Genomic DNA, 57,671 nt, shown 5'->3' with positions numbered 1-57,671 from the left:
GTAAAATTGAGATTATGATATTACCGATTGCAGCTTATGGCTCTCCTGTGCTAAAGAAAAAAGCAGAAGACATTTCGAAGGATCATCCGAAAATTGATGAGCTCTTAGAAAATATGTTTGAAACCATGTATAATGCAAGTGGAGTAGGACTAGCAGCACCGCAAATAGGACTTTCTATTCGTTTGTTTATTGTAGATGCTAAGCCTTTTTCTGAAGATGAGTCTCTTAGTGAGCTTGAAAAAAAAGAGTTAGAGGCCTTTAAGCGCGTGTTTATCAATCCAAAAATTATCGAAGAAAACGGTATAGAATGGGATTTTAACGAAGGCTGTTTGAGCATACCAGATGTACATGAAGACATATTTAGAAAGCCTGAGATCACGGTCGAGTATCTGGATGAAAATTTCACTCTCCAAAAGGAAAAGCTGTCGGGCCTTGCTGCTCGTGTGGTTCAACATGAATACGATCATATTGAGGGAGTTTTATTTACAGATAGGATTTCTAGCTTGAAGAAAAGACTCATAAAAAATAAATTGACCAATATCTCCAAGGGTAAAATAGAGGTTGGATATAGGATGAAATATCCACTAGCTAAAAAAATTAGATAGATCAGCTTATAAAGCTAAACAATTTGCATATTTGCCAGCCAAAAATATAACGTATGAAATTAGACAAAGTATTATCTATATCCGGTAAACCCGGACTTTTTGAATTAAAAGCTCAAACCAGAGGTGGTTTTTTAGCAGAGTCATTTATCGATGGTAAAAAAATTCCTGTGAGCATGAAAAATAATGTCAGCATCTTAAGTGAAATTGCCATTTACACCTATACGGAAGAAATACCCCTAAGGTTAGTTTTTCAAAAGATTTTTGACAAGGAAGAAGGGACAAAATCCATAGATCATAAATCTTCTAAAAAGGAATTGACTGATTATTTTAGTGAAATTCTTCCAGAATACGATGAAGAACGTGTTTATCCTTCAGATATTAAGAAAGTTTTGCAGTGGTATAATCTTTTGATATCTAAAGAAATTACAGATTTTTCAGAGCCAAAAGATGAAGGGCAAACAGCTGATGGACAAAAGACTGAAGACACAAAAGAAAAATAATTTCTACACTTATATCAATTCAACCCTCTATATTTTTCATAATTAGAGGGTTTTCTGATTTCAATATGTGCTTCAAAAAAATAATTAAGATCTTTTATTTGTACGATCTGCCTATGTTTTTTCAGTTTTAGGACGAGTTTTAATCGTTTATATTGGAGAACTTCTAGCAAGAACACCTCCATTTGAGCAAGAAATTATTGCAGAAATGTTAATAGGTTTCAAACAACTATTGTTGTCGTATCTACCAGATATTTATATTACCGTTTTTATATTTCTTTCTTTAAAATTTATTATTAATTTTAAAGAAAGAAAGGAAAAAAGAGCTTGCGTCTAAAACTGAAAAAGTGGCTTCAGATCTAAAAATGCTAAAAGCGCAACTAAACCCACACTTCTTATTCAATACACTAAATAATATCTATGTGTTGTCTCTAGAGAATTCACCGAAAACACCAAAATCTATCGAAAAATTATCTAAAATATTAGATCATGTTTTGTTTCGCTGCAATACAAAATATGTGTCTTTATCCTCTGAGATAGAATTGTTAGAAAATTATATTGAACTAGAAAAATTACGATATGATGATCGTCTACAAATTAATTTTAACAATCATATTGAACAAGATGGCAAAATTGCACCCTTAATATTATTATCTCTCGTAGAAAATGCATTTAAACATGGAGCAGGAGAGGATAGTGTTTCACCAAAAATAGACATCGATTTTTACAATACTGATATTCAATTTAAATTTATAATTTCCAATACCATAGCTGTAGAACCAGATCAAATAGAAAGAACAGCAATCGATTTAAAAAACATAAAAAAACAATTAAATTTAACTTATCCTAATCGATTTGAATTGCGCATCAACACCCTTCCAAAATTATTTACAGTAACCGTTCAAATAAAAAATAACTAAATTCTAGGAAAATTCGCTGTTTAATAGTTGATGATGAACCTTTGGCAATTCGATTGATAGAAAAACATGTCTCTCAAATTGATTCATTAGAAGTTGTAGCAACCAGTAATAGCGCGTTAAAAGCGTTTGAGATAGTAAACACACAGGTAATCGATTTGATGTTTTTAGATATTAAGATGCCCCATTTAACGGGAATAGACTTTCTGAAAACATTAAAAAATCCTTCTAAACAATATTTACTACTGCATACAGAGAGTATGCACTGGAAAGTTATGACTTAGAAACGGTAGATTATTTATTAAAGCCAGTGACTTTTGAGCGTTTTGCAAAAGCAATAGATAAGTTTTTTAGGCAGACTGCAAATACAGTTGAACCAGTTCAAAGAGAACTCGTACTATCGGATTATATAGTGGTAAAATCAGGAAACAGACACCATAAAATAATCCTAGATGATATTGTATATATCGAAAGTTTAAAAGATTACATTAAAATTCATTTAAAAAATGACACGTCTATAATTTCAAAATATAAGCTAGGTGAAATGGAACAAGAATTGTCTATTCATCAGTTTTTAAGAATTTACCGCTCTTATATTATCAATACTTCAAAAATCACAGCATTCACCTCACATGATATAGACGTGAATACCCAAGAAATCCCTATTGGAGCAAGCTGTTATTCTCTTTTTAGAACAGATAAAAAAGTAAGTTTATAGGATCTGTAAACGTTTTTCTACTTATAAGTTTTCTAAGTATACGTTTTTTAGTTAAGAATATAATATCTACATATTCCTGAGAAGCAAAGTGACTCCAGAAGTTATGACTTGATTTTTTAACAACTTTTTTTTCATTGGAACATTTTAGATATGTAAATAATGTAGGGTGTGGTAATTGCCTGGAGTGAAATTGACTGATTACTCAACTTCTTTAAATTTATTCTTTTTTAATTTTGCGTTTTATAATACGAACTCATACTTATAAAAAGACTTTCAAAATTAGTATCACCATTACTTTTCCCCAGTCTTACGATAATCAAGTTGGTTTTGGGGTCTACGTAGACATACTGGCCTAGAATTCCTTCGGCCATAAAGTCACCGGTTTTGGTAGGAATCCACCACTGGTATTGGTACTCCCAAGAACTCCCGTTGGTCGTATCAATCGCTGTAGAGCGCTCTACCCATGCTTTAGACACAATCTGTTGTCCGTTCCAGTTTCCTTTGTTGAGGTAGAGTCGGCCCAGCTTGGCAAAATCACGTGCTCTGGCATTTAGGCAACAAAAGGTTTTCTCCAGTCCGTTTTTCTTTTTATCTATGCTCCAGCTGGCATCATATTCCATTTGGAGAGGTTTCCACAATTTCTCTTCCAGATACGAAGAGAGGGTCTGCCCATTGAGCGCTCGTTCCAAAACCAAGCCTAGCAATTGTGCTTCGCCGCTAGTATAGCTAAACCCAACTCCTGGAGGATTCTCAAGTTCTAGCTTTTCAATAGCCTTCCTAAGGCGTCTCCCGTAATAAAAGGTAGCGACCGTCCCAAAAGGATTGTAGTAACCTTCGTTAAATTTTAGCCCGGAGGTCATCTGGAGCAGATGCTCAAGACTTACCTCGTTAAACCTATTGTCTTTTAGCTCTGGGATATACGTGGTTACCGGTTCGTCTACAGAAGTGATAAGCCCTTCGTCTATTGCAATGCCTATAAGGATAGAGGTCACCGATTTGGCCATAGAAAATGACGGTACGATAGAAGAGCGGTTATAGTCATACCAATAGTTTTCATATAGAAGGGTATCGTTTCTAATCACTAAAAACGCTACGGTTTTGTTATCTTCTAGATAGGTTTCAAAACTGGTTTTCTCTTTTCTAACCGTAACAGAATCTGGTATTATGGAAATTTTGGCCTCTGTAAATTGGAAGCTGATAGAATCTTTTTTTATAGATCTTGATGGAAATTTTTTATGGTCGTTGATATCTGCAAAATTATAAACGATAAACCGCCCAACTTTACAGGAGGATAAACTTTGTAGAAGGACTAAAAGAATGATAAGTTTGTAAGATAGGCTGAATTTCAACAGAAAAGAGATGACGGGTTTTACGGCAGTTTTCTCAATTTTCAATATACTTAAATAGGCGATCGGTAGCGTCTTCAGTAAAAACATCTTTAAAGTTTAGCATAATACTCAATGGATCCATTTGTAATAAAAACCGAGTGGCATTATCATCGATAGGAATAAGTGGGTTAAAAAGGCAGCCTTGGAGAATAGGTTGGAAATGCACCAACTTTTTATCGTAAATCTGCTCCAGATTATGCTGTACCAAACGTTCCGGTTCGTTATCGAGTATTTTCTCTAGAAAAACGTCTTTAGACGTTTGGAGGAGCCCTACATAAATGAGTTTAGGGTTAATGCTGTTGGGATACTTTTTCTTTAATATTTCTAGGAGATTCAGTCGTTTCATAATCATAAGCTTAAAATAGGTTAAGGTTAAAAATTGATCACCTACAAAAATACCCTGAGATAGTGTTACCAAAATTAGGGATGAAATAGTAACTAACAGCGTTTACTAGTAATCAAAATTAGTAAATTATAAATATTTCATAAAAATAGGGATAATATTAAGATTACACAATACTTATTATTGGGTAGGTTTTAACTTAAATAATTGAATTGAAACCAATTGAACCCTAAAATTATGCTATTTTTAGGCTCAAATATCACTTTTAAAATTTATTCATGCACCAGTTTAAGTTTAATTCATTACCTATTGTTATCCTTTTTATTTTAAGTCTAAGCGCTTGTAAACACAACTCTTCTCCAGAATTTGAGGCTTGGATACCTTATGATGAAACGAGTTTAATAGACTTTAGTGCCGACAACGCATCTGAGCGTTTGCGCTATCAACTTGTACAGTCTAAAGTTTCCGATCGGAATGTAATTTTAGAAACCATCACTTCTCAACTTAATGGCTTTTCTAAAGAGCAGTACGTAAAGCTTACGCCTTACATCTTAGACCAAGACATTATTTCAATTCAAAATCATATTGATGACGGAACTCTTACTTATAAGAGTTTAACGCAATGGTATCTATTCCGGATTGCAGATACCGAGAGTAACAAAACCTTAGCGCTTAATGCGATCATTTCCATCAATCCCAAGGTGGTGGCTCAAGCGGAAGAGCTAGACGGGTTTCAGGCCAAAGGGCAACATCCTATCTATGGGATGCCCATTTTATTGAAGGATAATATCAATACCAAAAATATGATCACCACAGCTGGTGCCGTGGCCTTAATAAATAACCAAACCAAAACCGATGCAGAGATTGTCACCAATTTAAAATCTCACGGCGCTCTTATTTTAGGAAAAGCCAACTTAAGTGAGTGGGCTAATTTTCTCTGTGATGGCTGTCCAAACGGATATAGTGCTGTCGGTGGCCAGACTTTAAATCCATACGGACCGGGAATCTTTGATACTGGAGGATCGAGCTCTGGAAGTGCGGTAAGTGTCGCTGCCAACTATGCAGTAGCTGCCATAGGGACAGAAACCTCGGGTTCTATTCTTTCACCCTCAAGTCAGCAATCGGCTGTAGGCCTAAAACCTACCGTTGGTGTCTTGAGTCAGGAAGGGATTGTGCCCATCTCGAGTACATTGGACACTCCTGGACCTATAACCAAAACCATAAGGGATAATTCTATTGTGTTTTCAGCAATGGCCTCTGCAAAATCAGGCGCTGCCGTGCCGTGGGAGATAGATCCTAGAGCAGATTTAAAGAACTTAAGATTTGGAGTGTATACCAGTTATCTTGAAGATTCCTTATACCTCAGAGCCCTTGAAGATCTCAAGACATTAGGTGCTGAACTTATTGAAATCGATCCCAAGCCTATGGATTTTGAGGGCTTTACTCAACTATTGAGTGGAGATATGAAAATAGATCTTGCCAACTATTTAAAAGCTTATACGTCTGAAAACGTTACTGTAAAATCTACAGCTGAGGTAATTCAATTTAACCTAGAAGATAATTTAGTTAGAATCCCTTATGGACAAGCTAGGTTTGACGGGATTGAAGATTTAAACTTATCTGAAGAGGAGCTTCAAAACATAAGAGACTATCTCTATAAAGCTGGTGTTGCTTATTTTGAGGCTACAATGTTGGCGAATAGGTTAGATGCAATTTTATCGATTAATAATTATAATGCAGGTCAAGCTGCTGTAGCAAAATATCCAGGACTTACGGTACCTATGGGCTACACTTCTGAAGGAGAGCCTAAAGGTCTTACCTTTATAGCACAACCTTATGAAGAGTCCGATTTGTTTAGTTATGCTAAACTTTTTGAGCAAAATACCAACTATCGGTTACCCCCTAAAAAATATTCCAACTAAATCTATACCTATGACTACATTACGTTTAAGCAGTTACATCCTTGCTATCTTTTTGATGGCTACCACCCAACTGAAAGCTCAAGTCCCTGATGGCTTTTTTGATTATATGGATCTTTTTGATTTGCAAATGGTCGGTAATCCAGAGATTTCTCCAGATGGTGAAACAATTATTTACGAAAGGCATCAATTTGATGTGATGACCGATAGCCGATTGGTCAACTTATGGCACACTTCGTTTGATGGTGAAACTCACTATCCTATCACCTCCGGGACCAAATACCATGGGAATGTCAACTGGTCTCCGCAAGGTGATAAGTTTGCTTTTACGTCCAATCAAGATGGGTCTAACCAACTCTATGTCTATTGGGTAGAGTCTAAGACCACAGCTGCATTGACGAATTTTACTGAAAGTCCATCCAACATTAGTTGGTCTCCCGATGGGACACAACTCTTATTTAGCAAATTTGTTCCTGAGTCTTCTAAAGCTATCCAGCCCAAAATTCCTACACCTCCCAATGGTGCTGAGTGGGAAAAAGGAGCAGACGTTATAGATAAAGCGGTATACAGACGAGATGGTGGGGGCTATGTGCAAGAGGGGTACAGTCATATCTTTGTGATTTCTGCTGAAGGCGGAACGGCTCGACAATTAACTTCTGGTTCTCATCAATTTGGTTCATCTTCTTGGACTCCAGACGGGAAGCATATCTTATACACTGTAAATAAGTCTGAGGATGCTGAAGTGGACCCAAATAATGAACAAATTTTTGAACAGCACATTGAAACAGGAGTAAGTAAACAATTGACCAGCACAAGAGGGCCGTTTTACTCTCCAAAAGTTTCACCTGATGGTGAGCATATCGCTTATACAGGATTCGACGATAAATTTGTGGGTTATCAACTCACCAAGCTATATCTGATGTCAAGAGACGGAGCTGAGTTAGAAATCCTTTCCAAGGGCTTTGCACAAGATATCTCTTCGATCACTTGGGCCAAAGATGGTAAGTCTATTTATTTTCGATATGATGAAGAAGGCAATAGCAAAGTTGGACAAATCAACCTGAAAGGTGAGGTCTCTACAGTGGCAGAAAACTTAGGTTCTCCAAGTATTGGTCGCCCGTATGGTGGTGGAACCTATTCAGTCTCCGACAAAGGAAAACTGGCCTTTTCTTATGTGACCACTTCGACACCTGCAGAATTAGCTGTTGTTTCTCAAAAATCTACTAGAGAGACCAAACGTCTCACAAATTTAAATGCCAATTTATTAAAGTCAAAAAAAACAGGAAAGGTTGAGGAGTTTTGGGTGGAGTCTTCAGTAGATGATTTTAAAGTACAAGGCTGGATTCTCACGCCTCCCAATTTTGATCCTTCTAAGACATATCCTATGATTCTTGAAATACACGGTGGTCCGTATACCAATTATGGTTCTCGATTTTCACCAGAATTACAATTTATGGCGAGTAGAGGATATGTCGTGGTATATACAAATCCTAGAGGAAGTACAAGTTATGGGGAAGATTTTGCGGCCTATATCAATCACAATTATCCAAGTGAAGATTATAATGATTTGATGGATGCGACAGATTATGTGGTCGACCAAGGTTATATCAATACAGACCAACTTTATATTACAGGCGGAAGTGGGGGAGGAGTCCTTACCGCTTGGTCTATTGGTAAAACCGATAGATTTAAAGCTTCTGTAGTGGCAAAGCCAGTCATCAATTGGTACAGTTTTGTCCTGACGGCAGATGGTTCTCCATTTTTTGCCAAGTACTGGTTCAAAAATAAACCTTGGGAAAACCCAGAGGAGTATTTGAAATTTTCACCGATTTCTTTGGTTGGAAATGTCAAAACCCCAACAATGTTATTAACAGGCCAACAAGACTACAGAACCCCAATGAGTGAAACCGAGCAGTACTATGCGGCCTTAAAATTACAAGGGATTGAGGCGGTTATGGTACGTATTGCTGGTTCTGGTCACGGCATTGCAGGGAAACCCAGTAACTTGTTTAGGAAAGTGGGGTACATCACCAGTTGGTTCGATAAGCATAAAGAATAATAATCCACTTTTAAATTTCGATTTAGGTTATCCACTTATGTTTAAGATTTGATAAAATAGAGATGAAAACTATGTTTAGTACAAAATAGTTTTCATCTTTGTTTTTATAATTTACTATGTCCCAAATCACCACCCTTACTGTTTTAAGCTATAAAAGATTTTCTAACAAATTCTGGGCCTTGTCCATGATGCAGTTTGGGCATACCTATATGAAATCTGTAAAAGGACTTAGTTTTTATAAGCTTATGGGTAGCGGAAAAGATAATTTCAATCCTTTTCCAGATTGGAGTGTGTATTCGGTTTTACAAGTGTGGGAGTCAGAAGATGCTGCTCAAACTTTTTTTGAAACTCATAAGCTCAGTAAAGCTTATCAAAACCATGCAGATAAGATGCAGGTTTATTATATGGAAAGCATTCAAGCCAGAGGCTTATGGAATTCTAAAAACCCTTTTGAATCTACTGTAAATGTAAAGGAGATGGATCCGGATTCTGAAATTGCGGTTATTACAAGAGCCAGTATCAAGACTAACATGCTAATGAAATTCTGGAAATACGTTCCGGAATCTCAAAAACCCCTAGAAAACACTAGTGGGTTGATTTATACGAAAGGCTTTGGTGAACTCCCTTTTGTGGAAATGGCAACTTTTAGCGTTTGGGAAGATTTAGCGAGTCTTAAAGCTTATGCTTATCAAAGTCAAGAACATATCAAAGCAATTCAAAAAACGAGAGAATTCGACTGGTACAGTGAGGAGCTATTTTCTAGATTTCGAATTCAGAAAAAAGTCACTTTAAAAGGGGGTTAAGTTTTAAGTCCACTTTTAACGTGTCTTAAAAATGCATTGATAAACGGTAAAGAACTCAGATTGAGAATGATTTTTAAATCTTCAGAAAATACCGACCTTTCGTCCAAAAATCTAAAGATTGTCTTTATAGAATTGTTTTTATACATGCGATAGAAGAGCTCCTCGCCAAAATGATTCTCTTTGCTGAGGACCTCTAAGAAAATTTTATCGTAATGTTTAAATTTAGCAGAGGAGGAGTTGTTATAATAGTCAGGTTTTGACTTTAAAAACACGACGATTTTCTTACTTTTTTTCTCACAATTTTTAAAGGAATACCCAGAAGAAGCTTTTACCCATCCTCCCGCTGTTCCAATTTTGATAATGTGTTTTTGATTAAAATTTTCAAAGGGAAAATTCGTCATCGGGATCACTCCCTTTTCAGTCTCTAAGATTTTATAATTTTGCTGGTGAAGTTTTTCTGAAATATATCTTTTTAAATAGTGGTCATAAGTGGCTTCACTCACCACATTTGGACTGAAATACGTAAATTCTACTAGTGCTTTAGTAGGAGACATAGGAAGAACATAAGTAAAGCTAGTGGTTTCACCATCTTTGATGCTATAATCCATCATTGTAAACTGAGTGTCATCAAAGACTTCTTTCTCAGTTTCGATAATCCACCCTTTAAAATGCTGAGCGATACTGAGAGAGTCTGAATGGTCTAAAGTATAAAGCGATGGAATTCTACTATCAAATACAAAATCGGCCATGTACTCATTTTCAGGAGTGGTCACGACAGCTTTATCTTGGTTTTGAACTACCTTTTGTACATCTTCTGTTTTCCAGTCTATAGTGGAAGTGTCGAGTGTTGTTTTGGCAAATTGATAAAAATCAGCTGATCTCAACATCTTGTAAGTATACTTTTTTAAATCAAAATTGATGTCTTCACCTTTGGCAGTAACTATAGATTTCTTCCAAGTTTTAGAAACGATGTGATCCCACTTGCCATTCCCTTTTTCCCAAAAACACCAAGTTCTATCGTTTTCAGTTTTTTTGACTTTGTCTAAAATCAGAATCTTTTTGTCCTTAAAAAAATCATCTTCATTCATAGCTAAAGCTAGGTTTAATCCTGCGGCTCCAGCTCCTATGATTATATAATTATAATTAAAAGTAGACATAGAAATAGATAAAAAAGACGAGTTGAACTATATATAAGTGAAGCGAAATCAAAAAGTTGCCTTTGACTTTGAATAGATGAAATATAAGATGAAAAATAAAAGAGATAACTCCCCAAGCGATATAATTATCTATGGGCGCATAGCCACCTGTAAATTCCCAAAAGTCAAAAATGGGAGCTACCTTTTCCATAAACAAATCCAAGAAAAGCATCATAAAGGTGCCTAGTAGAGATTTAAGAAATACATTGTCCGATACTTTATTAGCGATCGAACCACAAATAAAAGTAAGCATAGCCCAATTGACTCCAATAAGTAAGGGTACTCCCAAAATCTTAGGACCAAAATTATTACCATAGGCATAGTCTCCAAAGAAAAGACCAAAAGTTACTCCTAGATATTCTACTAATATTCCAAGCACACCAAATGTAAAAAATAAGATCCACTTTTTAATGGAATCCATAGGGTAGAAAGCAATTAAGGCAATACACATTATTACCAAATTGAGACCAGTTCTACTGGCGAACCAGTCCTGATAGCCTATGCTAATGCCAATTATACCTGAAACATGAAAAAGCCATAGAACGCCGATGGCTATGAATAAACGAATCTGTTGTTGAGGTAAACTCTTCATTTATTGTGGTTGTGGAACTAAATCTGAAACAATTTTGGCAGAAAGCAAACACAAGGGGATTCCTCCTCCAGGGTGAACACTTCCTCCACAAAAGTATAAGTTTCTTAGCTTAGAACTAAAGTTTGGATGTCTTAAAAAAGAGGCGAATTTATTATTGCTGGACGTCCCATACAAAGAACCTTGAAAAGATGAGGTTGCAAACTCGATATCTCTTGGAGTGACGACGTGTTCAACTTCAATGTGGTTTTCTATTTTGGAGCCTAGACATTTATTGATTTTCGCGATAACTTTCTCTCTGATGTAAGTTGTTTGAGCAGTCCAATCTTGGCCACAATTGGTAGGGGCATTGACCATTACAAACCAGTTTTCATGGCCTTCCTGTGCATCTTCCTTCACTTCCTTAGAAGAGATATTGATATACACTGTAGGGTCTTCTGCAAAGTTTTTTTTATTAAATAAGTGATCAAACTCTTTTTCGTAGTCTTCTGTAAATAGAATATTGTGCAAGTCTAGCTCTCGGAAAGTTTTGTTGATTCCCCAGTAGAAAATTAAAGCAGAACTCGAGCGCTCTTGGCTTAAGGTCTTTTTTGGAGCTTTTATCTTTTTGAGGAGGATGTTGTAAGCTGAATAGACATCCATATTACAGACGATAAGATCGAAAGCTTTGTCGTCTCCGTTTATTTTTAAAGCTTTTGCGGTATTGTTTTCATAAACGATTTCATCCACCTTTTGGTTTAGATGAATGGAGATTCCAACATCTTTAGCAAGCTGAGTCAGACTTTGTGAAATATCATGCATCCCATGTTTAGGAATAAATGTCCCATAATTCATTTCAAGATGTGGAATCATAGACATAATTCCTGGTGTTTTATATGGGGAGGAACCGTTATAGGTGGCAAACCTATTAAAGAGTTGTATAAGCTTGGGATGGTCAAAATACCTTTTATTTACTTCATTTAGACTGCTGTCCAAATGTAATTTACCTACATTAAAAATGGCCTTTAAGGTATCTTTTGACAGATAAGTATCAAACTTATGAAGTGATTTCTCCAAAAATAATTTTGAAGTGAGATCATATTTGGTTTTCGTATTTTTTAGATAGTCTTCTAGATGTTCTTCAGGTTCGTCAAAACTTAATGCAGCTTCTTTGATAAAGGTTTTGGTATTCGCATTTACTTGAAAGCGTTTTCCATCCTCCCAGAAGTAATTGCAGATGGTATCTTTTCTCGTGTACTGAAAGTACTCTTTGGGATCGATATCGAATAATCCAAACAACTCATCCACAAGGTGAGGCATTGTAAATAGAGAAGGACCATAGTCGAACCGATATTCTCCTTTGGTGATACTATGTAATTTACCTCCTGTGTAGTCATTTTGCTCAAATATATCGACTTTATATCCTTTAGCTTTCAGGCGCAAAGCAGAAGCGATTCCGGCGATACCAGAACCTATAATGGCAGCTTGTGACTTCATTTATTTTTTGTTTTTGAGAAACTTTAGAGGAGGAATAAGCATTCCGAAACATTCACTTTCTCCTTTTCCCAAATGTTTATGATGAATTTTGTGGGCACGGCGTATCCCTTTAGCGTACCAGTGGTTTGCCTTTTTGAATAATTTAAACCGTTGGTGAATAAAGATATCGTGAACAAGGAAATAAGCTAGACCGTAGCCCGCAATACCAGCTCCAATAGCAACCGCAAATTGAAATTGTGCGATTATAAAAAAGTACATGCTTATAGCAGCGTAAAATACAAAGAATAAATCATTGCGTTCCCACCAGCTCTTATGGTCTTTACGATGATGATCCTTATGTAATATCCATAGAAAACCATGCATAACATATTTGTGAGTAAACCACGCCATAAATTCCATCAGTAAAAAGGTTGCTATAAAAACAACTATCCAAATCAATATCTCCATAATCTCAAACTAAATTAAACCTACATGAAATGTAAGATTTTGCTAGTAAACTCGCTTTTTGGTAGTTAGGTACTCTTATCCGCCTGTTTTTGATTTCAAGCGAAGGTGTATTTTTTAATTTCTGCAGTAATTTTGAATAATAAATATAAGCGGTGTAAACCCCAAGTTTAGCCTCTACAGGTAACATTGAAATCCCTCTTAAGCCAGCTTGAAAATCTGCATCTATTTCTGAAATGATAGAAGCTTTAGTGCTTTCATCCAGACGGGTTAAGTCCGCCTCAGGGAAATAAGATCTTTCTAAATCTTCACAATCTGCTTTTAGATCTCTTAGAAAATTCACTTTTTGAAAGGCAGAACCCAATCTCATCGCATCCTCTTTGAGGTTTTCATACATTTCAAGATCGCCTTTTACAAATACTTTTAAACACATCAATCCAACTACATCGGCACTTCCATAGATGTAGGCTTTATATTCTTCTTGGGTAAGATAATTGGATTTGTGTAAATCTTTTTCCATACTATCCATAAAAGATTCGTAGAGATGAGCGTCTATATTATAGTTATGAACGGTTTCTTGAAAGCTGTTTAATATTGGATTTAGACTTATTTTATGCTCTATAGCATCGTACATATCTCCCTGAAACTTTTTAAACAAAATAGCCTTATCATAGTCATGAAAAGTATCTACTATCTCATCTGCAAATCTTACAAATCCATAAATGTTGTAAATATCTTGCCTGATGGAAGGAGCTAGGAGTTTAGTGGCAATAGAAAAAGAAGTGCTATAAGAATGGGTGACCACCTTGCTACATTCTTTCGATACAGTGTCGAACAATGATTTCATTCCTTTAATTTTTCTCAATTAATTCGGACACCAATTTACCCGAAATTAATGCGGGTGGAACACCAGGTCCAGGGACGGTAAGTTGTCCTGTAAAAAATAAATTTTTTACTTTCTTGCTTTTCAATTTCGGTCTCAAAAAAGCTGTTTGCAATAAAGTATTAGCCATTCCATAAGCATTACCTTTGTACGAGTTGTAATCTTCGACAAAATCGTTTACACAATAGGATTTTTTAAATATAATATTTTTTCTAACACTTTGGTTTGTTAGTGTTTCAAACCTTGTCATAATTTTGTCAAAATAGTCCTCTCTCAATTCCTCAGTATCTTCAATCCCTGGCGCAATGGGAATTAAAAAGAAACCATTTTCATGACCTTCGGGTGCTGTTCCAGGATCTGTTATGGATGTAAAATTAGCGTAGAACAATGGATCTTCTGGCCATTGGGGTGTGGTGTAAATATCTTGAGCATGAGCTTCGAAATCCACATCAAAAAACAAATTATGATGCTTGACGTTTTCTAATTTTTTATCGAAACCTAAATAAAACAGCAAAGAAGAAGGCGCAAAGACTTTTTTCTCCCAGTAAGATTCTGAGTACTGACGGTCTTTTTCGTCCAACAACGTTTCTGTGTGATGATAATCTGCTCCAGATAAAATGACATCGAAGGCTTTAGTTTCACCATTGACCTTCAAGCTTTTGGCTGTGTGATTCTCAACATTTATCTTTTCGATGTTAGCATTGGTATGAAGTTCCACTCCCAGAGATTTTGCCAAATCTGCAATGGCAGCGACAACTTCATGGAATCCTCCTTTCGGATGCCATGTGCCTAAGCCAAAATCTGCATAATTCATAAAGTTATAAAAGGAAGGGGTTTCACTTGGCTTAGCTCCTAAGAATAATACCGGAAATTTCAGAATTTGCTTTAGTTTCTCATTTTTAAACTCCTTTTCTACATCCTTATCAACGGTGCTAAAAAATTCTCCAAGTTTAGTAACCGTTTTAAGGGTAACCAATTCAAGGGGAGAAACTCCTGGCTTGTATACTAGATCTTTAATAGCAATGTCATAATTTTTACGAGCATGGTCTAAAAACTTTTTGAGCTTTTTGGCTCCATTTTTCTCTTCTTGATCAAAGATTTTATATATTTTATCTAAACTATCACCAATTTCGATAGTTTCTCCACCTTCAAAAATGACTTGATAACCTGGGTCAAGTTTATCTAGTCTGTAATAATCTGAAGGTTTTTTATCAAAATCTGCAAAGAATCTTTCAAAAACATCAGGCATCCAATACCATGAGGGGCCCATATCAAAAGTGAAGCCTTGTTCCTTAAAACGACGGGCTCTGCCACCTAAGCTATCATTTTTTTCAAAAAGATGAACTTTGTTTCCGTTTTTTGCTAAATAGCAAGCGGCAGCTAGTGATGAGAAGCCAGACCCAATGACTGCAATTGATTTACTCATATTATAAGTTTAGTGTCAGTTCTGAGATATCTCTAAAGGCTCTAATGCCTTCTGGTAGTTTAGTATTATTTTCTATAAGTTCAATAGATTTACGACCTAATAGCCAGTATTCACAACGACCATCAGGACAGATATGCTCTTTAAAATCTATTAAATATTGTTCAATATGGTCTGGCTTTACAGTAAGGTAACTCACAAAAATAGTATTTTGATAGAGAGTTGAAAGATACGTTAAATCTTGCATAGGTAAACTCTGACCTAAAAATATGACTTTGTAACCATGTGATAAAATCTCATAGTTTGTATAGTATAAACCAATATCGTGAATTTCTTCATCGGGTAAGAAAAGGACAAAAACTTTATCTGTTTTTGAAGCATTTTCCTTTTGAAGTTTTTCAATATTGATAAAGAGCTTTTGTTTTATAAGATTAGATATAAATTGCTCATGAGCAGGGGTAATCGTACCCGCCTGCCAAAGCGTTCCAGTCTCAATCATTAAAGGGATAAAAACATCTTCATAAATTTCAGAAAATGTTTTATTGATGAGTAAATTCTCATACGTTCTTAAAAATAAAGGCTGATCAAAATTCATCATTGCCACCTTCATTGACTTTAATGCTCGACTGTAATTACTTTTACTGGTCGTAATACTTTGAACAAGATCAGAAATTTCTTCATCGTCAAGTTTTGAGATTCTCGAAATTTTATACCCATTTTCATTTAAAAACGCAATATTCAAAATCTTTTGAAGTCCAGTGACTCCATAATTTCTGATATTGGTTTCTGTGCGTTCAGGCTCTAAAACTCCGTATCTTTTCTCCCACATCCGTATGGTGTGAGCTTTGATACCGCTCAACGATTCTAAATCTTTAATGCTGAAATTTTGTTTAATGTTTCCCATGGTTTTGTATAACAATATCCAAAAATATTAAATATTGATGTACTTTGTTTAAAATTTCAAGTTAAAAGTTAAACAATTTTTCAAAAAACTTAATTTTAGCTCTCTCAGAGCTTCAAATTTATTTATGATTTGTCTAGCCTAAGGCTTAAAACCTACAGCTGGGCTAGGTCTAGTCGGAAAGGATCTTCTTCATTCGTTTTTATTCCTAAAGCTTCATGAACATAATCAAATGTAGAAAGTAATCTAGGTATACCATCAACTAAAGCCACATCATGTTCGAAATGAATACTAGGTAAACCATCTTCAGTTAGTATTGTCCAGCCGTCTGGTAATTGTTTTATACTTTTGGTTCCCATATTGATCATGGGTTCAATAGCGACTGTCATTCCTTCTAGAAACTTCTTACCTCTGCCTCTTTTACCATAGTTAGGCATTTGAGGATCTTCATGCATTGTTTTTCCTAAGCCATGACCAACCAACTCCCTAACGACTCCATAGCCATTCTTTTCAGTGTGTTTTTGGATGGCATAGCCTACATCTCCCACGCGATTTCCACTTACAAACTGTTCTATTCCTTTATAAAGGGATTCTTTAGTAACTCGGATTAATTTTTTTATGTCTTCAGAAACATCACCAACTTCAAAAGTATAGGCATGATCACCATAATATTCATTTTTCAGAGCACCGCAATCAATAGAAATAATATCTCCTTCGTTTAAAGGTTTAGTATTAGGGATACCGTGCACGACTTGAGCATTTGGGCTCATGCAAAGTGTATTTGGAAAGTCATACATGCCTAAAAAACCAGGAATTGCTCCATGATCCCTTATAAATTCTTCTGCAAGATTATCTAAGTGAAGGGTCGTAACACCAGGTTTCACCTCTTTTGCAAGCATTCCTAAGGTTTTTGACACGATTTGTGCACTTTCGTGCATAAGCTTTATCTCCTCTTTTGTCTTTATTATAATCATTTATCTCTTTTAAAAATAGATTCAAAAAAATATTTCTTCTTAGATTTTAATTGTCTTAACTCTTCATCTTCGCCTAATAACTCCCTATATATTGCTCCCCATCCTATAAATCCACCGACATTTCTATCGTCTATAAAAACATCTGCGTTTATTTTTCGGCTAATGTCTTCAGAATAATCTTCTTCAGTATAACTTTTATTAACTGCATAAAATTCAATGCCCTCTTGTCTGCAAAACTCCACGGCTTCCTGAAGGCTCCTTCCACTTCTATAGGTCCATAAAATAAGTGTAAAGCCTTTTTCCTGAAGCCTTTTCAGGGTTTCAAAAGCGAAAAGCTTAGGCTTACCTATAGCAGGGTATTTATCATCTACTATGGTGCCATCAAAATCGATAGCTAGGACTGGTTGTTTGGATGAAATCATAAAACTCAATTAAAAGTCATAGACGTGTTTGTAACTTTGTTTAGACAAAATTTTCAGCAGGTCTTCCTCTAGTGATTCTTGAGCAAATTCAACATATCTGTTTAGTTCTTTACCATTCTCGTCAAGAACAATAATTGTTGGGACATTCATGATATTTAAACTTTTTCGCTCTGCTTCTGAAAGGTTGGGAACTACTTTGTCTCTATCAACGCCTACTAATTTCAAGTTATCCATATCAAAATTAACCTGATCTAAAAGTTTGATCAATTGGGGAAACTCTCTTTGACTGTCGGGGCACCACGTACCCACATAAACCTCTATATGAAAGTTTTCTTTTTTCATTTCGGAAGTAAGTTTTTTTAAAGCTTCAGGATTCGGGGAATATTTTTCATAGGACAGAGTGAACCATTCTTTGTTTTTGGTTGCCTTTAACTCCTCTAAATTAAATTCACCTAACATTAGTTCATAATTTTGAAGGTCTTGTTTCGATTCAGGTGACATAAAACTAGAGAAGATGAATCCTAAAATGATGACACGTAATATATATTTGATATTTTTCATGATAGCAATGAATTTTGAGTCATTAATTCTGGTTTTTCAATATCCATAAGGTCAAGAATTGTAGGAGCAATATCTCCTAATATACCGTCTTTGATGGAGGTTATATCATCATCAACTAAGATGAAAGGAACAGGATTGGTGGTATGTGCTGTATTTGGTGATCCATCTGGATTCATCATAGTTTCACTATTACCATGATCGGCGATAACAATGACTGAGTAGTCTTCTATTTTTGCAGCAGTAACCACGTCTTTTAGACATTCGTCAACCGTTTCACAGGCTTTTACAGCAGCAGCAAAATCTCCTGTGTGACCGACCATGTCTGGATTAGCAAAATTTAAACATATAAAATCTGCGCTTTTTTCAGATATTTCTTTGACGATCTTATCTTTTAATTGGTAGGCACTCATCTCGGGTTGTAAGTCATAAGTAGCTACTTTTGGAGAATTGACCATAATGCGTTTTTCATCTCTAAAGGGTTTTTCTCTGCCTCCGGAAAAGAAAAAGGTAACATGGGGATACTTTTCAGTTTCTGCAGCTCTTATTTGAGATTTTCCAGTATGCTCTAAAACTTCTCCTAAAGTGGCTTTGATGTTGTCTTTTTTGAAAACAACGTTTATATTTTTAAAGGTATCGTCGTATTTTGTCATTGTGACGAAGTACAAGGGAATGGACTTCATGTCATAGTTTTTAAAATCTTCCTGACTTAAGGCTTGAGTCAATTGGCGTCCACGATCTGTCCTGAAGTTGAAAAAGATCACAACATCCCCTTCTTTTATTTTTGCAACAGGTTTATCATTTTTGGTAATAGAAATAGGTTTTATGAATTCATCTGAAACTCCGTCATTATAACTTTTCTGAAGTGCTTCTAAAGGATTTTCAGTAAAGGTTTCAGCCTCCCCCTTAACAATTAAGTCATAAGCCTTTTCGACTCTTTCCCATCGCTTATCCCTATCCATCGCATAGTATCTTCCAATGACAGAGGCTAATTGAGTGTTCGTTTTTTTAAAATGTGGAAGCAAACTTTCTAAAAATCCTTTTCCAGAATGTGGATCGACATCTCTTCCATCTGTAAAGGCATGCACATATTTTTTAGAAATACCAAACTCCTCAGCCGCAGAGACCAAACCTCTTAAATGATCGGTATGTGAATGAACACCTCCATCACTCACAAGACCTAAAAAATGAACGGCTTTATCATTTTTTTTGGCATAATCAAAAGCTTGTTCAAGCGCAGGCTCATTTTTAAGTGTATCATTTTTTACAGCCATATTGATTTTTGCCAAGTCTTGATAAACGACACGCCCAGCTCCAAGATTCATATGTCCCACTTCAGAATTTCCCATTTGTCCTTCAGGTAAACCTACGTGCAGCCCATCTGTTCTCAAAGTAGCATGTGGATACTTCTTATATAAGCTATCCATAAAGGGGGTATTAGCTTTATCTACAGCAGATATTTCTTTAGATGGAGAAATGCCCCAGCCGTCTAATATTGTTAATATGACTTTTTTACCCATTTTGATCTTATTTTTTGCTAAAATAGTAATTATTGATAGATAGTAAGGAGAGTTTAAGATGGCATTAAAATAGTATTGATTCCTAAAGCATAATTTTTAAAGTAAGAGGCTATAAATTCAGGAGTCATCTTCGATTTTCCATCAAAATTCAATTTTTCCCAAGATTTCTGAAAGCTTTCTTTCATTTGGAGGCTAAGAAAATTCTTGGATGACGGGGAGAAGGAGTAATGCCAAGGTTCATATAAAAACCCTTTTCTAGTAGTATCATCGGTATAAACAAGCTCAAATCCAAAATCACTTCCATAGCGCTCCATCCATATCTTTAAATTTGAAAATACTCCGGTCCCGTGGTAGTGTTTTTCCAAGAGAATATCTTCTTCAGGAAGTTGAACAGATTGGTCAATTATATCAATATCCGTACCCCAATGGTGTCGAGAAGTTCCTGGAATGGAGGAGTAGGTCATAATTTCTAAAATGGCTTCAGAACTGGAGTGGGTCTTACTAAGCTGATTATATTTATTCTCCCAAATTTGTTTCTGTTGTGAAAAGCTTCTATAACCGGATACAATCTGAAGATGGATATTATCTTTAAGAGCTGCAGATCGCATTTTCGAAAAGGATTTATAGGTTTCTTTTTCCAATAAAATAGGAGAGGGTTCAAGATGAGAGGTATTTAACCCTAGAACTTGCTCAATGCTTATGTTTTGTAAATTGATAGACGTTTTAAAAAAAGTTTGGAAAGGAAATTGAAGTCCAATTCCAGCCAAGATAGAGCTATACAGGAATCTTTTTCGGTTCATTTTAGATCAAACTTTTTGACATTTTGTAATGAGGTCCAACATCTGGAACAATGAATTCCTTAGAGATAATTTTAAAGCTGAGTTTTGAGTAAAACTCCTCAGCGGAAATTCTGGCATTACACCATAAAACTGGAATCCCTAGAGCTTTAAGTTCGTGTTCAGAAAAATTTACTAGTTGCTTTCCAATACCCTTACCTCTGTACTCTAAATCGACTGCCATTCCTCTCAATTGGTAGTGTTTGGTCTCGGACAATTCATCGGTATTCGCTTCAAATAGACTGAGGATTCCTATACACTTGGAATCTACAAAAGCACCAATATGCATGGTGCTTTTTAGATTATCTCCTTTCCAAATACAAGAGCTTTGAGGTTTACCGAGTCTTAAAACCTTTTGTCTTAATTCTAAGGTCTTTTCAGCAGAGATATATCGCATAGATAACTTCAAAAGTTACGACAATATACCATCAACAATCCCGTAGTCTGAAGATTCCTGAGCGTCCATCCAGTGGTCTCTCTTGAAATCTTTCATTACTTTGTCTAAGTCCTGCCCACAGTTGTCAGCAAGAATCTTTGCACTTAGCTCCTTTATTTTTAAAATTTCTTTGGCTTGGATTTCAATATTAGAAGCCTGGCCTTGAGCACCACCCATGGGTTGATGAATCATTATTTTGGCATGAGGCTGTATAAAACGCTTGCCTTTTTCACCACCAGACATTAAAATAGAACCCATAGAAGCCGCTAAACCACAACAAATTGTAGAAACTGGACTTTTTAATCCTTTCATGGTATCGTAGATAGCAAATCCATCAGTTACATATCCACCTGGGCTGTTAATGTAAAATTGGATTTCATCATTGCTTTCCATATCAAGGTACATCAATCTATCAATAATATGCTTGGCACTTTTGCCGTCAACTTGGCCATTCAAAAACACTTTGCGTTCTTCTAAAAACTTTTTATCTATAAGGTCTTGAACTTTTCCTGATTTATCACTCATAATTTTTTATTTGAAGCGTAAAATTAAAATTATATTTTAAAAGGGACTGCTTTATTTGAAGAGTATTAACTTAAGTTGGTGACTACAAAAACAAAAAAGACCTCGTGCTACAAAGGCCTCTATGAATTTTGAATTGAAAACTAGTCTATTTTAATGATTTTACCATCGGGCATGCTTTGCATAACAGACTCATAACTATTTAAATTAGGATTGTTTTCTGCATATTCTGCAGGGATAATAGCTATCCTAAATGTCTTATTAAAAACATACTCATCTGGTACTGTATCTAAATTTACATTACCATCTAAAAAAATCTTAGCATCAAAGTAAGTATGATTATAGGTATAAACCACCTGATTACCATCATCGAAGAAGAAGCTTTGAGGAAGAGGCGTCCAGACACTCGCAGGACCTGCTCCTTCATCATTAATCACCTCCTCGAGAAGATAAACAAGAACGACATCACTTTCAAAAACTTCTATATCTAAGGGGAATTCAAAAACGGTAGAGTAATTATTTTGAGGTAGAAGGTCTCTGTTAATCTCATAAACGTTACCTAAAAGAACACCTCCATCAAGACCTTGGGGCCCTCTATCCCCTTCACAGGCAATAAGGCTCAATAACACGATCACTAAATAGCTAATTTTCTTCATCTTATTTGTTTTTAAAGTCAATACTTAGTGAATTTACACAATAGCGTTTTCCGGTTTCTGTGGGGCCATCATCAAAAATGTGACCAATGTGGCCGCCGCAATTGGAACATAAAATTTCAATGCGTTGCATCCCAAATTTGCTATCTTTTATATATTCTATAGACCCTTCTACAGAACTGTCGAAGCTCGGCCATCCACAATTACTCTCGAATTTGGACTGGCTATCAAAAAGTAACTCACCACAACCTCTGCACTTGTACTTACCACCTTCAAAGTGAGTATTATACTTACCAGAGTGAGGAGGTTCTGTCCCTTTTTCTCTTAAGACATGGAATTCTTTTTCAGAGAGTTTTTCTTTCCATTGTTCTTCTGATATCTGATTTGAGTTTGCCATATTATTTTTTTTGTTTAGGAATAAATTTTAATGCAACACCGTTTATACAGTGTCTTTTGCCGGTAGTTTCTCTTGGACCATCATCAAAAAGATGTCCAAGGTGTCCTCCGCAATCTCCGCAGAGTAACTCAGATCGTTCATAGCCTAAATTCCTGTCTGAGCTCATCGCTAAACTGCCATCAAAAGCTCGGTCAAAACTCGGCCAACCTGTTCCACTGTCAAATTTGTATTTAGTCTCGTAAAGTTTGTTTCCACAAGCAGCACAAACAAAAGTTCCCGATTCCTTTACGTCATCAAGTGGGCTAGAAAAAGGTCTTTCTGTCCCCGCCTTTCTTAGGATATTAAATTCTTCTTGGGTAAGTTCAGCTTTCCATTCACTTTCCGTTTTTTGGACTTTATAATCTCTGGTTTTTTGTTCTTCTTGCTGAGCTTCAGACTTACAGGAGATCAAACCAAATAACACTGCTATAATCCATAAATTTTTCATCATATTTTTTTTTAAAATTAGAAATTCTAAGACAACATCCATCAACTTTCACAAATCAATCACATTAGAAATTCAATTTTATGATTAGTTTTGATAAAAATTAATACTATGTCTAAGTTCAAATTCTGTACCAGCTTTTTATTGATCCTATTTATTTTTGGTTGTGGTCAAAATCCATTTACGGGTAAAAGTACGTTAGCATTGGTTCCTAATTCGCAAATTATACCAATGTCTTTCCAGCAATACAATCAAGTTTTGGAGGAAAGTAAAGTCATAAAAGAAGGAGATCAAGCTCAAATGATCCAACGTGTAGGATTAAAAATAGCCAATGCCTCTGAGCGTTGGTTAATAGAAAATGGATATCCAAACTATACAGATGATTACAAATGGGAATTTAACCTTATAGACGATGACCAAGTGAATGCATGGGCTATGCCTGGAGGTAAAGTCGCTTTTTATACAGGAATTTTACCAATTGCTGAAAATGAAGCTGGAGTTGCGGCTATTATGGGGCATGAAGTGGCTCACGCTTTAGCCAATCATGGTCAACAGCGTATGAGTGCTGGTCAAATTCAACAAACTGTAGGTGCTGTTGGAACAATCGCCCTAGGTAATCAAGATCAGCAAACCCAGGAGTTGTTTACTACTGCATATGGTATCGGTTCTCAAATTGGGGTCATGCTACCTTTCAGTAGAAATCACGAAACCGAAGCCGATAAGATTGGGATAAAATTGATGGCTATTGCTGGTTATAACCCAGATGAAGCAGCAAAACTATGGAAACGAATGAAAGAATCTTCGGGAGGAGCGGGACCACCTCAATTTTTGAGCACGCACCCGTCTAACGATGAACGAATCAACAATCTTCAAAATTGGTCTGCTGAAGCTAAAGCAGAAGCAGCAAAGTTTGGTGTGACTTCATTTCAAAACTAAATTTTGGAACAGAAAACATTTCCTAAAGGACATAAGAAACTAATTAACGCTTGGGCGTTTTATGATTGGGCAAATTCAGTTTACCCTCTTGTGGTTAGCTCAGCTATTTTTCCAATTTATTATGGGGCGCTTACTATTCTAAAAGATGATGAAGGTCTTGTGATTACCGATACCGTTACATTTCTCGGTTTCGATTTTAATAATGATGTCCTGATAAGTTATGTAACAGCTTTAGCCTTCGTTGTGATCTCTATTATGAGCCCACTTCTGGGGGGGATTTCAGATTATATGGGGAATAAGAAAAACTTCATGAAATTCTTCAATTACCTAGGAGCTACTTCTTGTATAGGATTATTTTGGTTTTCTCTAGAAAACTTATGGTTTGGGCTTTTATGTTATTTTTTTGGACTTATAGGATTTTGGGGAAGCATAGTGTTTTACAATTCTTACTTGCCTGATATCGCTTTTAAGGACCAGCAAGATAAAGCTTCAGCAAAAGGCTATACCCTTGGGTATATGGGTAGCGTTGTCCTTCTGGTTTGCTGCTTAATTTTAATTTTATTTCATAGTAGCTTCGGATTTGTAAGCGAATCGCTTCCTACCCGAATTTCATTTATTTTGACAGGTGTTTGGTGGATTGCTTTCAGTCAATATACCTATGCGTTTTTACCAAAAGGCAATCGTAAGGGGAAGATCAAAACAAAAGATTTACTGCTGAATGGCTTCCGAGAATTAAAAACCACGTACACTAAAATCAAGACTTCTTACGCGGTTGGATCTTACTTAAAGGCCTTCTTTGTTTACAGTACGGCCGTGCAAACTATAATGTTGATCGCCACCTATTTTGGCGTTGGAGAAATCCAATGGCCTAAAGGAGAATCTACCACCGGTCTCATTGTGAGTATACTTCTAATCCAGTTAGTTGCTATAGTTGGTGCTAACGCTGCCTCTCGGCTTGCTGAATCCTACGGTAACATCAACCTACTAATTTGGATTAATACCATTTGGATAGGGATTTGTGTCTATGCGTTCTTTATTACTCAGCCCATGCAGTTTTACATTACTGCCTTTTTTGTTGGCTTGGTGATGGGGGCCATTCAGTCTTTATCAAGATCTACTTTCTCGAAGTATATCCCAGATGATGAAAAAGATACCGCTTCCTTTTTTAGTTTTTATGAAGTGACCGAAAAAGTAGGCATAGTGATAGGAATGTTTTTGTACGGGTTTATAGCTCAAATTACAGGAAGTATAAGAAATGCTATACTTTTTTTGATTTTGTTTTTTATAGGAGGGATTTTTCTTCTTTTTAGATTAAAAGCTCAAACTAAAAAGGCATAAGATGGCATTTATCTGGCACCTTACTATTGTTGAAATGAAAGACAACTTGCTTATAACAGGTACCGTCTTAAAGCATAAAACTTCTATTGATAAACAGCCTAAATCCATTTTGAGGAATTTTTGGAATGTCATAACATCATATCAAAAAAAGCCTTACAAAACCAAACTCATCACTCTTGAAATGGAGTCGAAATCCTTTGATATTATGACCTCAAAGCGAGGCTATTTTTTTGAAATACTTCCTGTCAAAAATTTGAATGATTTTAGACTATACGACCACACCCATAATGAGCTAGCTATTCAGCAGTTTCATCCTGTGTATTTTAAAAATTTAGAAACACCCATCGAGGTGGTTTCTGATATTGATGATACCGTGATACATTCTCACACTGCCTCTGTACTTAAACGAATCTATACCCTTCTTTTTAAGAGACCCAAGCGAAGAAAAAAAGTCTTATTCAGTAATTCTCTTTTAGATTTTCTTAATGAGAACCAACTCAGGATTTTCTACCTTTCTAAAAGTGAGAGTAACTTATTTGGATTGATTACCTCAATTTTCAGATTCAATGAAATTCCAAATGGTGCTTTATTTTTGACCCCCTATCTAAAATTTAAATCTTTATTTAAGCCTAAAAAAGGAAATCATAAACTTCAATTTCTACATCAGTTGCTTACCAATTTACCCGATAAGAATTTTATATTAATAGGAGATGATACCCAAAAGGATATTGATATTTATACTCAAGTTGTCCATGCATTTAGGCCTCAAATTTCAAAGGTTTATATAAGACAAACCGGCTTTTCCATAGATGAGGTTCAGACCAAAAAATGGGAAGCTTTAAAGCAAACAGGAATACCTTGTACTTACTTTCAAGACGAGGATGATATAGATCTTGAAATCGAAAGCCTTAAGCAATTACTCAATTTGTAAACATGGATGTTTTATTAATCGTTAACCCTATCTCTGGGGATAAAAATAAGTCTAGCTTTTTAAAACTTGCTGGTCAAATAATGTCTGAGCACAAACTTGACAGTCACGTTTATAAAACAACTGGGAAAGATGATTTTAAGGAAGTAGAGCAGTTAATTAAGACTAGAAGCCCTCATAAAGTAATTGTCGTTGGAGGAGATGGAACTTTAAATATGTTTTTGGATGTTTTTAAGCTGGAAGGTTCTCTAATTGGCTATATACCTATGGGTTCAGCTAATGGAATGGCTGAAGAATTTGACCTAATCGACTCTCCTAAGCAGCTCTTGGAAAATTATCTAGCTTCAGAAAACTACTTTGAAGTGGATTTGCTCCTATTGAATCAAAAGCATTTGCTGCTTCATCTTGGCGATCTTGGTGCAAATGCAAATTTGGTTGGGAATTATGAAAAAGATAAAAGTCGTGGTCTCTTGACCTACGCTAAGCATTTTTGGTCTGAATTTATAAACCTAAAGGGTTTTGAATTTGAAATTGAAACTGAAGAAAATACCTATGAACGAAAAGGAGTCATGCTAGCCATCTGCAATGGAAGAAAGTTTGGGACTGGCATTCCATTGAATACTATAGGTAAGATGAATGATGGTTTGTTCGAATTGGTTATCGTAAAAGCAGTGGACTTTTCAGACCTTATTAAAGCCACTTATTCGAAATTTGATGAGGACTATGAAATTAAAAATTTTGAAACCATTCAAGCTAAGTCAGCGCAAATAAAACTTCGTAAGCCCAATTTGCTTCAAATTGATGGTGAAATTATTGATCAATTCGATAATATTCAAATTGATATTTTACCCAAAGCTTTGAAATTTATCAAATAAAAAACGCCGATGAATTTTCATCGACGTTTTAAACCTAACTTCTTCTTTTTTATTCCTTTCCTTTTTTAAAGGATTCAAATTCGCTACTTGTATTCTCTCTCGGCCACACATTATTAGCCGTATCTACATCGGCAGTTTCTGCCTTTGGGTCAACAATCATTTTTACGATTTCCTTTTCAGAAAAGATAGCCTTTTTCACTTCAGAATCGTTTTTTCTCCAGACTTGTACTGGATATTTGATAACCTCTGAAGTTCCATCGGCATATTGAAATTCTACAATAATCGGCATCACTAAACCTCCTGGTTTATTGAAAGTCACTTCATAAATATGCTTAGGCTGCTTCATCATATCAATCTCTTGTTGAGTGAAGTTGTCCATAAGGTATTCTCTTAATTTTGGAGCTTGATCTAAAGGATTACCATTTTTCATAGCTGCTTCAAAATCTTCACTATCCTCAGTCAACAGATAAACCGCGTCTTTAGATCTTGGATCTTTTGCTGGATCCTCTATACCATATCTACTAAGTAAAGCTTTACCTTCAGTGGTAGGATTACTTGAGATAAAGTAGTTTTTAACATCCTTGATGCCAATATCTACATAGTCTGTAGTGTAAAACCATCCTCTCCAATACCAATCTAAGTCAACGGCAGAGGCATCTTCCATTGTTCTGAAAAAATCCTCTGGAGTAGGGTGTTTAAACATCCAACGTTGGGCAAAAGTTTTGAAAGAATAATCGAAAAGCTCATGACCCATAACGGTCTCTCTTAAAATATTAAGCGCTGTCGCTGGTTTCCCATAAGCATTATTTCCTAATTGGTACACCTGTTCTGGATTGGTCATGATTGGAGAGATATACTCTTGATTTCCTTTCATGTAATTAACCATTTTAGAAGGCTCACCTCGTCTAGATGGGTATTTTTCGTAGGTTTCTTCGTTTCCAGATAATATAGCAGGGTAGGTTTTTGCAAATTCTTGTTCAGATAAATACTGCATAAAGGTGTTAATACCTTCATCCATCCATCCCCATTGCCTTTCGTCACTGTTGACGATCATAGGAAAAAAGTTGTGTCCAATTTCATGAATAATAACGCTAACCATTCCAAATTTAGTACGATCTGAAATAAATCCGTTTTCATCCGGTCTCCCATAATTCCAACAAATCATTGGATATTCCATCCCTTGGCTTTTTGCATGAACAGAAATTGCTTTATGGTAAGGATAATTAAAGGTATAACTGCTATAAGTTTCTAATGTACTTGCTACTGCAAGGGTCGACCAGTCTTCCCATAAGGGATTACCTTCCTTAGGATAGAGGGAAACAGCCATAACATCTCTATCGCCGACCTTAACAGCCATCATGTCCCAAATAAATTTTCTTGAGGCAGCAAAACCAAAGTCTCTTACCATTTCAGCTTTAAACTCCCAAGTTTTAGTTTCAGTGGCATTCACTTTTTCGTTAGCAACGGCTTCTTCCTCTGTTACAATAACCACAGGTTTGTCGAAAGAGGTTTTTGCTTGTTCATATCGATCGAGCATTGTTTTGCTAAATACTTCTTTTCTATTCTGAAGTTTTCCTGTACCATCCACTATGTGATCTTCTGGAACAGTTATATTCACCTCATAATTACCAAATGGTAAGGCGAATTCTCCACTTCCCCAAAATTGGTAGTTTTGCCATCCTTCTTTGTCATTATAGACGGCCATTCTTGGAAAAAATTGAGCAATAACATAAGCTCTATTATCGTCTTCTTCAAAATATTCATATCCAGAACGTCCACTGTTTATCGTGTGGTTATTAATTAAATAATCCCACTCTATTGAAAATTCAAAAGATTTACCTGGCAGAAGTGGTTCTGGCATTTCTACTCTCATCATTGTGTAATTGATGGTATGAGGTAGAGGTTGGCCATCCTTATGAACTTTTTTGATGTTAAACCCACCATCAAATTCAGCTTTCATGTGAGAGTTCACGAAGCTTGGTGCAGGAGTTACAGGAGCAAATTCACTGCTGTTTCGCTCTTTGGCTGGGCTACCTTTAGCTCTGATATTTTGGTCTAGCATGACCCATAAATACTCTAAGGCATCAGGAGAATTGTTGGTATAAGTAATGGTCTCCTTTCCGTAGAGCATAGTATTCTCATCATCTAAGGTAATGTCCATCTCATAATCTGCAGTATTTTGATAATACTGATGACCTGGAGCACCAGATGCAGTTCTATAGACATTTGGCGTTGCAAATTCATCGTAGAGTTGTCTGAACTTGTTCTGGTTGGTATGTCCTTCTTGCTTTTCTTCAACTTTTTCTTCTTGAGAAAAGCCGGAAAAGGTAATTGATAAAACCGCCAAAAAGAACGGTGCATATTTAATTCTATTCATAATGTACTGTGTTATTATACTTAAATTAAGGTTAGAATGTTAGTGTTCGTTTTGAGAGTTTTTTTTCTAAAATAAAACTTTTTTTAAACTCTCCAGATTTGAAATGAATCATATTTTTTTGTTGCTCAAACAAATCTGTCAAAATTAAATTTTCAATAGTTATTGAGTTAAGCTCATCTATATTTTCAATTTCGATATATAAGTAAACCATGTCCTCTTCATATTTCTTTCCTAAATACTTCAGGGATAAAATTTTACCCACAGACTCTACAAAAAATTTATCTTTAATATACCGTTCGATATAGACTTCAGTTTCTTTGACTTCTAAAGAGGGAATAAGTTTAAAATCTTTTTGATACCGTTTATTGAGAACATCTTCAAAATCATCTGTAAACACTCTAGAAATGATCTGTAGACTTTGTTTTTCAGCAACATAATTTATATCGGTGACGCTAAGATAGAATTCATGGACGTCTGCAGTTGTTGAGATAGAAAGCCAAATAAAAAAAGTCAATAAAACTTTCATTTTTTTAAATTTTTGAGCGAAATATAAGAAATTGCTTTTAGCTTCAACTCATCGATTAATGCTAATGGATCTCCTTTATCCATGATGGAAACTGTATGCTTATCCTCTGCACAATAATACGCAAAGTCTTCTATATAGATTTTAGGAATATTCAAGTCAGTAGTTATTAAACCAGAGGAGACACTCCTTAAGAGTCTATTTTTATCAGTTTTAATATTTGCAATTTCTATACGTTGCTTTATTTTCTTCATTTCTCCATTGAGAGACATGATGAGGAAATCTAAGGAGCTACTTTGAGCAGCGCGTAATTCTCGCTCTACTTTAGCTAATTTTCGAGGAACTCTAAAACCAAACTGTCGCTGGTCAATAAAGTCAGTCTCAACTTGTTTAATGTCTTTGCTTAGGTTACCTGTAAGGTTATATTGTAAGATAGTGACTTCTTCTAATTCGTTGATTTGCATTTCTAGAAAAATAGAAGTGCTAGTTCTCAAATTGTTATCTTCAATATTTAGGGTGTAGGTTTTATGTTGAAGAGAAGTAAATAATATGGAATCGCCTACTTTAGCTCTTATGTTATATTTTCCATCCTTAGTGGACACTTGCCCTATTTCTTGAGTGATATTGATGATGTTGATTTGATAAGTGTCCAAAGAATCTGCATAAATCTGACCCTTCATAAATTTTTCTTGCCCAAAGCTAAGTACGGGTAAGATTAAAAGGAGGTAGAAGTAGATTCTCAAATTAGTCTTGGGATTTAAATTCTTTAGACTTTTGAATCAAAAACTCAATCAAGTCCAATTCATTCCCTTTTTTAAGCATTTTTTTAGTAAGGCCTTTATCTTCGACGTAAAAAATAAACTGATTGATTTTATCTTCATCGATATTAAGATTTTCTTTAAAAAAGGAATCTTTGTACATCTTTCTCACCATAACATCAACATTTTCCGGCAACTTATGGTCTACAGTAACCTCTTTAGATGCTAAAATTGTTCTAAAAATATTAGCGATGTTCAATCCATTTTTTATAAATTGTTGTTCGGTATTAAGACCTTCATTTATAGTTTGAGTTCTTATATTCGGTTGTGTTCCATCGTAATCGTTCAGAATTGATTCTGAACCATCACCAGGCGCTTTAAAGTAAGTTGCATTTACTTTCCTTGCGTCCACCTCAATATTGCCTTCCAGATCATAAGGTGATACGATCACTTCGTCCAAGGTGTTGATTTCATCATTGATTTTGATGGTCAATTTCTTTTTTAGTATGATATTCTTATCTATGACCACTGTAAAATTTTGATATTGAATGGCTTCAAATCTTAAACGATCTCCTAGTCTCACCAAAACTCCAAATTGACCGTATTGATTGGTAACCGTGCCTTTATCTGTATTTTGATTGATGATTTCAATTTGTGAGGCCTCGCCATCAATAGGAACTATAATTTCTCCTGCAACATAAACGCGATCACTAATTTGTGCAGTTAATACTTGTATGAAAACGAGGCAAAGGCTGGTAAAGATTAATTTCATGTGTTATTTTTTCACAATCTACTTAAAAAATCAGATACACAATCTTAATTTTGACACTAATTTTTTTGTTAACTCAGTTTACCACACATTATTCGTTGAAAGCATATGCAAGCAATCATAGCTAGTACATCCACTATTCACGGCAGCTCTTATCTAGAGTATTTACTACCAACTCTTGAGACTCATTTTGCCGATGTTGAAGACATTTTATTTATACCTTTTGCAAGGTCTGGAGGCATTACTCACGATGACTATACTGAAAAGGCTAAAAAGGGCTTAAAGCCCTGTGGTAAACATGTAAGAGGTTTGCATGAATTTAAAGACCCCAAAAAAGCTATTGCTTCTGCTGAAGCTATTTTTGTTGGAGGTGGAAATACATTTTTACTTGTAAAGCAGTTACATGAACTTGGATTGATGGACGTTTTAAGAACTGCAATTGATGCTGGGGCTCCCTATTTAGGGACGAGTGCTGGTAGTAATATATGTGGTCTTACTATGCAAACGACCAACGACATGCCTATTGTTTACCCTCCTTCATTTAAAACTTTGGGCCTTCTTGATTTTAATATTAATGCACATTATAAAGATCCCGATTTAAAATCAACCCATAAAGGGGAAACGCGTGAGACTCGAATTAAGGAATTTCAAAATCTAAATTCTGTAATAGTTGTAGGTTTGCGTGAAGGGAGTTGGTTAAAAGTATCGGATTCTAAAATCACTTTGGAAAATAAATTTTCCGCACGTATTTTTGAACCTGGCCGATTAGCTTACGAAATAGATCCCAATGCTATTTTAAATTTCAATTAGATGGATTATCAAGCTATTTTAGATCGACTTCAGAAAGATTTTATTCCCGATACAGGTATGGGAAATGCAGCGAGTTATATACCAGAATTGTCTAAGGTTGATCCTTTAAAATTCGGGATTTATCTCTACGCTCACGATGGCTCATCCTATGAATTTGGAGATAGCCAAGAAAAATTTTCTATTCAAAGTATTTCAAAAGTCTTCACTCTTACAATAGCTAAAGAATTGCTAGGAAAGGAGCTTTGGAAACGTGTAAACGTTGAACCTTCAGGATCGTCTTTTAATTCTCTTACAGAGTTGGAAAGAGAAAAAGGCATCCCTCGTAATCCTTTTATAAATGCTGGATCTATAGTGGTTGCGGATGCTTTGTTAACTGTTCTGGATAATCCAAAAAAAGACCTTTTGAAATTCGTAAGAAAACTTTGTGGAAGTGAGGACATTCACTTCGATGAGTCTGTTGCCAGAAGTGAAAAAAAGCATGGGTACCGAAACAAAGCTTTGGTTAATTACATGAAATCTCTTGGCAATATTACTAACGACACCGAGGACATACTGGATTTCTATTTTTACCAGTGCTCTTTAGCGATGACTTGCGATCAGCTTTCAAAAGCCTTTATGCTCTATGCCAATGAAGGCAAGCATTTTAGAAGTCAGGAGCAAGTGATAGATCCTCAAAGTGTGAAGCGTATTAATGCGATTATGCAGACCTGTGGATTTTACGATGAAGCAGGAGAATTTAGCTATCGAGTGGGCCTACCAGGGAAAAGTGGAGTTGGAGGCGGCATTGTAGCCGTTCATCCTCAACATTATTCAGTAACAGTTTGGAGTCCTATGCTCAATGATAAAGGAAATTCTGCACTAGGGATGAAGGTGTTGGAAGAGTTAACTACGCTTACAGGATTGTCGATTTTTTAAAATCTTTATCTAAGATTTAAATTTTAATATTTCTTTGTTCAATTGCTTACCAGTATATTTGTGATATGATTCAATTACCTTTATTTATTAGTGGGGCAGAAATAGCTTTTATATTATTTATTTTGATAATGGTTTTTGGTGCGGATAAAATCCCAGAAATGGCTAGGTTTTTTGGTAAAACGATGAAATCCTTTAGACATGCAACGGATGAGATTAAAACTGAAATTACCAAGCAAAAAAAGGAACATAATCTAGATTTCGACATCAAAAAAGAGGTTGAAGAACATACCAAGACTTTAGAGTCTAAAACTTCAAAATTGAAAGATGAGGTTGAAGATGCTATTGGTCCCATCAAACGTCGATTCTAATGGAAATCAATCCTGTAAAATGGGATTGGGAATTAATGGTATTTCTAAATAACCTAAGTCCTGATGTATTAAATCCATTTTGGAGTTTTGTGACTTACACAAAACATTGGATACCCTTTTTAATATTTCTTATGGCACTCTTTTTTTATAAGTCACCGGCTAAGAAAGGCGTTTTAGGTCTGTCAATAGTTTTAGTTTGTGCAGGTTTAACTCATTTAATTACAGATTTCACCAAATTTTTGGTTATGAGAAGCAGGCCAAATACAGTAGAAGCGCTTTCAGAAGTTATTAAAGTTTTGTATGAGCCTTCTCACTCCAGTTTTTTTTCGGGTCATGCTTCCACTTCATTTGCAGCTACCGTCTTTGTATTTTTAAGTCTTAAATCTAAATATAGATACTTAGGTCTAATTTTTATTTGGCCTATTTTATTTTCATCAAGTAGAATTTTTGTTGGAGTTCACTTCCCAAGCGATGTTATAGTTGGAGGGGTTGTGGGGACTATCCTTGCTATTTTGTTTTATGAACTTTACAATTTCCTTCTATACAAATTAGTTCACGTAGGTAATTAATAGAATGCTTAAAATGGCGATTCCAATCCCTATCCAATTCTTGGGACTTATCTTTTCTTTAAAACACACTATTCCTAAAAGCGTCGACAGCAAGACAATCGAAACATTATTAATAATTAAAATACTAGAGCTATCCAGTCCATCGATTCTTAGGGCCAAGATGAAAAAATAGATCGAAAAGTAGTTGGGAATACCCAATAAGAATCCTCCTAAAATATCTTTCCAGTTAAATTTTGCTCTGCCAGAAAGAGCTTTATATCCAAAAACCAGACTTCCAGTAAGGCAGGCAAATAAAAAGGTATTGGCAGAAAACAAGGAGATTTCCGAATCTGGCACATACGTATTTTCCAAAAATTTAATACTGCTTTCTATAAGACCGCTTCCTAGAAAGACCAAAAGCGGAAAAATAAAGAACTTCATATCAATACTTAAACCATCGCGTCGTCTTACCGAGACCAGATAGACAGATACTAATGCCATCAAAATGCCTATAATTTTAAGGAGGCCTAAAGGTTCATCATAATATGCAATTACAAAAAGTACAGGAATGGCAACGCTCATTTTGCTAGCTACAGAAACGACAGACATTCCCCCTTTTTGCGTGGTAATAACCATAAGGTAGAAGACGAGTATAAACATAACACCCAAAGTCATAGAGCCATAAAACCAATCCTTTTGGGGAGTTTCAAGTAGTTCGTCTATAGACAACTGATTTTGTAAACTAAGTCCTAGAATAAAAGCGGTAAAGTAGTTGACTATAAGCGCATTGAGAGTTGTAATTTTATATTTTCCAAAAAGTTTAAAAGCGATATAAATAGCGCTAGATGATAAAATACTAAGGAGAAGAACAATCAAAATAAGTCAGATTTAATAGAGAATAAATCGACGACTTCTTCTTTTCCAGCCTGCAAATGCCAGATATGTAATCCTAGAGTTTTTGCAGATAAAATATGATCCTGAGTATCATCTACAAATAAAGTCTCCTCAGGGGAAAGCTTATTGGTATTGAGAACATATTCAAAAACATCTCTGTTTGGTTTTCGATAATGGATTTCATGAGAGAGATAAAATTGATCAAAACAGGATTTGAACTCTTCATAAATTGGAATGTTTGCTTTTACCCAATCGATATGCAGCGCATTGGTATTACTCAATAAAATAAGAGTATATTTTCCTGAGGCTTGAAGCTGTTTTAAAAATTCCAAACGTTCTGCAGGGAACTCAATTAAAATAGAATTCCAAGCTTTAATAAAAGCGTCTTGCGTTAATCCTGGAAAACAAGTGATATAATGCTGAATAAAATCTGAACTTGAGATCAATCCTTTCTCATAACTAGCATTAACCTTAATTAATTCCTCGCTTAGCTCAGTTGCTCCATGAATTTTCATGTGCTTTAGTGTAGCTGACTTGTCTAGAGTAAGAAATACATCTCCGAAGTCAAAAATAATAGTCTTAATCATTTTGAAAATAATTGAGTTGATCACCTTCTAGCCATTCATTTCTTGTGGCTTTTTGGTCTAGCACGGGTCCTTTAAGGCCGTATTTAATTTCATTTTTCCCGATAAATACTCTAGCTTCATCCCATAGCTTATGATCAATAAAGCTCTGTATAGTCATGGCACCACCCTCTATAATTACAGATTGTAATCCCTTTTCATATAAGCTAGACAAAATTTGTTCAGGTAGATTCCTTTCGAAGTCGAGGGCTTCAAAATTTAAATTGTTTTGACTCGCTTTAGTCAGTTTATGGTCATGGAACACGACAGTAGCCTGGGAGGTGTCGATCAAAGCTAGGGAGCTTGGCAATTTTAAAGCTCTATCGATCACAACACGTGTTGGGTTTTCACCCTCATAATGTCTTACATTCAATTTAGGATTATCCTTGAGTGCAGTTTGTGTCCCTACCAAAATGGCTTGCTCTTCGCTTCTCCATTTGTGTACTAATTGTTGGGAATACGCATTGGTAATCCAAAAGATATTCCCTTTCTGTTGTTCAGTTGGAGCAATAAAACCATGGGTGGTTTCAGCCCATTTTAAAATTACAAAAGGTCTTTGCTTTCTATGAAATGTAAAAAACCGCTTATTTAGCTCTTCGCATTCCTTTTCACATACGCCAACAGTTACACTTCTTTTAGCAGCTAATAATTTTTTGATTCCCATTCCTGCGACCTTGGCAAATGGATCCAGAGTTCCTATAACAATTTTAGGAATTTTCTTTTCGATAATAAGATCACTACAGGGAGGCGTTTTTCCATAGTGACTGCAAGGTTCTAGAGTCACATAAAGGATAGATTTTTTAAGTAAAGACTGGTTTTTAACAGAATTTATGGCTTTTACTTCAGCATGATCATCTCCTGCTTTAATGTGCCATCCCTCACCTATAATGTGGTCATTATACACGATCACACAACCTACCAAAGGATTGGGGTATGTGGTGCCTAGACCATTCGTAGCTAGTTCAAGGCATCTTTTGATGTAAAATTCATTTGTTTTCACGGTGTAAAAATAGAAAAAGACTCATGGATTCAACTTAAAATAATCATCCTTTTTATAAAGATAGTTTTCGCTGTTTTTTCTTTTTGAATTTAAAAGGTTCAGACTTTAATTTTTCAAGATAGAGACACTTAAAATTTTGAAATCTCTTAATTTAGCCTGTAGTTTTAAAACCAGATTGGAAGACCAATTATTTTTTAAAAACAATCACATTCAACTAAAGCAAAACATGACTGATATAACAATTAGACCTATAGAACAAAAAGACAATGCAAAAGTAGCAGAAATGATACGCCATGTCTTGATAGAACAAGGTGTGCCCAAAGTAGGTACAGCTTATGAAGACATAGCTTTAGATCAGCTTTTCGAAACTTATCAGAAAGATAGAGCAGAGTATTTTGTATTTCTGGAAGGAGATGAAATCCTTGGCAGTGCGGGTATAGCTCCTTTAGAAAATGGAGAAAGCACAATCTGTGAACTTCAAAAAATGTATTTCCATCCTGAGGTGAGAGGGAGAGGCTTGGGACAAAAAATGATGCAAGTGTGCTTAAAATTTGCTAAAAAGCATCATTTTAATGAATGCTATATAGAGACTTTAGTTTCCATGGAGCCTGCTCAGAAATTATATAAAAAATCGGGTTTTGATTACATAGAAGAGCGATTAGGAGATACAGGACACTATTCCTGCAAGGTGTTTATGAAGAAAAAATTAGTTTAAAAACAAGCCTAATTAATGAATAAAACAGCCATTATTGTCCACATGGAAAGAAGCCAGGAGCGTTAAATTTTAACTGAAAAATATTTATAAACTTAAAAATTTAAGTTTATACCTACAGAAACAAAAGGTTTTCACTATAAAAACACAGGCTTTAGTGTAGATAAAAATCTTTCAGGGCCCATCGATGGCGATCCCCAAATAGCAGCTTTAGAAGCTATTAATGAATTGTTTTTTTTTGAGACCTTTTAGGAATGCATTTTCACGAGCCATATGTCCGTGTTAATAAGAATTAGCGATGTCCACAGCCGCCAATCCAGCAACAGATCAACTTCTCGTCGATGCTTATTTTAAGAATTAATCTTTTGGAATAGCTTTTAAAATAAGATCCATAATAATTTGTGGACAGCGCATAGGTCGTTTTGTTTTATGGTCAACAAAAACGAGCACTGTTTGACCAAGAGTTAGGATTTCATCGTTTTGATTTCTAATTTCATAATCAAAAATAATCGATGCACTGGGTAATGTATTTAAGAGTGTCTTTACGTTTAGGATATTTCCAAACCTTGCCGGTTTTTTATAATCTATAGTCAATTTAGATAAGGGTAAAAAGATTCCTTTATCTTCCATTTCTTGGTAATGTATTCCCATTTTTCTCAACCAATCTACTCTGGCTTGTTCAAAATAAACAGGGTAGTTGGCATGATGTACAACTCCCATTTGGTCGGTTTCCGCATACCTAACTTCAATGGAAGAAGACGTCGAAATTGGCTTTATTAGTTTACTGTTTTTGCTCAAAATTTATATTTTATGATGTAATTAAGTATAGGTAAAAAAAAAGAGAATTTCAACCCAAATTCGATTTTTTTATTAGAAAATTTGTTCACATATTTGCCGTTCGCAAGAAGACAATAAACTTGCAAAGAATAGAATACTAATTAAGATACCTTAAGTCTAACTATGTCAAAATCAGCAACTTCGGTTTGGGATAACTGCCTAACTTTTGTGAAAGATAATATTTCTGATCAAGCTTATAAAACCTGGTTTCAACCTATAAATGCTGTAAAACTCAATGATAATGCCTTGAGTATTCAAGTACCTTCAAAATTTTTTTACGAGTGGCTAGAAGAGCATTACGTAGATCTTTTAAAAGTTGCTTTGACCAAAGAAATAGGGAAAGGAGCAAAGTTGGTTTACGTGATTCGAATGGAAAATGCTAAAGGTAATAGACAACCTTTTACAGAAAAAATACCAAGTACTCAACGTTCCAATGTTAACTCTCAATCTATAGATTTTCCTTCGCGTCAAAAGAATCCAGAATTAAGAAACCCGTTTGTCATTCCTGGCATTCGGAATTTAAAAATTGATTCTCAATTAAACTCAAATTACAGTTTCGATAATTTTTTGGAGGGAACCTCCAATAGGTTAGCGAGATCTGCAAGTCTTGCCGTGGCGAATAAACCTGGTGGAACTTCTTTTAATCCTTTGCTTATTTTTGGTGGAGTTGGTTTGGGAAAAACCCATTTAGCTCATGCTATAGGATTACAAATCAAAGATAAATTTCCAGATAAAACTGTTCTTTATATTTCTGCGGATAAATTTACGCAACAGCATATCGATGCGGTTTCTAAAAATAACAGAAATGACTTTATCCATTTTTATCAAATTGTAGACGTACTTATTGTAGATGATATCCAATTAATTTCTGGTAAAAAAGGAACTCAGGATGTGTTTTTTCACATTTTTAATCATTTGCATCAAAATGGAAAACAAGTTATTTTAACCAGTGACAAAGCTCCTGTAGATATGCAAGACATTCAGCAGAGACTTCTCTCCAGATTTAAGTGGGGACTCTCAGCAGAACTCGCGCAGCCAGATTTTGAAACGCGTATCAAAATTATAAAGAATAAACTTTATAATGATGGTGTAGAGATGGCCGATGAAATCTTAGATTATGTGGCCTCAAGAATTACCGCCAACATTCGTGAACTAGAGGGGGCAATCATTTCTCTTATCGCACACTCCACGTTTAGCAAAAAAGAAATCACTATCGATCTTGCAGAGCAAATCGTAAAGAATTACGTCAAAAACAACAAGAAACCGATTTCTCTAGATGATATTCAAAATGTAGTTAGTGATTATTTTCATATCGAGATAGAAGAGCTGCAGTCTAAAAGTAGAAAGCGCAACGTTGTTCAAGCTAGGCAAATCGCCATGTACTTTGCTAAAGAAATAACCAAAACTTCGCTTACCAGTATTGGAAGACACATAGGACAAAGAGACCACTCCACGGTCTTGCATTCCTGTAAAATCGTATCCAATCTCCAAGAATCCGATAAGCAATACAGGAAATTCATTCAAGACCTCGAAATTAAATTCAAACAGTTATGATTCGAGTTTTGATGGTATGCTTAGGTAACATTTGCCGATCCCCTCTGGCAGAGGGGATTTTAAAATATAAGCTAGACATGTCCATTTTTGAAATAGACTCTGCAGGGACTTCTGCTTTTCATCAAGGTTCTCTTCCAGACCAACGCTCTATAGAAATGGCTAATAAATACGGGATAGATATTACCAACCAAAAAAGCAGACCCTTTACAAAGAAAGATTTTCAAAGTTTTGATTATATTTATGTCATGGATTCATCCAATTATGAAGATGTTATTAGTATGGCAGACAACAAAGAGGATGAAGATAAAGTCAGTTTAATTCTGAATACTATATATCCAGGCGAAAACCAAAGTGTACCAGATCCTTATCATGATTCCATTAATGGGTTTGAACAGGTGTATCATATGTTGGAAGAATCCTGTTCTGTTATTGCTTCAGAATTAGCATAATTTAATTTTTGATCAATTAATTATAGATGTATGGACAAAACACCTCAAAAAGGTAAACTTTATTTAATTCCTAATAGGCTTGGAGACTTGCCGCCCTTGGAAGTTCTACCTCTCTCTATTCGTAAAGTTATCAGCGAAATTGACCATTATATCGTTGAAAATGAAAAAGTTGCTAGGCATTTTATAAAAAAAGTAGTGCCTTCCAAATCACAACCTAGCCTTGAGTTTAAGTTATTAAATAAATTCACTTCCGATCTTGAAATTCCAAATTTCCTTGATCAATGCGAACAAGGCATCAATATGGGACTGATTTCCGACGCTGGTTGCCCTGGAGTTGCAGATCCTGGAGCTCAAGTGGTAGCTTTGGCTCACCAAAAAAATATCAGAGTGGTTCCTTTGGTAGGTCCATCTTCTATTTTATTGGCCTTGATGTCTAGCGGTCTTAATGGTCAAAACTTCACTTTTCACGGGTATTTACCTATCGACAATCAAGAGAGAAAGCATTTTGTAAAAAAAATTGAAAAGGCATCTATAGACAATAGCCAAGCTCAAATATTTATAGAAACGCCTTACAGGAATAATAAATTACTCATCAGTCTTATTACTACTTTACAGGCTTCCACCAGAATAAGTGTGGCCGTAGATTTGACGCTCTCTACAGAATTTATTAAAACTCAAACCGCGGCAGAATGGAAGAAAACATCTATTGATCTGCACAAGCGGCCAGCGATTTTTACCATTCAAGGCTAACGAAGTGACCTGAATCTTTAATTCAACTTTATTTTGAAAGATGACGTTTTTAAAACCATTAACCGACCTGGTTCAGAAATTCTGTTTAAGGAGAAGGCTAGTAAGTTTTTCGCCTATTCTTTCCCTATTTTCTCAGAAACAGATGTAGAAACGGCAATCTTTAGTTTGAAATCTAAACATAGCAAGGCAGGACATTTTTGTTATGCTTGGCAAATGGGAGAAAACTATGAACACTTTCGAGTCAACGATGATGGTGAGCCTTCCAATTCTGCAGGAATGCCAATACTGGGACAGTTGCAAAATTTCGAAATGACCAATACTTTAGTAGTTGTGGTGAGATATTTTGGAGGGACTAAGTTGGGTGTAGGGGGGCTGATTTCTGCCTATAAAACTTCAGCAAAGATGGCTTTGGAAGCCAGTAAAATCATCACTAAAACCATCAATATCGAGTTTGATGTCATTTGTGAATACGATAAGATGAATCTGGTGATGAGACTGGTTAAAGAATACGACTTGGATATTAAATCTCAAGACTTAAAGCTCAATTGTAAATTTAAAATAAGTGTTAGGAAAAAAGACTTTAAAGAGATCTACAAAAAATTTGATAGCGTCTTTGGATTTCAAGTTTCTAGTGAGCATAAATCCGAGGAAGAATGACTGATCTTAAAAAACTAAAGCAAGACTTTTTTAAAGCTCTTCAGCCCATTTATGAAGCGGGAGAGATTTCTAATTTCTTTAAGTGGTTGGCAGAAGACCTTCTGGATTTAAAAACTCATGATTTGCTTTTAGAATCTGAAGCGAATCTAGATTCTAAAAGACTAGTAGAGTTTAAGAAGGCTCAATCTCGACTTGAAGCACAAGAACCTATACACTATATCTTAGGTTACACTGAATTTTTCGGGCTTCGTTTTAAAGTCAATACCAGTGTATTGATTCCAAGGCCAGAAACTGAAGAATTAGTAGAATGGATTTTAGAAGATCAGAAATTTTCAAAGTCTCAGTTATCTATATTAGATCTAGGGACTGGGAGCGGTTGTATTCCTATCGCTTTAGCTAAGCACCTTCCTCAGGCTAAATTTAAGGCTCTAGATATTTCATCAGAAGCCTTAAAGCTAGCAGAATTAAATTCAGAAGATAACAACACCAAAATTGAGTATACTCAAGCCGATTTATTGACCTTGAAGCATCTTCCAGAAGAAATTGATATTGTGGTTTCCAATCCTCCTTATGTAAAATTCAATGAGCAAGCTCAAATGCAGGATAATGTTCTTAAAAACGAACCGCATTTAGCCTTATTTGTGAAGGATAGCGATCCTTTAATTTTTTATAGAAGAATTGCAGAACTGACTTCCAAAATGACTAAAAGACCTTTGGTTTATGTGGAAATCAATCAATACTTAGCACAAGAAACACGCCAACTATTTCAAAGTTTTGGTTTTCAAAGCCTTGAGTTGAGGAAAGATTTTCGTGGAAATTACAGAATGCTAAAAGCCTATTAAACTATCCTTATAAACAGATATTCTGACTAGGAATTTGAAGAATTTAATTTAATTTTAAGGGCTGAACAAAGAACTTGTTTTCAACCTTAAATTTATTCGTTTTATGAGCATTCAAGATCAAATTGAAAATTTACGTCAAGAACTTCACGAGCACAATTACAAGTACTATGTCTTGGATGCTCCGGAGATTTCCGACTATGATTTTGATATGAAGTTGAATGCGCTCCAAGAGCTAGAAAAGACCCATCCAGAATATAACGATCCCAATTCGCCAACAATGCGAGTAGGTGGGGAGGTCACCAAAAACTTTAAGACGGTAATCCACGATTTCCCGATGTATTCTTTGTCGAATTCCTATTCCAAAGAAGATTTGGAAGATTGGCAAACACGTGTCCAAAAAATAATTGAAGAGCCTGTTGAATTCACTTGTGAACTTAAATACGACGGAGCTTCTATTAGTTTAACTTACGAAGATGGCGATTTTTTGAGAGCAGTAACTCGTGGGGATGGAACACAAGGGGATGAGGTTACCCATAATGTAAAAACCATACGGTCTGTTCCGTTAAAATTGAAAGGGGATAATTACCCTCGCCGATTTGATATTCGTGGAGAAATCGTGTTACCCTATGAAGGCTTTGCTAAATTGAATGCAGAGCGAGTAGAGTTGGGAGAAGAACCTTATGCTAATCCTAGGAATACCACTTCAGGGAGTTTAAAATTGCAAGACAGTGCAGAAGTGGCTAAGCGTCCTTTATTGTGTTTACTTTATAATCTCACCGGAGAAAATCTAGGCGTGAGTACCCAAATGGAAAGTTTAAACAAGTCTAGAGAATGGGGATTTAATGTTCCTAAAGAAGCAAAGCTTACCAAATCGATTGATGAGGTGTTTGCTTATATCAACTATTGGGATGAGCACCGCCACGATTTACCTTACGAAACCGATGGTGTCGTTATTAAAGTCAATAGTTTACAACATCAAGAGGAACTTGGGTACACGGCAAAATCTCCTCGATGGGCCATGGCTTATAAGTTCAAAGCAGAGCAAGTGTCAACCACTTTAAATCAGATCACCTATCAGGTCGGTAGAACAGGAGCTATTACTCCTGTCGCCAATCTCGATCCTGTTCAATTGGCAGGAACTACGGTAAAAAGAGCTTCACTTCACAATGCAGACCAGATTGAAAAACTAGACATTAGAGAAGGAGATGTGGTTTTTGTAGAAAAAGGAGGAGAGATTATTCCGAAAATCATCGGTGTAGATTTTAAAGAACGCGACTCGGAGTCTTCTCAGCCTACCGTCTACTTAAAAGAATGTCCAGAATGTGGAACGCCTTTAGAAAGGAAGGAAGGAGAAGTCTTACACTTTTGCCCAAATACCGAGGGGTGTCCTCCACAAATTATAGGGAGGATACAGCATTTTATTTCTCGAAAAGCTATGGATATAGAAGGGCTTGGAGGGGAAACGGTGGCGCTATTGGTAAGGGAAGATTTAATTGAGGATTACGCCGATTTATATACCTTAAGAAAAGAAGATGTTCTCCCTTTGGAACGTATGGCAGAAAAGTCTGCTGAAAATTTAATCAAGGGTGTTGAAGCCTCAAAAGATATTCCTTTTGAGCGGGTCCTTTACGGTCTTGGGATTCGATACGTAGGAGAAACTGTAGCTAAAAAGCTTGTGAAAGCTTTTAAAAGTCTAGATGTACTGGCTTCTGCAAATCTAGAAAACCTAGTAGCTGTAGACGAAATAGGGGAACGCATAGCACAAAGTGTCGTTGACTTTTTCAACGATGATGCTAATAAAATTCGCATTGACCGTTTGAGAAACTACGGTCTTAATCTCGAAATTTCTGAAGAAGAACTGGAGGGGCAAAGTAATAAGTTAATAGATCTTACTTTAGTGATTTCAGGAGTCTTTCTAAAAGTTTCACGTAGAGAACTTCAAGATCTTATCGAAAAGCATGGGGGTAAAAATACCAGCTCTATTTCTAAAAAAACAGATTATCTGGTTGCTGGAGAAAACATGGGGCCTAGCAAACGAACCAAAGCTGAAAATCTAGGGGTAAAGATTATCACTGAAGATGAGTTTTTAACGATGGTCGGCGATTAATCTATGACTGATTCTAGACTTCCATTACCAAGCTCTTTTGTTCTTTTAGCTCTATATCGTTAAAGTAAAAATCAATTCGGCCAACGTTTATGCCTGCCCAACCCACTTGGTTCACCAATACTGCTTTACCCTCTGCATTTTTAACCACAGTAGGCTTATCCAAAAAAGTATGAGTATGCCTTCCTATGATAAGGTCAATATTTTTGGTTTGTGCAGCGAGCTTTAAATCATCAATCTTATTAGATTTATAGCTATATCCCAAATGCGATAAACAAATTACGATATCACAGTTGAGATCTTGTTTTAAAATTTTGATCTGCTCTTGAGCTATCTCAACGGGATCTAGGTATTTTGTTTCTTTATACAAGTCTTGAGAAACCAATCCATCAAGTTCAATACCGAGAGCAAAAACACCAATAGTTAAGCCATTGACTTCGTAAATCTGATGCGATTTGACGAGTCCATTTAGGATTGTGTTCTCCAAATTGTAATTGGCATTCAGCATATCGAAATTTGCATGTTCAAGTTGAGCAGCTATATTATCAATCCCATTATCGAACTCATGATTGCCAATTGTGGAGGCATGGTATCCCATTTTACTCATGAGTTTAAATTCTAATTCACCTCCATGAAAATTGAAATACGGTGTTCCTTGAAAGGAATCTCCAGCATCCAAAATTAAGGTGTTTGGATTTTCGGCCTTTACCTTCTGAATATAGCTATACCGTCTTGACACACCACCAAGACTGGGATACTTACTGTCATTCTTGGGAAAGGGATCGATGTGACTGTGCACATCATTAGTATGCAAAATAGTAAGGTGTTTGGTGAAAGGTTTAGATTGGAAAGCACTCAATAAGCCGAGGCCACCCACTGCTGTGAATGTAGTTGCTGCTCCTGTTGTTTTTATAAATTTTAATCGGTTCATGATACTAGTTTTGAAGTTTGGTAAAGCGATTATCCTGTTTTGGAGCTATGGTGTCTTTCTTTTTAAAATAATCTATAAACAAGTTTCTTAACTTATACTCTAAGGAGTGTAGGCTTTTTGATTTTTTAAAGAATTCCATACGGTCTCCGCCTTTTATGAGGTAGTCGGAAGTGGCAACGTAGTAACTTTTATTCTGAATGTGTTCCCCATTCACTTTCACCTCTTTAAGAAGACCTTCAGCATTTAGAGTAATTTGAAGACCAGCGATGGGGTGAGCGACTTTATTTTTAACTAAATAATTCACCAATGCTTTAAGTTCTTCTGAAGCTAATTCAGCGATGACTACTTCATTTTCAAAAGGCATGATATTAAAAGCGGTTCTTGTGGTCACCTCTCCAGCATTGATGCCAGATCGAATTCCGCCGTAATTCAAAATGACGGCATCTATATGATGTCCTGTTCGTTTTTTAAAAATGGGATTGGCCATTTCAAGAACAGCATCAGACATCATATTCCCTAAAGGAGTGTTTAACTTTGCATCCGATTTGAACATCGCTTTTGGAGTGTAGGACAAAACGGCACTCGTTTCTTCTTGGATACGTTTTCTGTAGGGTGAGATAAAGTCTTCAAGCTCTTAATTTTTTTCTATCGAATCCGAAATTCTGACCTGTTCTCCATCTGTCTTAATAAGAATAGTAGGAGATTTTGAGCAGGACCAAAAAGAAATACTCACAAAAAAAAGAATTAGAAACTTATGCATAAAGATAGATTTGGGTGTAAATATAATGAGTTTATTAAATTTGAATGTATAGTAAAAGCTAATTATAGCCTTGGGTTTGCTAGTGAATTATTTAGTATTTCATAAACAACCTTGAGTGTTAAAATTTAGTATTTTTAGGCTTATAAAAACCAGTCTATGGAAATCCCCTTATTAAAAGAAATTGTCATTGTCTTAGGTATTTCCATTGTCATCATTTTGGCATTTCAAAAGATAAAGGTGCCTTCTATTCTTGGGTTCTTGATGGCGGGAATAATCGTAGGGCCTAGTGCATTCAATTTATTGAGCTCGAGTCATGAAGTAGAATTACTTTCAGAAATCGGGATAATTTTCCTGCTTTTTATTATTGGAATTGAGCTGTCGTTTAGCGGACTCATGAAAATCCGAAAAACCGTTTTTATAGGAGGAGGGCTTCAAGTTGGCGGAACTATATTGATAACTGCTTTAGTCTCCATGGCGCTAGGTGTCGAAATTAATACTGCTGTTTTTATAGGATTTTTAATTTCTCTTAGTAGTACAGCTATTGTTCTTAAGATGCTTCAGGAAAAAGGGGAGATAGAATCTCCTCATGGTAGAGTGGCTTTAGGGATTCTTATTTTTCAAGATATAATTGTTGTTCCAATGATGTTGCTAACGCCCATTTTGGCGGGGAAATCAGATAATATTGGGGAAACCTTACTTATTCTCTTAGTAAAACTAATAGGCGTTGGTGCTGTGGTTTTTGTACTTCAAAGATATATAGTTCCGTTTGTTTTCAAATTAGTCGTTAAATCCAAGAATAGAGAGTTATTTATATTAACCACCATCGTCTTTTGTTTTTCTGTGGCTTGGTTAACGTCCTCTGTGGGACTTTCTTTAGCGCTTGGTGCCTTTTTCGCAGGTTTGATTATCTCTGAATCAGAATATAGCCATCAAGCTACAGCTAACGTCTTACCGTTTCGGGAAATCTTTATCAGTTTCTTTTTTATCTCTGTGGGCTCATTACTAGATCTGTCTTTTTTTATAAATAATGTCGTTTATATTTTACTTTTTGTACTTGCGGTTCTCCTAATTAAAATGCTAGTGGTCGCTGTTGTGACGTTCATTTTAAAAACTCAACCGCGAACTACTTTTATGTCTGCATTAAGTATTTTCCAAGTTGGAGAATTCTCTCTTTTACTCTCTACGGTGGGCCTTCAAAACGATTTATTGCCCAATGAATTATATCAATATTTCCTATCTGTTTCAATTATTACAATGGCATTAACGCCATTCATTCTTCAAAAATCTCATGGATTTTCAGATTTTTTACTCAAAGCTGCCATTCCTAAAGGCGTCAGAAAACGGCTTAATAATAGAAAGCTAGAGCAAAGCAGTAGTGAAGTAGATCAGGTGCAGAAGTGGTCAGACCATGTGGTTATTGTTGGATACGGACTCAATGGCCAAAATATCTCTAGAGTGACCTCTCATATAGATATCCCTTATGTGATTGTGGAAATGGATTACGATGCTATAGCTGAGGCTAAACGAAAAAACCAACCTATTGTTTTTGGAGATGCAGCAGATCCAGAAATTCTTAAGCATATCAATATTCAAAAAGCAAGAGTAGTGGTGATCGCAATCTCAGATCCTAGTGCTACCAAAAAAATCATCTCTTCCGTAAGATTATTTTCTCAAACTGTTTATATCATTGTAAGAACACGGTTTGTAAAAGAAATAGACGAAAATATGAAAGTGGGAGCAGATGAAGTTATTCCAGAAGAATTTGAAACTTCTATCGAAATTTTTACACGGGTGCTTAAACAATATATGATTACCCAAAGTGATATTGAGAATATTGTCACCAGTATAAGATCATATGACTATCAGATGCTTACCAGTATAAAACCAACGTCTAAGAATGCGATGTTTCAACAATTAGATATTCCAAATAAGGAGGTGGCAACGCTTCATGTGCAACACGGTGATAATGATATTGCTGGGAAATCTATAGTAGACTCTGGTATGGGTAAAAAATATAATGTAACTGTTTTGGCTATTAAACGTGGGCGAAAATATATTTCAGAGATCCAGCCTACTACTAAAATCGAAATTGATGATCTGGTCTATATTTTTGGGACTTCACAAGACATCAATACTTTAAACAAAGTGATAAAATTTTAAAATTAAACCGTAACATTTTTAAACTAAACCGTCCAATTTATAAATAAAACAATGAAAAAAATATTTTTAGTCATAGGAATTATGGCCATGATCACCAGTTGTAAATCGATTTCCAAATCAGAAAACGATCTGGTAGTTGTCGATATTTTTCTAAATGAGATTGAAAACGATAGAGTAAAAGTCTCAATAAATCCTGGTCCAATTCAGGCCGATTCTCTTAAATTTTATTTGCCTAAAACAGTGCCAGGAACTTATGCTGTAAATGATTACGGACAGTTTTCTAAAGGTTTAATTGCTATTGATTATGATGGAAATGAAATATCTATCACTCATAGCGATGATAATACGTGGACCATTTCCAATTCTCAAAATTTCGATAAGCTAACGTATTATGTCGAAGATACCTTCGATATTGAGGGAGAGGGCGGTGTGTTTTCTCCAGCAGGAACCAATTTTGAGGCTGGTGACAATTTTATGCTCAATTTGCATGCAATGGTCGGCTATTTTGAGAATGCAAAGGAAATCCCTTATAAAATCAATATCCATAGACCTTCAGACCTAATAGCTTCTGCCTCTTTGCCAGTGATTAATCAAACTGATCAAGGCACCTATATCATTGATGAATTTTCTACCAGTCGATATTTTGGGGTGATAGATCATCCTATTTTATATTCCGTTCCGGATACTACAAGCTTCGATATTGAAGGGATGAAAGTACTTTTAAGCATACATTCTCCAAACAACGTTCATACCACTAAAGATTTGAAACCAGCTTTAGAAAAAATGGTTCAAGCTCAAAAATCCTTCTTAGGTGAAATTGATAATACAAATGTATATGCTATTTTATTGTATCTGTCGGATATGGAAAACCCAGATGCTCGTGGATTTGGTGCTTTAGAACATCATACCTCTACTAGTGTCGTTTTGCCAGAAACCATGACTTTACCTCAGCTTGAAGAATCTATGACAGACGTAGTCTCGCATGAGTTCTTTCATATCATTACTCCATTGAATATTCATTCTAATGAAGTTCACTATTTTGATTATAACGCTCCTAAGATGTCCAAGCACCTTTGGATGTATGAGGGAGTTACTGAATATTTTGCAAACCTGTTTCAAATTAACCAAGGTCTTATTTCTGAAGAGGATTTTTATAAGCGGATGAACGCTAAGATTGAAACCTCAAGAGCTTTTGATGATACCATGTCGTTTACGACGATGAGTGAGAATATTCTTGATGATAAGTATAAAGACAGTTACTATAACGTATATCAAAAAGGAGCCCTTATAGGGATGGCTTTGGATATTCGCCTTAGGGAACTAAGCGGAGGGACCATGGGGATTTTAGACTTAATGAAAAAGTTGATTTCTAAGTATGGAAAAGACACACCGTTTGAGGATGATGCCTTGATTCCTGAAATCGTAAGTTTAACTTACCCTGAAATACAAGAATTTTTTGAGGCCTATGTGGAGGGAAACACTCCAATTCCTTACGATGATTTTTTTGCTAAAGTAGGAGTTGAGAAAACGGAGAGTGTTGGTAAAACAGGCTATTTTTTAGATGGAAGGACTCCATTTATAGACGTCAACCAAGATAAAGGCACAGTCTTTTTTAGAGAAAGTTACCCTATGAATTCGTTTTTCAAAGAGCTAGGTGTAAAAGGTGGAGATGAGATCAAATCTATTAATGGAACTGATTATACTCTAGAAAATATAAGAAATTTAATTTCGACTTCCATGGCTTGGGGAGAGGGAGAAGACTTTAAAATGACTGTGGAAAGGAATGGTGAAGAGCTTATTTTTGAGGGTAAAACCACTCAGCCTTTCACAAACAAAACCAGTTTACAGTCTAAAGAAATTGAAGAAACTGATCCTAAATTTCAATTGAGACAAGCTTGGCTAAAAGGCTAGATTTCAAGTCTATTTTTTAACCCATAAAAGTTTGGTCTTAAGGCTCAACTTTTACGGGTTATTTTTATTTGAAAATAGTACATTTGAACTTAAATTATTAAGGTGTTAAATTCTATAAAAACCTATTTTTTAAATAAAAGCCTATCTTCCAAAAGATCAGTTCAGGCAGAAAAATCAGTTGGTGATAAGGTTGGAATTTTATACAATGATGATATAGCGGATAGATATCAGCTGCAGCAACTTGTTGAGAAGAACTTCAAGATCAATTCTGAGGATATCAGTTTTCTAGGTTTTAGTCGTCATAGGTATGACAAGGTAGAAAAACCAGAGTACATCTTTACAACAAAGGATTTTACCCTGTTTGGAAAACCTAAATCTAAAGCCATTGATGAGTTTTTAAAAACAAATTATAAATTGCTTTTTAATTATTTTGGTAAAGAGGAGCTGTGCTTGGAGGTTTTAGCTCATCTCAGCGAGGCTAAGCTGAAAGTAGGATTACAAGAGGCGGACGAAAGAGTAAATGATCTTTTATTGAATATAGATTCTAAAAATCTTGATTTTTTTAAAGAAAGTTCTAAATATATAAAGCAAATAATTTAATATTAATGAAGCAGTTTTTAGGAACAGGGGTGGCTTTAGTAACGCCTTTTACAAGAAAAAATGAAATTGACGAAAATGCTTTAATAAAATTGGTTCAATTCCAAATTAAGAATGGCGTAGATTATATAGTCGTTTTAGGAACTACAGCAGAAAGTACGACTCTTTCTAAAGTAGAAAAAGAGACTGTAAAAAATATTATTAAATCTGAAAACAATGGTCAACTCCCTCTTGTTCTTGGGTTGGGTGGAAACAGTACCTTCCAGGTGGTCGAAGATTTAGCTCAAGAAAACCTAGAAGGCTTTGATGCTATTTTATCGGTGTCTCCTTTTTATAATAAGCCGAGCCAAGAAGGAATCTACCAACATTTCTCTGAAGTCTCTAAAGCGTCGAAGCTTCCAATTATAGTGTATAATGTACCAGGGAGAACAGGATCCAATATGCTGCCTTCAACTATAACACGTCTAGCAAACGACTTCGGTAATATTATAGGTATTAAAGAAGCAGCTGGTGATATAGTCCAAGCTTTGGAAATAATAAGGGACACACCAGATGAATTTTTGGTGATTTCTGGAGATGATATGCTTGCATTACCCATGGTTTTAGCTGGAGGTGCAGGAGTGATTTCTGTGATGGCACAAGGCTATCCAGCCGAATTTTCTAAAATGCTAAACTTGGGTATAGAGGGAAATGTGAAAGAGGCCTTTACTATCCAGTTTCGATTGATGGATGGTATTGATCTTATTTTTAAAGAAGGAAATCCCGCTGGTATAAAAGCGGTTTTTGAACTTAAAAATTTATGTGAATCGGGTGTTAGATTGCCTTTGGTAGAGGCAAGTTCAATATTAAAATCAGCATTAAAGGTTTTCAATAGTCAGATGAAATAAGCTGAGTCATAATACGTTTTTATTATCGAAGATTTATCCTTAATTTTGCACGATATTTAAATTTATGAAATCAATAGTTTTACTTTTACTAGGTGTAATTTCTTTCTCCTCTTGCAGTGAGTATCAGAAAGTGTTGAAAAAAGATGAGATTGCGGTAAAATATGAAATGGCAAAGTCTATGTATGATAAAGGTTTAGAAAAGGGAAAGGGTAAATATTATACCAAAGCTATTCGTCTTTTCGATCAAATCTTACCTCAATATAAAGGCAAGCCTTCAGGTGAAACGGTAAGTTATATGAATGCTAATTCACATTATTTATTAGGAGATTATTTTTTATCTGGTTATTTGTTTGAACGCTTTTCAAAGTCTTACCCCAACAGTGAAAAGGCGGAAGAAGCGCATTATAAAAGCGCAGTAAGCTATTACGAAGTCTCGCCCATCTACAGTAAAGACCAAGAGGATACACAGACTGCTATGACCAAGCTTCAGTTTTATATCAATACCTATCCCGATGGAGAATTTTTTGAAGAATCTAATTCTAAGATCCAAGAATTAAGCTTAAAAATTGAAAAGAAATATTATGAGATTTCCAAGCAATACCACCATACTGAGCGGTATAAGTCTGCGATAGAATCTTTCGATAACTATATACTGAAATTCCCAGGAACCAAATTTAGAGAGCAAGCTTTTTTCTACAAATTTGAATCTGCATATATTTTAGCCATCAATAGTATTGCTATATTGATTCCGGAACGACTCGCTGAAGCTCAAACTTACTACGAAGATTATTCAAAATATTACACTGGCACAGAAATATCTGAACAAGCAATGATCTACGCCAAAGACATAGAAGAACGAACAAATACACAAACTGAATTATGAATTCAAATATCAAAAACACCAACGCTCCAATAAGCACAACTACAATCAATAAGAATAAAGTTGATGCGCCTACTGGAAACATTTACGAATCTATATCAATAGTTTCTAAACGTTCTAACCAAATTAATGTGGAGATGAAGAAAGAGCTTTTGGAAAAATTAGATGAATTTGCTACGTATAACGAGAACTTAGATGAGGTTTTTGAAAATAAAGAGCAAATCGAAGTTTCCAAATACTACGAAAGACTTCCTAAGCCACATTCTATTGCTATGGAAGAATGGTTAGATGACAAAATCTACTATAGACATACCCAAGAGAATACCGAAGACTAAATAGTTTTTCATCAATGAGCATTTTAAGCGGTAAGCATATCCTATTAGGAATTACAGGGGGCATTGCCGCTTATAAATCTGCTTTTCTTGTGCGTCTATTAAAAAAAGCAGGAGCTCAGGTAAAAGTTGTCATGACTCCAGAGTCCGAGCAATTTATAACCCCTCTTACTTTATCTACACTATCCGAAAACCCAGTGGTTTCAAGCTTTACCGACGAGGAAAAAAATTGGAATAACCATGTGGATTTAGGATTATGGGCAGATATAATGCTTATCGCCCCAGTCACGGCAAATACCTTATCCAAAATGGTTTCGGGTTCTGCCAATAATCTACTTATCACTACTTATCTTTCTGCTAAATGTCCAGTTTACTTCGCTCCAGCCATGGATCTGGATATGTACAAGCATGCATCATCCAAGGCGAGTATAGAAAAGCTTATAGATTTTGGGAATAAATTTATAAAACCTGGATCTGGAGAATTGGCCAGTGGTCTTGTTGGGGAAGGTAGAATGGCTGAGCCAGAAGATATCATAAGCTTTATTGAAAAAGATATTCTTTCTCAACTTCCTCTAGTTGGAAAAGAAATTACAATTACCGCGGGGCCTACTTATGAAGCCATAGACCCAGTTAGGTTCATCGGTAATCACTCAAGTGGTAAAATGGGTTTTGAACTTGCTAAGCGAGCTTTAGATCTTGGCGCTACAGTGAACTTGATTACTGGACCAACCCACCTCCATTTAAAGCATTCCAATTTAACTAGAATTGATGTCGTAAGTGCTCAGGAGATGTACGTTGCTACGCTATCCAAATTCGAGTCGTCTTCTATAGTTATTGCTTCAGCGGCAGTTTCAGATTACAGGCCCAGGCATCAGTTGGAACAAAAAATGAAAAAGTCTAAAGAGGCTTTACATATTGAATTAGAACCTACAACAGATATATTAAGGCATTTGGGGAGCATCAAAAAAAACCAAATTCTTGTAGGGTTTGCCCTAGAGACAAATGATGAGGAGCAAAATGCGAAGTCTAAATTGAAAAGAAAAAATCTAGACTTTATCGTTCTCAATTCCTTAAATGATAAAGGGGCAGGGTTTAAAACAGACACTAATAAAATTAAAATTATAACAAATTCAGAAACTATACGTTTTAAAACAAAACCTAAATCTGAAGTCGCCAAAGACATTTTTGATCATATTTTAAAACTAATACTCCGATGAATCTAAAGCTTAATTTCCTTTTACTCCTTTTTCCAATTGCGATCTCAGCCCAAGTTTTGGAGGCGGAAGTTGTCTTAGATGCTCAACAAACCGGTAGAAATCAGCTTACGATTTTTAGAACTTTAGAAAAGGATTTAAACGAATTTATAAATAATACAAGTTGGACGGATAACACTTACGATACTCATGAACGAATAAAATGTAGCTTCAACATCATTATTCAAGCTTACGATTCCGATAATTTCCAAGCTACACTTCAGGTTCAATCTTCGAGACCAGTATTTGGATCGTCCATGAATTCTATTCTTTTAAATATAAGTGATGGAGATTTTAATTTTACTTATAAAGAGTTTGAACCCTTAAATTACAATCCCAATGTGTTTACAAATAACTTAGTATCTACCATAAGTTTCTATGTGTATACTATTTTGGGATACGATGCAGACACCTTTGTTGAACAGGGAGGTGACGAGTCCTACGAAGAAGCTAGAAAGATTGTAAACGCTGCTAGTCAACGTGGAGGTAATGGGTGGAAAGAGTCTGGAGCTTCTCAAAGTAGATTCGGTATCAATAGGGATTTGCTATCCAGAAATTTTTCTAATTATAGAAAGGCACTTTACGTTTACCATAGGGAAGGCTTGGATCTGATGCAAAGCGATCTTGAAAAGGGGAAGGAAAATATCGTTACGGCTATCGACCTTATTTCAGAAAACTCAAAAACAAGACCTAACGCTCCCTTATTCAGAATTTTCTTCGATGCAAAATCAGATGAAATTATGCAAATCTTAAGTGGAGGCCCAGAAATGGATATTAGCTCGACCTTAAGTACTTTAAATCAAGTAGCGCCTGTTCATAACAGAAAATGGAGTAGGATAGGAAAATAATCTTTATTGAGATCCCACAATATTTAGTAGATTAGCAACTGCTTATAACTACTAAATCCTTCAGGTGTGCTTCGAGTTCTTGGAATAAAAAATTTCGCTCTTATTGAAGACATTAGTCTTGAATTTACGAATCAATTCTCCATCATCACCGGAGAAACTGGTGCAGGAAAATCTATAATACTTGGTGCGCTTTCCCTACTTTTAGGCAAAAGAGCAGACCTGAACTCTATAAAAGATTCAGAAAAAAAATGTATCATTGAAGGTCACTTTTCTATAGGTTCATTCAATTTGTCTTCACTCTTTGATGCTTTGGACCTAGACTATGAAGAGCACACTATAATAAGGAGAGAGATTTTGCCATCAGGAAAGTCTAGAGCCTTTGTCAATGACACTCCCGTAAAACTCTCGAATCTTAGTGAATTGGGCGTTCACCTTATCGATATCCACAGTCAACACGAAACCCTTTCTATTGGAAATATAGATTACCAGTATTCAGTATTGGACACAGTTGCTCAAAACTCCAAATTAAAGCAAAATTATAAAGACAACTATAAATTTTTAAATGAGTATAAGAGCCATTTTGAGGAGTTAAAATCTAATCAAGTTAAAGCTGACGAAACTTACGACTACAATGTGTTTCTACTTTCAGAATTGAAAGAGGCGAAGCTTAAAGTAGGTTTACAAGAGGAGTTGGAGTCCGAACAAAGAAAATTGAGTCATATAGAGGAGCTTCAAGAAAAACTTGGGAAATCCTTTGAGCACTTAGACGAAGAATCTATGGGAGTAATTTCTCAATTACGAGACGTTAACTCGCAGATGAGAAAAGCTGCTCAACTTGATACCAATTTGGAGGAGTTGTATCGGAGAGTAGAAAGCATTTTGATTGAGGTGGAAGATATTTCAAGTGAAACTCAATCTCAACAGGAGTCTTTAGAGGCAGATCCCAAAGTTTTGGAACAGATCAATACGCAATTACAACACATCTATAACCTTCAGAAAAAGCACCATACTTCAAACATAAAAGGCTTGATAGAGACTCAAAATGAACTTGAAGAACAAGTTTCTGTAAAAGAAAATGCAGAACAGGCTCTAAGGGAGGTACAGGTCAAAATTGATGATCAAATTGAAAAGCTAAAAGCCATCGCTAAAACCTTATTCAAGAGTAGACAAGACACCACTAAGGTGATAAGCTCTAGTGTAGAAAGCATGCTTGGTGAATTGGGAATTCCAGATGCTAAGTTTGAAGTTAGGGGAGTTTATACCAATGTTTTTACTCCAAAAGGTGCCGATGAATTTGAATGGGTGTTTTCCGCCAATAAAGGAAGTGCACTTCAGGATTTAAAGAAGGTAGCCTCTGGTGGTGAGTTGTCTCGAATTACTTTAGCCATTAAAAGTCTTCTTGCTGAATTTGAGAATCTACCAACCATTGTTTTTGATGAAATTGATACAGGGGTTTCTGGTGATATTGCTACAAAGATGGGAAGTATCATGAAAAAAATGTCAAGCTCTCTTCAGGTGATTTCCATAACGCATCTCCCACAAATTGCTGGGATGGGAGAGCAACACTTCAAAGTTTATAAAACGACAGAAAATGATAAAACAAAGTCGAATATAAAAATACTCAAAGGGCAGGAACGGGTTGTGGAACTTGCAGAGATGCTAGGAGGAGATAAAACCTCTGTATCTGCTTTGGCTCATGCTCAATCTTTGTTAAAATGATTAACTTTACAATCGAAATAAAATTTACTACCTATGTCATATAATTTATTGAAAGGAAAACGAGGACTTATTTTTGGAGCTTTGGATGAAAACTCAATTGCTTGGAAAACTGCAGAAAGAGCTCATGAAGAAGGGGCTACATTTGTGTTAACAAATGCTCCTGTTGCCTTAAGAATGGGAACTATAAAAACCCTTGCTGAAAAAACAAATTCTGAGGTTATTCCTGCTGATGCCACTAGTGTTGAAGATCTTCAGGATTTAATCGAAAAATCACAGGAAATACTAGGAGGGAAGTTAGATTTTGTTCTTCATTCTATTGGTATGTCTATCAATGTGAGAAAGGGAAAACACTATACAGACCAGAATTACAATTGGACCCAAAAAGGCTTAGATGTATCGGCGTTGTCTTTTCATAAACTGATGCAAACCCTTTATAAAAAGGATGCTATGAATGAGTGGGGAAGTATTGTTGCTTTAACCTATATGGCAGCTCAGCGTGTTTTTCCAGATTATAATGATATGGCAGATAACAAGGCTTACCTAGAATCTGTCGCTCGAAGTTTTGGTTACTTTTTTGGAAAAGATAAAAAGGTAAGAGTGAATACGATTTCACAGTCACCTACACCTACCTCTGCAGGCCAAGGTGTAAAAGGATTTACTGGATTTATGAACTATGCTGAAAAAATGTCTCCGCTTGGCAATGCAACAGCTTTGGAATGTGCAGATTACACGCTGACTTTATTTTCTGATTTCACTAAAAAAGTAACCCTCCAAAATCTGTATCATGACGGAGGCTTTTCCAATATGGGTGTAAGCCAAGAGATTATGGAAGCTATGGAAGACTAGCTAATTTTCAAAAAAAT

62 protein-coding genes are annotated in these 57,671 nt (G+C 35.6%); 33 read left to right on the top strand and 29 right to left on the bottom strand.

Annotated features, from left to right (window positions below; translation table 11 throughout):
- Window positions 1-14 precede the first annotated feature (14 nt).
- From def to CXF67_RS18845, 5 genes are all read left to right on the top strand, one after another.
- The gene (gene def / locus CXF67_RS11270; protein WP_102088859.1) at window positions 15-605 is read left to right on the top strand and encodes a peptide deformylase; all 591 of its coding nucleotides are present in this window, start codon (window positions 15-17) and stop codon (window positions 603-605) included.
- A gap of 53 nt (window positions 606-658) precedes the next feature.
- Entirely contained in the window at window positions 659-1,105 is a 447-nt protein-coding gene (locus CXF67_RS11265) for a DUF5606 family protein (RefSeq protein WP_102088837.1), read from the top strand.
- A gap of 344 nt (window positions 1,106-1,449) precedes the next feature.
- Window positions 1,450-2,022 (top strand): sensor histidine kinase, encoded by a 573-nt coding sequence (locus CXF67_RS11260; RefSeq protein WP_145990462.1) that lies wholly within the window; start codon window positions 1,450-1,452, stop codon window positions 2,020-2,022.
- A 41-nt stretch (window positions 2,023-2,063) separates the two neighbouring features.
- A complete protein-coding gene (locus CXF67_RS18850) occupies window positions 2,064-2,303 on the top strand; it encodes a response regulator (RefSeq protein WP_308302194.1) in 240 nt (79 codons plus the stop codon).
- A 26-nt stretch (window positions 2,304-2,329) separates the two neighbouring features.
- Window positions 2,330-2,737, top strand: a complete 408-nt coding sequence (locus CXF67_RS18845) for a LytR/AlgR family response regulator transcription factor (RefSeq protein ID WP_257984674.1) — start codon at window positions 2,330-2,332, stop codon at window positions 2,735-2,737.
- Window positions 2,738-2,964: 227 nt separating this feature from the next.
- Here the strand turns inward: CXF67_RS18845 and CXF67_RS11250 are convergent, their stop codons facing one another.
- Window positions 2,965-4,173, bottom strand: a complete 1,209-nt coding sequence (locus CXF67_RS11250; RefSeq protein ID WP_257984673.1) for a serine hydrolase domain-containing protein — start codon at window positions 4,171-4,173, stop codon at window positions 2,965-2,967.
- Window positions 4,121-4,471 (bottom strand): hypothetical protein, encoded by a 351-nt coding sequence (locus CXF67_RS11245; protein WP_102088857.1) that lies wholly within the window; start codon window positions 4,469-4,471, stop codon window positions 4,121-4,123. Before CXF67_RS11245 ends, CXF67_RS11250 begins: the two co-directional genes overlap by 53 nt.
- A gap of 275 nt (window positions 4,472-4,746) precedes the next feature.
- Between CXF67_RS11245 and CXF67_RS11240 the strand changes: the two genes are divergently transcribed.
- The 3 genes from CXF67_RS11240 to CXF67_RS11230 all read left to right on the top strand — a co-directional run bounded on the left by CXF67_RS11240 (window position 4,747) and on the right by CXF67_RS11230 (window position 9,249).
- Window positions 4,747-6,390 carry an amidase family protein gene (locus CXF67_RS11240; RefSeq protein WP_102088835.1) on the top strand — a complete coding sequence of 548 codons (1,644 nt, stop codon included), beginning with the start codon at window positions 4,747-4,749 and terminating at the stop codon, window positions 6,388-6,390.
- A gap of 10 nt (window positions 6,391-6,400) precedes the next feature.
- Window positions 6,401-8,446, top strand: a complete 2,046-nt coding sequence (locus CXF67_RS11235) for a S9 family peptidase (RefSeq protein WP_102088856.1) — start codon at window positions 6,401-6,403, stop codon at window positions 8,444-8,446.
- 116 nt (window positions 8,447-8,562) lie between these two features.
- A complete protein-coding gene (locus CXF67_RS11230) occupies window positions 8,563-9,249 on the top strand; it encodes a DUF3291 domain-containing protein (RefSeq protein ID WP_102088834.1) in 687 nt (228 codons plus the stop codon).
- Here the strand turns inward: CXF67_RS11230 and CXF67_RS11225 are convergent.
- The 17 genes from CXF67_RS11225 to msrB (CXF67_RS11145) form a co-directional block, all read right to left on the bottom strand.
- Window positions 9,246-10,406, bottom strand: a complete 1,161-nt coding sequence (locus CXF67_RS11225) for a lycopene cyclase family protein (RefSeq protein ID WP_102088833.1) — start codon at window positions 10,404-10,406, stop codon at window positions 9,246-9,248. The genes CXF67_RS11230 and CXF67_RS11225 overlap by 4 nt on opposite strands.
- Window positions 10,393-11,037, bottom strand: coding sequence for a carotenoid biosynthesis protein (locus tag CXF67_RS11220; RefSeq protein WP_102088832.1), 645 nt, complete (start codon window positions 11,035-11,037; stop codon window positions 10,393-10,395). The genes CXF67_RS11225 and CXF67_RS11220 overlap by 14 nt, the downstream gene beginning before the upstream one ends.
- Window positions 11,038-12,510 carry a 1-hydroxycarotenoid 3,4-desaturase CrtD gene (gene crtD, locus CXF67_RS11215; RefSeq protein ID WP_102088831.1) on the bottom strand — a complete coding sequence of 491 codons (1,473 nt, stop codon included), beginning with the start codon at window positions 12,508-12,510 and terminating at the stop codon, window positions 11,038-11,040.
- Window positions 12,511-12,957, bottom strand: coding sequence for a sterol desaturase family protein (locus tag CXF67_RS11210; RefSeq protein ID WP_102088830.1), 447 nt, complete (start codon window positions 12,955-12,957; stop codon window positions 12,511-12,513).
- Window positions 12,958-12,961: 4 nt separating this feature from the next.
- Window positions 12,962-13,801 carry a phytoene/squalene synthase family protein gene (locus CXF67_RS11205; protein ID WP_102088855.1) on the bottom strand — a complete coding sequence of 280 codons (840 nt, stop codon included), beginning with the start codon at window positions 13,799-13,801 and terminating at the stop codon, window positions 12,962-12,964.
- Between the two features lie 4 nt (window positions 13,802-13,805).
- A complete protein-coding gene (locus CXF67_RS11200; protein WP_102088829.1) occupies window positions 13,806-15,263 on the bottom strand; it encodes a phytoene desaturase family protein in 1,458 nt (485 codons plus the stop codon).
- Window position 15,264: 1 nt separating this feature from the next.
- Window positions 15,265-16,164 (bottom strand): MerR family transcriptional regulator, encoded by a 900-nt coding sequence (locus CXF67_RS11195; RefSeq protein ID WP_015023248.1) that lies wholly within the window; start codon window positions 16,162-16,164, stop codon window positions 15,265-15,267.
- A gap of 152 nt (window positions 16,165-16,316) precedes the next feature.
- Complete coding sequence (gene map / locus CXF67_RS11190) at window positions 16,317-17,135, bottom strand: type I methionyl aminopeptidase (RefSeq protein ID WP_102088828.1); 819 nt, start codon at window positions 17,133-17,135, stop codon at window positions 16,317-16,319.
- Window positions 17,132-17,557: a BT0820 family HAD-type phosphatase gene (locus CXF67_RS11185; protein ID WP_102088827.1), complete on the bottom strand. Its 426-nt coding sequence runs from the start codon at window positions 17,555-17,557 to the stop codon at window positions 17,132-17,134. Before CXF67_RS11185 ends, map begins: the two co-directional genes overlap by 4 nt.
- Before the next feature lie 9 nt (window positions 17,558-17,566).
- Entirely contained in the window at window positions 17,567-18,118 is a 552-nt protein-coding gene (locus CXF67_RS11180) for a TlpA family protein disulfide reductase (protein ID WP_102088826.1), read from the bottom strand.
- Complete coding sequence (gpmI, locus tag CXF67_RS11175) at window positions 18,115-19,635, bottom strand: 2,3-bisphosphoglycerate-independent phosphoglycerate mutase (RefSeq protein ID WP_102088825.1); 1,521 nt, start codon at window positions 19,633-19,635, stop codon at window positions 18,115-18,117. Before gpmI ends, CXF67_RS11180 begins: the two co-directional genes overlap by 4 nt.
- 53 nt (window positions 19,636-19,688) lie before the next feature.
- On the bottom strand, window positions 19,689-20,435 hold the full coding sequence (locus CXF67_RS11170) for a M15 family metallopeptidase (protein WP_102088824.1): 747 nt from the start codon (window positions 20,433-20,435) through the stop codon (window positions 19,689-19,691).
- A 1-nt stretch (window position 20,436) separates the two neighbouring features.
- Window positions 20,437-20,868: a GNAT family N-acetyltransferase gene (locus tag CXF67_RS11165; protein WP_102088823.1), complete on the bottom strand. Its 432-nt coding sequence runs from the start codon at window positions 20,866-20,868 to the stop codon at window positions 20,437-20,439.
- A gap of 15 nt (window positions 20,869-20,883) precedes the next feature.
- The gene (locus CXF67_RS11160) at window positions 20,884-21,432 is read right to left on the bottom strand and encodes a ClpP family protease (RefSeq protein WP_015023241.1); all 549 of its coding nucleotides are present in this window, start codon (window positions 21,430-21,432) and stop codon (window positions 20,884-20,886) included.
- Between the two features lie 140 nt (window positions 21,433-21,572).
- Window positions 21,573-22,085, bottom strand: coding sequence for a hypothetical protein (locus CXF67_RS11155; RefSeq protein ID WP_102088822.1), 513 nt, complete (start codon window positions 22,083-22,085; stop codon window positions 21,573-21,575).
- Window position 22,086: 1 nt separating this feature from the next.
- A complete protein-coding gene (msrB, locus tag CXF67_RS11150) occupies window positions 22,087-22,479 on the bottom strand; it encodes a peptide-methionine (R)-S-oxide reductase MsrB (RefSeq protein ID WP_102088821.1) in 393 nt (130 codons plus the stop codon).
- Between the two features lies 1 nt (window position 22,480).
- Window positions 22,481-22,966 carry a peptide-methionine (R)-S-oxide reductase MsrB gene (gene msrB / locus CXF67_RS11145; protein WP_102088854.1) on the bottom strand — a complete coding sequence of 162 codons (486 nt, stop codon included), beginning with the start codon at window positions 22,964-22,966 and terminating at the stop codon, window positions 22,481-22,483.
- 108 nt (window positions 22,967-23,074) lie between these two features.
- Here msrB (CXF67_RS11145) and CXF67_RS11140 point away from each other — a divergent pair, with 108 nt between their 5' ends.
- Genes CXF67_RS11140 through CXF67_RS11125 form a run of 4 tightly spaced genes read left to right on the top strand, consistent with a single transcriptional unit; the run spans window position 23,075 to window position 27,040 of the window.
- A complete protein-coding gene (locus tag CXF67_RS11140; RefSeq protein WP_102088820.1) occupies window positions 23,075-23,899 on the top strand; it encodes a M48 family metallopeptidase in 825 nt (274 codons plus the stop codon).
- Window positions 23,900-23,902: 3 nt separating this feature from the next.
- On the top strand, window positions 23,903-25,237 hold the full coding sequence (locus CXF67_RS11135) for an MFS transporter (protein WP_102088819.1): 1,335 nt from the start codon (window positions 23,903-23,905) through the stop codon (window positions 25,235-25,237).
- A gap of 1 nt (window position 25,238) precedes the next feature.
- Entirely contained in the window at window positions 25,239-26,168 is a 930-nt protein-coding gene (locus CXF67_RS11130) for a phosphatase domain-containing protein (RefSeq protein WP_102088818.1), read from the top strand.
- 2 nt (window positions 26,169-26,170) lie between these two features.
- Window positions 26,171-27,040: a diacylglycerol/lipid kinase family protein gene (locus tag CXF67_RS11125; RefSeq protein WP_102088817.1), complete on the top strand. Its 870-nt coding sequence runs from the start codon at window positions 26,171-26,173 to the stop codon at window positions 27,038-27,040.
- A 49-nt stretch (window positions 27,041-27,089) separates the two neighbouring features.
- On the opposite strand, the gene CXF67_RS11120 is transcribed toward CXF67_RS11125, so the two are convergent.
- From CXF67_RS11120 to CXF67_RS11105, 4 genes are all read right to left on the bottom strand, one after another.
- Window positions 27,090-29,417, bottom strand: coding sequence for a M1 family metallopeptidase (locus CXF67_RS11120; protein ID WP_102088816.1), 2,328 nt, complete (start codon window positions 29,415-29,417; stop codon window positions 27,090-27,092).
- 31 nt (window positions 29,418-29,448) lie between these two features.
- Entirely contained in the window at window positions 29,449-29,943 is a 495-nt protein-coding gene (locus CXF67_RS11115) for a DUF6702 family protein (RefSeq protein ID WP_102088815.1), read from the bottom strand.
- Window positions 29,940-30,620, bottom strand: coding sequence for a hypothetical protein (locus tag CXF67_RS11110; RefSeq protein WP_257984671.1), 681 nt, complete (start codon window positions 30,618-30,620; stop codon window positions 29,940-29,942). The genes CXF67_RS11115 and CXF67_RS11110 overlap by 4 nt, the downstream gene beginning before the upstream one ends.
- A 64-nt stretch (window positions 30,621-30,684) precedes the next feature.
- Window positions 30,685-31,470 (bottom strand): hypothetical protein, encoded by a 786-nt coding sequence (locus CXF67_RS11105; protein ID WP_102088813.1) that lies wholly within the window; start codon window positions 31,468-31,470, stop codon window positions 30,685-30,687.
- A gap of 105 nt (window positions 31,471-31,575) precedes the next feature.
- Between CXF67_RS11105 and pepE the strand changes: the two genes are divergently transcribed.
- The 4 genes from pepE to CXF67_RS11085 all read left to right on the top strand — a co-directional run bounded on the left by pepE (window position 31,576) and on the right by CXF67_RS11085 (window position 34,129).
- Window positions 31,576-32,277: a dipeptidase PepE gene (gene pepE, locus CXF67_RS11100; protein ID WP_102088812.1), complete on the top strand. Its 702-nt coding sequence runs from the start codon at window positions 31,576-31,578 to the stop codon at window positions 32,275-32,277.
- Window positions 32,278-33,192 carry a glutaminase gene (locus CXF67_RS11095; protein ID WP_102088811.1) on the top strand — a complete coding sequence of 305 codons (915 nt, stop codon included), beginning with the start codon at window positions 32,278-32,280 and terminating at the stop codon, window positions 33,190-33,192.
- Between the two features lie 65 nt (window positions 33,193-33,257).
- On the top strand, window positions 33,258-33,560 hold the full coding sequence (locus CXF67_RS11090) for a Sec-independent protein translocase subunit TatA/TatB (protein ID WP_102088810.1): 303 nt from the start codon (window positions 33,258-33,260) through the stop codon (window positions 33,558-33,560).
- A complete protein-coding gene (locus CXF67_RS11085; protein ID WP_102088809.1) occupies window positions 33,560-34,129 on the top strand; it encodes a phosphatase PAP2 family protein in 570 nt (189 codons plus the stop codon). The genes CXF67_RS11090 and CXF67_RS11085 overlap by 1 nt, the downstream gene beginning before the upstream one ends.
- On the opposite strand, the gene CXF67_RS11080 is transcribed toward CXF67_RS11085, so the two are convergent.
- The 3 genes from CXF67_RS11080 to ribD are packed head-to-tail and all read right to left on the bottom strand — an operon-like array spanning window position 34,109 to window position 36,625.
- Window positions 34,109-34,984 carry an EamA family transporter gene (locus CXF67_RS11080; RefSeq protein WP_102088808.1) on the bottom strand — a complete coding sequence of 292 codons (876 nt, stop codon included), beginning with the start codon at window positions 34,982-34,984 and terminating at the stop codon, window positions 34,109-34,111. The two genes, CXF67_RS11085 and CXF67_RS11080, sit on opposite strands and share 21 nt — an antisense overlap.
- Entirely contained in the window at window positions 34,981-35,589 is a 609-nt protein-coding gene (locus CXF67_RS11075) for an HAD family hydrolase (RefSeq protein ID WP_102088807.1), read from the bottom strand. Before CXF67_RS11075 ends, CXF67_RS11080 begins: the two co-directional genes overlap by 4 nt.
- Window positions 35,582-36,625, bottom strand: a complete 1,044-nt coding sequence (gene ribD / locus CXF67_RS11070; RefSeq protein WP_102088806.1) for a bifunctional diaminohydroxyphosphoribosylaminopyrimidine deaminase/5-amino-6-(5-phosphoribosylamino)uracil reductase RibD — start codon at window positions 36,623-36,625, stop codon at window positions 35,582-35,584. Before ribD ends, CXF67_RS11075 begins: the two co-directional genes overlap by 8 nt.
- A 226-nt stretch (window positions 36,626-36,851) precedes the next feature.
- On the opposite strand from ribD, the gene CXF67_RS11065 reads away from it, so the two are divergent.
- Entirely contained in the window at window positions 36,852-37,340 is a 489-nt protein-coding gene (locus CXF67_RS11065; protein WP_102088853.1) for a GNAT family N-acetyltransferase, read from the top strand.
- Between the two features lie 354 nt (window positions 37,341-37,694).
- Here the strand turns inward: CXF67_RS11065 and CXF67_RS11060 are convergent, their stop codons facing one another.
- Window positions 37,695-38,135, bottom strand: a complete 441-nt coding sequence (locus CXF67_RS11060; RefSeq protein ID WP_102088805.1) for an acyl-CoA thioesterase — start codon at window positions 38,133-38,135, stop codon at window positions 37,695-37,697.
- Between the two features lie 162 nt (window positions 38,136-38,297).
- On the opposite strand from CXF67_RS11060, the gene dnaA reads away from it, so the two are divergent.
- From dnaA to ligA, 6 genes are all read left to right on the top strand, one after another.
- Window positions 38,298-39,728 carry a chromosomal replication initiator protein DnaA gene (dnaA, locus tag CXF67_RS11055; protein ID WP_102088804.1) on the top strand — a complete coding sequence of 477 codons (1,431 nt, stop codon included), beginning with the start codon at window positions 38,298-38,300 and terminating at the stop codon, window positions 39,726-39,728.
- Window positions 39,725-40,177, top strand: a complete 453-nt coding sequence (locus CXF67_RS11050; RefSeq protein ID WP_102088803.1) for a low molecular weight protein-tyrosine-phosphatase — start codon at window positions 39,725-39,727, stop codon at window positions 40,175-40,177. Before dnaA ends, CXF67_RS11050 begins: the two co-directional genes overlap by 4 nt.
- Before the next feature lie 30 nt (window positions 40,178-40,207).
- A complete protein-coding gene (locus CXF67_RS11045; RefSeq protein ID WP_102088802.1) occupies window positions 40,208-40,927 on the top strand; it encodes an SAM-dependent methyltransferase in 720 nt (239 codons plus the stop codon).
- Between the two features lie 33 nt (window positions 40,928-40,960).
- Entirely contained in the window at window positions 40,961-41,584 is a 624-nt protein-coding gene (locus CXF67_RS11040) for an IMPACT family protein (protein WP_102088801.1), read from the top strand.
- Window positions 41,581-42,426 (top strand): peptide chain release factor N(5)-glutamine methyltransferase, encoded by an 846-nt coding sequence (gene prmC, locus CXF67_RS11035; protein ID WP_102088800.1) that lies wholly within the window; start codon window positions 41,581-41,583, stop codon window positions 42,424-42,426. The genes CXF67_RS11040 and prmC overlap by 4 nt, the downstream gene beginning before the upstream one ends.
- Before the next feature lie 103 nt (window positions 42,427-42,529).
- Window positions 42,530-44,533, top strand: a complete 2,004-nt coding sequence (gene ligA / locus CXF67_RS11030) for an NAD-dependent DNA ligase LigA (protein ID WP_102088799.1) — start codon at window positions 42,530-42,532, stop codon at window positions 44,531-44,533.
- A 13-nt stretch (window positions 44,534-44,546) separates the two neighbouring features.
- On the opposite strand, the gene CXF67_RS11025 is transcribed toward ligA, so the two are convergent.
- Both CXF67_RS11025 and CXF67_RS11020 read right to left on the bottom strand, forming a co-directional pair.
- A complete protein-coding gene (locus CXF67_RS11025) occupies window positions 44,547-45,461 on the bottom strand; it encodes a bifunctional metallophosphatase/5'-nucleotidase (protein WP_102088798.1) in 915 nt (304 codons plus the stop codon).
- A gap of 4 nt (window positions 45,462-45,465) precedes the next feature.
- Window positions 45,466-46,035, bottom strand: a complete 570-nt coding sequence (locus CXF67_RS11020) for a 5'-nucleotidase C-terminal domain-containing protein (RefSeq protein ID WP_257984670.1) — start codon at window positions 46,033-46,035, stop codon at window positions 45,466-45,468.
- A 342-nt stretch (window positions 46,036-46,377) separates the two neighbouring features.
- Between CXF67_RS11020 and CXF67_RS11015 the strand changes: the two genes are divergently transcribed.
- The 10 genes from CXF67_RS11015 (at window position 46,378) to CXF67_RS10970 (ending at window position 57,654) form a co-directional block, all read left to right on the top strand.
- Window positions 46,378-48,381: a monovalent cation:proton antiporter family protein gene (locus CXF67_RS11015; RefSeq protein ID WP_102088797.1), complete on the top strand. Its 2,004-nt coding sequence runs from the start codon at window positions 46,378-46,380 to the stop codon at window positions 48,379-48,381.
- A 51-nt stretch (window positions 48,382-48,432) separates the two neighbouring features.
- Window positions 48,433-50,292 carry a M61 family metallopeptidase gene (locus CXF67_RS11010; protein ID WP_102088796.1) on the top strand — a complete coding sequence of 620 codons (1,860 nt, stop codon included), beginning with the start codon at window positions 48,433-48,435 and terminating at the stop codon, window positions 50,290-50,292.
- A gap of 102 nt (window positions 50,293-50,394) precedes the next feature.
- Window positions 50,395-50,892 carry a DUF6913 domain-containing protein gene (locus CXF67_RS11005; protein ID WP_102088795.1) on the top strand — a complete coding sequence of 166 codons (498 nt, stop codon included), beginning with the start codon at window positions 50,395-50,397 and terminating at the stop codon, window positions 50,890-50,892.
- Between the two features lie 5 nt (window positions 50,893-50,897).
- Window positions 50,898-51,776 (top strand): 4-hydroxy-tetrahydrodipicolinate synthase, encoded by an 879-nt coding sequence (gene dapA / locus CXF67_RS11000; RefSeq protein WP_102088794.1) that lies wholly within the window; start codon window positions 50,898-50,900, stop codon window positions 51,774-51,776.
- Between the two features lie 64 nt (window positions 51,777-51,840).
- Window positions 51,841-52,659 (top strand): outer membrane protein assembly factor BamD, encoded by an 819-nt coding sequence (locus tag CXF67_RS10995; RefSeq protein ID WP_102088793.1) that lies wholly within the window; start codon window positions 51,841-51,843, stop codon window positions 52,657-52,659.
- The gene (locus CXF67_RS10990; protein ID WP_015023206.1) at window positions 52,656-52,991 is read left to right on the top strand and encodes a DNA-directed RNA polymerase subunit omega; all 336 of its coding nucleotides are present in this window, start codon (window positions 52,656-52,658) and stop codon (window positions 52,989-52,991) included. The genes CXF67_RS10995 and CXF67_RS10990 overlap by 4 nt, the downstream gene beginning before the upstream one ends.
- A 14-nt stretch (window positions 52,992-53,005) precedes the next feature.
- Window positions 53,006-54,205, top strand: a complete 1,200-nt coding sequence (gene coaBC / locus CXF67_RS10985; RefSeq protein ID WP_102088792.1) for a bifunctional phosphopantothenoylcysteine decarboxylase/phosphopantothenate--cysteine ligase CoaBC — start codon at window positions 53,006-53,008, stop codon at window positions 54,203-54,205.
- Window positions 54,202-55,089 (top strand): type IX secretion system protein PorD, encoded by an 888-nt coding sequence (locus tag CXF67_RS10980; protein ID WP_102088791.1) that lies wholly within the window; start codon window positions 54,202-54,204, stop codon window positions 55,087-55,089. Before coaBC ends, CXF67_RS10980 begins: the two co-directional genes overlap by 4 nt.
- A gap of 66 nt (window positions 55,090-55,155) precedes the next feature.
- The gene (gene recN, locus CXF67_RS10975) at window positions 55,156-56,808 is read left to right on the top strand and encodes a DNA repair protein RecN (RefSeq protein WP_102088790.1); all 1,653 of its coding nucleotides are present in this window, start codon (window positions 55,156-55,158) and stop codon (window positions 56,806-56,808) included.
- A 33-nt stretch (window positions 56,809-56,841) separates the two neighbouring features.
- Window positions 56,842-57,654, top strand: a complete 813-nt coding sequence (locus CXF67_RS10970) for an enoyl-ACP reductase FabI (RefSeq protein ID WP_102088789.1) — start codon at window positions 56,842-56,844, stop codon at window positions 57,652-57,654.
- Window positions 57,655-57,671 lie beyond the last annotated feature (17 nt).

The sequence above is a fragment of the Psychroflexus sp. MES1-P1E genome, assembly GCF_002836055.1.
In the GTDB taxonomy this organism is placed as follows: domain Bacteria; phylum Bacteroidota; class Bacteroidia; order Flavobacteriales; family Flavobacteriaceae; genus Psychroflexus.
The sequence above is the reverse complement of the archived record's forward strand: the minus strand, read 5'-3'. Positions and strand labels throughout refer to the sequence as shown.

Excerpts from the sequence above, each read along its gene's own strand:
- def (WP_102088859.1), top strand. The coding sequence starts at position 15 with ATGATATTACCGATTGCAGCTTATGGCTCTCCTGTGCTAAAGAAAAAA.
- CXF67_RS11265 (WP_102088837.1), top strand. The coding sequence starts at position 659 with ATGAAATTAGACAAAGTATTATCTATATCCGGTAAACCCGGACTTTTT.
- CXF67_RS11250 (WP_257984673.1), bottom strand. The coding sequence starts at position 4,173 with ATGTTTTTACTGAAGACGCTACCGATCGCCTATTTAAGTATATTGAAA.
- CXF67_RS11245 (WP_102088857.1), bottom strand. The coding sequence starts at position 4,471 with ATGAAACGACTGAATCTCCTAGAAATATTAAAGAAAAAGTATCCCAAC.
- CXF67_RS11240 (WP_102088835.1), top strand. The coding sequence starts at position 4,747 with ATGCACCAGTTTAAGTTTAATTCATTACCTATTGTTATCCTTTTTATT.
- CXF67_RS11235 (WP_102088856.1), top strand. The coding sequence starts at position 6,401 with ATGACTACATTACGTTTAAGCAGTTACATCCTTGCTATCTTTTTGATG.
- CXF67_RS11230 (WP_102088834.1), top strand. The coding sequence starts at position 8,563 with ATGTCCCAAATCACCACCCTTACTGTTTTAAGCTATAAAAGATTTTCT.
- CXF67_RS11225 (WP_102088833.1), bottom strand. The coding sequence starts at position 10,406 with ATGTCTACTTTTAATTATAATTATATAATCATAGGAGCTGGAGCCGCA.
- CXF67_RS11220 (WP_102088832.1), bottom strand. The coding sequence starts at position 11,037 with ATGAAGAGTTTACCTCAACAACAGATTCGTTTATTCATAGCCATCGGC.
- crtD (WP_102088831.1), bottom strand. The coding sequence starts at position 12,510 with ATGAAGTCACAAGCTGCCATTATAGGTTCTGGTATCGCCGGAATCGCT.
- CXF67_RS11210 (WP_102088830.1), bottom strand. The coding sequence starts at position 12,957 with ATGGAGATATTGATTTGGATAGTTGTTTTTATAGCAACCTTTTTACTG.
- CXF67_RS11205 (WP_102088855.1), bottom strand. The coding sequence starts at position 13,801 with ATGAAATCATTGTTCGACACTGTATCGAAAGAATGTAGCAAGGTGGTC.
- CXF67_RS11200 (WP_102088829.1), bottom strand. The coding sequence starts at position 15,263 with ATGAGTAAATCAATTGCAGTCATTGGGTCTGGCTTCTCATCACTAGCT.
- CXF67_RS11195 (WP_015023248.1), bottom strand. The coding sequence starts at position 16,164 with ATGGGAAACATTAAACAAAATTTCAGCATTAAAGATTTAGAATCGTTG.
- map (WP_102088828.1), bottom strand. The coding sequence starts at position 17,135 with ATGATTATAATAAAGACAAAAGAGGAGATAAAGCTTATGCACGAAAGT.
- CXF67_RS11185 (WP_102088827.1), bottom strand. The coding sequence starts at position 17,557 with ATGATTTCATCCAAACAACCAGTCCTAGCTATCGATTTTGATGGCACC.
- CXF67_RS11180 (WP_102088826.1), bottom strand. The coding sequence starts at position 18,118 with ATGAAAAATATCAAATATATATTACGTGTCATCATTTTAGGATTCATC.
- gpmI (WP_102088825.1), bottom strand. The coding sequence starts at position 19,635 with ATGGGTAAAAAAGTCATATTAACAATATTAGACGGCTGGGGCATTTCT.
- CXF67_RS11170 (WP_102088824.1), bottom strand. The coding sequence starts at position 20,435 with ATGAACCGAAAAAGATTCCTGTATAGCTCTATCTTGGCTGGAATTGGA.
- CXF67_RS11165 (WP_102088823.1), bottom strand. The coding sequence starts at position 20,868 with ATGCGATATATCTCTGCTGAAAAGACCTTAGAATTAAGACAAAAGGTT.
- CXF67_RS11160 (WP_015023241.1), bottom strand. The coding sequence starts at position 21,432 with ATGAGTGATAAATCAGGAAAAGTTCAAGACCTTATAGATAAAAAGTTT.
- CXF67_RS11155 (WP_102088822.1), bottom strand. The coding sequence starts at position 22,085 with ATGAAGAAAATTAGCTATTTAGTGATCGTGTTATTGAGCCTTATTGCC.
- msrB (WP_102088821.1), bottom strand. The coding sequence starts at position 22,479 with ATGGCAAACTCAAATCAGATATCAGAAGAACAATGGAAAGAAAAACTC.
- msrB (WP_102088854.1), bottom strand. The coding sequence starts at position 22,966 with ATGAAAAATTTATGGATTATAGCAGTGTTATTTGGTTTGATCTCCTGT.
- CXF67_RS11140 (WP_102088820.1), top strand. The coding sequence starts at position 23,075 with ATGTCTAAGTTCAAATTCTGTACCAGCTTTTTATTGATCCTATTTATT.
- CXF67_RS11130 (WP_102088818.1), top strand. The coding sequence starts at position 25,239 with ATGGCATTTATCTGGCACCTTACTATTGTTGAAATGAAAGACAACTTG.
- CXF67_RS11125 (WP_102088817.1), top strand. The coding sequence starts at position 26,171 with ATGGATGTTTTATTAATCGTTAACCCTATCTCTGGGGATAAAAATAAG.
- CXF67_RS11120 (WP_102088816.1), bottom strand. The coding sequence starts at position 29,417 with ATGAATAGAATTAAATATGCACCGTTCTTTTTGGCGGTTTTATCAATT.
- CXF67_RS11115 (WP_102088815.1), bottom strand. The coding sequence starts at position 29,943 with ATGAAAGTTTTATTGACTTTTTTTATTTGGCTTTCTATCTCAACAACT.
- CXF67_RS11110 (WP_257984671.1), bottom strand. The coding sequence starts at position 30,620 with ATGAAGGGTCAGATTTATGCAGATTCTTTGGACACTTATCAAATCAAC.
- CXF67_RS11105 (WP_102088813.1), bottom strand. The coding sequence starts at position 31,470 with ATGAAATTAATCTTTACCAGCCTTTGCCTCGTTTTCATACAAGTATTA.
- pepE (WP_102088812.1), top strand. The coding sequence starts at position 31,576 with ATGCAAGCAATCATAGCTAGTACATCCACTATTCACGGCAGCTCTTAT.
- CXF67_RS11095 (WP_102088811.1), top strand. The coding sequence starts at position 32,278 with ATGGATTATCAAGCTATTTTAGATCGACTTCAGAAAGATTTTATTCCC.
- CXF67_RS11090 (WP_102088810.1), top strand. The coding sequence starts at position 33,258 with ATGATTCAATTACCTTTATTTATTAGTGGGGCAGAAATAGCTTTTATA.
- CXF67_RS11085 (WP_102088809.1), top strand. The coding sequence starts at position 33,560 with ATGGAAATCAATCCTGTAAAATGGGATTGGGAATTAATGGTATTTCTA.
- CXF67_RS11075 (WP_102088807.1), bottom strand. The coding sequence starts at position 35,589 with ATGATTAAGACTATTATTTTTGACTTCGGAGATGTATTTCTTACTCTA.
- CXF67_RS11065 (WP_102088853.1), top strand. The coding sequence starts at position 36,852 with ATGACTGATATAACAATTAGACCTATAGAACAAAAAGACAATGCAAAA.
- dnaA (WP_102088804.1), top strand. The coding sequence starts at position 38,298 with ATGTCAAAATCAGCAACTTCGGTTTGGGATAACTGCCTAACTTTTGTG.
- CXF67_RS11050 (WP_102088803.1), top strand. The coding sequence starts at position 39,725 with ATGATTCGAGTTTTGATGGTATGCTTAGGTAACATTTGCCGATCCCCT.
- CXF67_RS11045 (WP_102088802.1), top strand. The coding sequence starts at position 40,208 with ATGGACAAAACACCTCAAAAAGGTAAACTTTATTTAATTCCTAATAGG.
- prmC (WP_102088800.1), top strand. The coding sequence starts at position 41,581 with ATGACTGATCTTAAAAAACTAAAGCAAGACTTTTTTAAAGCTCTTCAG.
- ligA (WP_102088799.1), top strand. The coding sequence starts at position 42,530 with ATGAGCATTCAAGATCAAATTGAAAATTTACGTCAAGAACTTCACGAG.
- CXF67_RS11025 (WP_102088798.1), bottom strand. The coding sequence starts at position 45,461 with ATGAACCGATTAAAATTTATAAAAACAACAGGAGCAGCAACTACATTC.
- CXF67_RS11015 (WP_102088797.1), top strand. The coding sequence starts at position 46,378 with ATGGAAATCCCCTTATTAAAAGAAATTGTCATTGTCTTAGGTATTTCC.
- CXF67_RS11010 (WP_102088796.1), top strand. The coding sequence starts at position 48,433 with ATGAAAAAAATATTTTTAGTCATAGGAATTATGGCCATGATCACCAGT.
- dapA (WP_102088794.1), top strand. The coding sequence starts at position 50,898 with ATGAAGCAGTTTTTAGGAACAGGGGTGGCTTTAGTAACGCCTTTTACA.
- CXF67_RS10995 (WP_102088793.1), top strand. The coding sequence starts at position 51,841 with ATGAAATCAATAGTTTTACTTTTACTAGGTGTAATTTCTTTCTCCTCT.
- CXF67_RS10990 (WP_015023206.1), top strand. The coding sequence starts at position 52,656 with ATGAATTCAAATATCAAAAACACCAACGCTCCAATAAGCACAACTACA.
- coaBC (WP_102088792.1), top strand. The coding sequence starts at position 53,006 with ATGAGCATTTTAAGCGGTAAGCATATCCTATTAGGAATTACAGGGGGC.
- CXF67_RS10980 (WP_102088791.1), top strand. The coding sequence starts at position 54,202 with ATGAATCTAAAGCTTAATTTCCTTTTACTCCTTTTTCCAATTGCGATC.
- CXF67_RS10970 (WP_102088789.1), top strand. The coding sequence starts at position 56,842 with ATGTCATATAATTTATTGAAAGGAAAACGAGGACTTATTTTTGGAGCT.